The 57,671-nt window shown below is 42.4% G+C and carries 47 protein-coding genes, 1 tRNA gene and 1 pseudogene (2 of these 49 cut by a window edge); 35 read left to right on the forward strand and 14 right to left on the reverse strand.

Annotated features, from left to right (window positions below):
- The 15 genes from SMUL_RS03880 to argH all read left to right on the forward strand — a co-directional run.
- Positions 1-798, forward strand: the final stretch of a protein-coding gene (locus SMUL_RS03880; RefSeq protein WP_038532987.1) for an LPS-assembly protein LptD. Its footprint begins 1,374 nt before the window's first position; only the last 798 of its 2,172 coding nucleotides appear in the window; its start codon lies beyond the left edge, outside the window; the stop codon is at positions 796-798.
- 29 nt (positions 799-827) lie between these two features.
- Positions 828-3,071, forward strand: coding sequence for a polyribonucleotide nucleotidyltransferase (locus SMUL_RS03885; RefSeq protein WP_025343955.1), 2,244 nt, complete (start codon positions 828-830; stop codon positions 3,069-3,071).
- A 102-nt stretch (positions 3,072-3,173) separates the two neighbouring features.
- Positions 3,174-3,476, forward strand: a complete 303-nt coding sequence (locus SMUL_RS03890; protein WP_025343956.1) for a F0F1 ATP synthase subunit C — start codon at positions 3,174-3,176, stop codon at positions 3,474-3,476.
- A gap of 51 nt (positions 3,477-3,527) precedes the next feature.
- Positions 3,528-3,612, forward strand: a tRNA-Leu gene (locus SMUL_RS03895).
- A 97-nt stretch (positions 3,613-3,709) separates the two neighbouring features.
- Positions 3,710-3,970, forward strand: coding sequence for a hypothetical protein (locus tag SMUL_RS03900; protein ID WP_025343957.1), 261 nt, complete (start codon positions 3,710-3,712; stop codon positions 3,968-3,970).
- Positions 3,971-3,988: 18 nt separating this feature from the next.
- Positions 3,989-6,175, forward strand: coding sequence for a sensor histidine kinase (locus tag SMUL_RS03905; protein WP_025343958.1), 2,187 nt, complete (start codon positions 3,989-3,991; stop codon positions 6,173-6,175).
- Positions 6,172-6,816, forward strand: coding sequence for a response regulator transcription factor (locus tag SMUL_RS03910; protein WP_025343959.1), 645 nt, complete (start codon positions 6,172-6,174; stop codon positions 6,814-6,816). The genes SMUL_RS03905 and SMUL_RS03910 overlap by 4 nt, the downstream gene beginning before the upstream one ends.
- Positions 6,817-6,948: 132 nt before the next feature.
- Positions 6,949-7,482, forward strand: coding sequence for a TRAP transporter small permease subunit (locus SMUL_RS03915; protein ID WP_025343960.1), 534 nt, complete (start codon positions 6,949-6,951; stop codon positions 7,480-7,482).
- Complete coding sequence (locus tag SMUL_RS03920; RefSeq protein ID WP_025343961.1) at positions 7,479-8,831, forward strand: TRAP transporter large permease; 1,353 nt, start codon at positions 7,479-7,481, stop codon at positions 8,829-8,831. The genes SMUL_RS03915 and SMUL_RS03920 overlap by 4 nt, the downstream gene beginning before the upstream one ends.
- A 158-nt stretch (positions 8,832-8,989) precedes the next feature.
- Positions 8,990-11,815, forward strand: coding sequence for an FAD-binding and (Fe-S)-binding domain-containing protein (locus tag SMUL_RS03925; protein ID WP_025343962.1), 2,826 nt, complete (start codon positions 8,990-8,992; stop codon positions 11,813-11,815).
- Between the two features lie 176 nt (positions 11,816-11,991).
- A complete protein-coding gene (locus SMUL_RS03930) occupies positions 11,992-12,237 on the forward strand; it encodes an OadG family transporter subunit (protein WP_025343963.1) in 246 nt (81 codons plus the stop codon).
- 15 nt (positions 12,238-12,252) lie between these two features.
- Entirely contained in the window at positions 12,253-14,067 is a 1,815-nt protein-coding gene (locus SMUL_RS03935) for a biotin/lipoyl-containing protein (protein WP_025343964.1), read from the forward strand.
- A gap of 8 nt (positions 14,068-14,075) precedes the next feature.
- Entirely contained in the window at positions 14,076-15,386 is a 1,311-nt protein-coding gene (locus SMUL_RS03940) for a sodium ion-translocating decarboxylase subunit beta (RefSeq protein ID WP_025343965.1), read from the forward strand.
- Between the two features lie 23 nt (positions 15,387-15,409).
- The gene (pckA, locus tag SMUL_RS03945; protein WP_038532992.1) at positions 15,410-16,987 is read left to right on the forward strand and encodes a phosphoenolpyruvate carboxykinase (ATP); all 1,578 of its coding nucleotides are present in this window, start codon (positions 15,410-15,412) and stop codon (positions 16,985-16,987) included.
- Between the two features lie 87 nt (positions 16,988-17,074).
- The gene (gene argH / locus SMUL_RS03950) at positions 17,075-18,460 is read left to right on the forward strand and encodes an argininosuccinate lyase (RefSeq protein ID WP_025343967.1); all 1,386 of its coding nucleotides are present in this window, start codon (positions 17,075-17,077) and stop codon (positions 18,458-18,460) included.
- A gap of 35 nt (positions 18,461-18,495) precedes the next feature.
- On the opposite strand, the gene SMUL_RS03955 is transcribed toward argH, so the two are convergent.
- Positions 18,496-18,852, reverse strand: a complete 357-nt coding sequence (locus SMUL_RS03955) for a histidine triad nucleotide-binding protein (RefSeq protein ID WP_025343968.1) — start codon at positions 18,850-18,852, stop codon at positions 18,496-18,498.
- 157 nt (positions 18,853-19,009) lie between these two features.
- On the opposite strand from SMUL_RS03955, the gene pheS reads away from it, so the two are divergent.
- The 11 genes from pheS (at position 19,010) to SMUL_RS17640 (ending at position 33,877) form a co-directional block, all read left to right on the forward strand.
- Complete coding sequence (pheS, locus tag SMUL_RS03960; protein WP_025343969.1) at positions 19,010-20,002, forward strand: phenylalanine--tRNA ligase subunit alpha; 993 nt, start codon at positions 19,010-19,012, stop codon at positions 20,000-20,002.
- The gene (gene pheT / locus SMUL_RS03965; protein WP_025343970.1) at positions 19,999-22,338 is read left to right on the forward strand and encodes a phenylalanine--tRNA ligase subunit beta; all 2,340 of its coding nucleotides are present in this window, start codon (positions 19,999-20,001) and stop codon (positions 22,336-22,338) included. The genes pheS and pheT overlap by 4 nt, the downstream gene beginning before the upstream one ends.
- Positions 22,335-23,618, forward strand: coding sequence for a 3-phosphoshikimate 1-carboxyvinyltransferase (gene aroA / locus SMUL_RS03970; RefSeq protein ID WP_025343971.1), 1,284 nt, complete (start codon positions 22,335-22,337; stop codon positions 23,616-23,618). Before pheT ends, aroA begins: the two co-directional genes overlap by 4 nt.
- Positions 23,615-24,448 carry a 4-hydroxy-3-methylbut-2-enyl diphosphate reductase gene (locus tag SMUL_RS03975; RefSeq protein ID WP_025343972.1) on the forward strand — a complete coding sequence of 278 codons (834 nt, stop codon included), beginning with the start codon at positions 23,615-23,617 and terminating at the stop codon, positions 24,446-24,448. The genes aroA and SMUL_RS03975 overlap by 4 nt, the downstream gene beginning before the upstream one ends.
- A gap of 65 nt (positions 24,449-24,513) precedes the next feature.
- Positions 24,514-26,190: a 30S ribosomal protein S1 gene (locus tag SMUL_RS03980; RefSeq protein ID WP_025343973.1), complete on the forward strand. Its 1,677-nt coding sequence runs from the start codon at positions 24,514-24,516 to the stop codon at positions 26,188-26,190.
- Positions 26,191-26,193: 3 nt separating this feature from the next.
- Positions 26,194-26,682 carry a hypothetical protein gene (locus tag SMUL_RS03985; RefSeq protein WP_025343974.1) on the forward strand — a complete coding sequence of 163 codons (489 nt, stop codon included), beginning with the start codon at positions 26,194-26,196 and terminating at the stop codon, positions 26,680-26,682.
- Positions 26,679-28,265, forward strand: coding sequence for a phosphoglycerate dehydrogenase (gene serA, locus SMUL_RS03990; RefSeq protein ID WP_025343975.1), 1,587 nt, complete (start codon positions 26,679-26,681; stop codon positions 28,263-28,265). The genes SMUL_RS03985 and serA overlap by 4 nt, the downstream gene beginning before the upstream one ends.
- Before the next feature lie 237 nt (positions 28,266-28,502).
- Positions 28,503-29,846, forward strand: coding sequence for a TolC family protein (locus tag SMUL_RS03995; RefSeq protein ID WP_025343976.1), 1,344 nt, complete (start codon positions 28,503-28,505; stop codon positions 29,844-29,846).
- On the forward strand, positions 29,843-30,649 hold the full coding sequence (locus SMUL_RS04000; RefSeq protein WP_025343977.1) for an efflux RND transporter periplasmic adaptor subunit: 807 nt from the start codon (positions 29,843-29,845) through the stop codon (positions 30,647-30,649). Before SMUL_RS03995 ends, SMUL_RS04000 begins: the two co-directional genes overlap by 4 nt.
- A gap of 2 nt (positions 30,650-30,651) precedes the next feature.
- Positions 30,652-32,235 (forward strand): efflux RND transporter permease subunit, encoded by a 1,584-nt coding sequence (locus SMUL_RS17635; RefSeq protein ID WP_038532997.1) that lies wholly within the window; start codon positions 30,652-30,654, stop codon positions 32,233-32,235.
- A complete protein-coding gene (locus SMUL_RS17640) occupies positions 32,222-33,877 on the forward strand; it encodes an efflux RND transporter permease subunit (RefSeq protein ID WP_025343979.1) in 1,656 nt (551 codons plus the stop codon). The genes SMUL_RS17635 and SMUL_RS17640 overlap by 14 nt, the downstream gene beginning before the upstream one ends.
- Positions 33,878-33,906: 29 nt before the next feature.
- Here SMUL_RS17640 and SMUL_RS17150 read toward each other — a convergent pair whose 3' ends face one another.
- Both SMUL_RS17150 and SMUL_RS04015 read right to left on the reverse strand, forming a co-directional pair.
- Complete coding sequence (locus SMUL_RS17150; protein ID WP_158506017.1) at positions 33,907-34,074, reverse strand: hypothetical protein; 168 nt, start codon at positions 34,072-34,074, stop codon at positions 33,907-33,909.
- Positions 34,071-34,319 (reverse strand): DNA-binding protein, encoded by a 249-nt coding sequence (locus SMUL_RS04015; protein WP_025343980.1) that lies wholly within the window; start codon positions 34,317-34,319, stop codon positions 34,071-34,073. Before SMUL_RS04015 ends, SMUL_RS17150 begins: the two co-directional genes overlap by 4 nt.
- Before the next feature lie 221 nt (positions 34,320-34,540).
- Between SMUL_RS04015 and efp the strand changes: the two genes are divergently transcribed.
- From efp to SMUL_RS04035, 4 genes are all read left to right on the forward strand, one after another.
- Positions 34,541-35,104: an elongation factor P gene (gene efp / locus SMUL_RS04020; protein ID WP_025343981.1), complete on the forward strand. Its 564-nt coding sequence runs from the start codon at positions 34,541-34,543 to the stop codon at positions 35,102-35,104.
- A 106-nt stretch (positions 35,105-35,210) separates the two neighbouring features.
- Complete coding sequence (locus tag SMUL_RS16485) at positions 35,211-37,067, forward strand: methyl-accepting chemotaxis protein (protein WP_025343982.1); 1,857 nt, start codon at positions 35,211-35,213, stop codon at positions 37,065-37,067.
- 15 nt (positions 37,068-37,082) lie between these two features.
- Positions 37,083-37,631, forward strand: coding sequence for a DJ-1 family glyoxalase III (locus SMUL_RS04030; RefSeq protein WP_025343983.1), 549 nt, complete (start codon positions 37,083-37,085; stop codon positions 37,629-37,631).
- A gap of 231 nt (positions 37,632-37,862) precedes the next feature.
- Positions 37,863-39,476 carry a methyl-accepting chemotaxis protein gene (locus tag SMUL_RS04035; protein WP_025343984.1) on the forward strand — a complete coding sequence of 538 codons (1,614 nt, stop codon included), beginning with the start codon at positions 37,863-37,865 and terminating at the stop codon, positions 39,474-39,476.
- 29 nt (positions 39,477-39,505) lie between these two features.
- On the opposite strand, the pseudogene SMUL_RS04040 reads toward SMUL_RS04035, so the two are convergent.
- Positions 39,506-42,440, reverse strand: a pseudogene (locus SMUL_RS04040) (MutS-related protein).
- Positions 42,441-42,555: 115 nt separating this feature from the next.
- On the opposite strand from SMUL_RS04040, the gene SMUL_RS04045 reads away from it, so the two are divergent.
- The 4 genes from SMUL_RS04045 to SMUL_RS04060 are packed head-to-tail and all read left to right on the forward strand — an operon-like array spanning position 42,556 to position 45,848.
- Positions 42,556-42,969: a DUF2721 domain-containing protein gene (locus SMUL_RS04045; protein WP_025343985.1), complete on the forward strand. Its 414-nt coding sequence runs from the start codon at positions 42,556-42,558 to the stop codon at positions 42,967-42,969.
- On the forward strand, positions 42,966-43,805 hold the full coding sequence (locus SMUL_RS04050; protein WP_025343986.1) for a CvfB family protein: 840 nt from the start codon (positions 42,966-42,968) through the stop codon (positions 43,803-43,805). The genes SMUL_RS04045 and SMUL_RS04050 overlap by 4 nt, the downstream gene beginning before the upstream one ends.
- Entirely contained in the window at positions 43,802-45,019 is a 1,218-nt protein-coding gene (locus SMUL_RS04055) for a BaiN/RdsA family NAD(P)/FAD-dependent oxidoreductase (RefSeq protein ID WP_025343987.1), read from the forward strand. Before SMUL_RS04050 ends, SMUL_RS04055 begins: the two co-directional genes overlap by 4 nt.
- 1 nt (position 45,020) lies before the next feature.
- Entirely contained in the window at positions 45,021-45,848 is an 828-nt protein-coding gene (locus SMUL_RS04060) for a hypothetical protein (RefSeq protein ID WP_051492668.1), read from the forward strand.
- Here the strand turns inward: SMUL_RS04060 and SMUL_RS04065 are convergent.
- On the reverse strand, positions 45,799-48,609 hold the full coding sequence (locus SMUL_RS04065) for an autotransporter outer membrane beta-barrel domain-containing protein (RefSeq protein WP_025343989.1): 2,811 nt from the start codon (positions 48,607-48,609) through the stop codon (positions 45,799-45,801). The two genes, SMUL_RS04060 and SMUL_RS04065, sit on opposite strands and share 50 nt — an antisense overlap.
- Positions 48,610-48,833: 224 nt before the next feature.
- Between SMUL_RS04065 and SMUL_RS17645 the strand changes: the two genes are divergently transcribed.
- The gene (locus SMUL_RS17645; RefSeq protein WP_025343990.1) at positions 48,834-50,453 is read left to right on the forward strand and encodes a sensor domain-containing diguanylate cyclase; all 1,620 of its coding nucleotides are present in this window, start codon (positions 48,834-48,836) and stop codon (positions 50,451-50,453) included.
- Positions 50,454-50,512: 59 nt separating this feature from the next.
- On the opposite strand, the gene hemJ is transcribed toward SMUL_RS17645, so the two are convergent.
- From hemJ to SMUL_RS17750, 9 genes are all read right to left on the reverse strand, one after another.
- Positions 50,513-51,028: a protoporphyrinogen oxidase HemJ gene (gene hemJ, locus SMUL_RS04075; RefSeq protein ID WP_025343991.1), complete on the reverse strand. Its 516-nt coding sequence runs from the start codon at positions 51,026-51,028 to the stop codon at positions 50,513-50,515.
- A gap of 62 nt (positions 51,029-51,090) precedes the next feature.
- Positions 51,091-51,393, reverse strand: a complete 303-nt coding sequence (cowN, locus tag SMUL_RS04080; protein WP_025343992.1) for a N(2)-fixation sustaining protein CowN — start codon at positions 51,391-51,393, stop codon at positions 51,091-51,093.
- A gap of 146 nt (positions 51,394-51,539) precedes the next feature.
- Entirely contained in the window at positions 51,540-51,929 is a 390-nt protein-coding gene (locus SMUL_RS04085; protein ID WP_223809765.1) for a HepT-like ribonuclease domain-containing protein, read from the reverse strand.
- Positions 51,913-52,203 (reverse strand): type VII toxin-antitoxin system MntA family adenylyltransferase antitoxin, encoded by a 291-nt coding sequence (gene mntA, locus SMUL_RS04090; RefSeq protein WP_025343994.1) that lies wholly within the window; start codon positions 52,201-52,203, stop codon positions 51,913-51,915. The genes SMUL_RS04085 and mntA overlap by 17 nt, the downstream gene beginning before the upstream one ends.
- 257 nt (positions 52,204-52,460) lie before the next feature.
- Entirely contained in the window at positions 52,461-52,742 is a 282-nt protein-coding gene (locus tag SMUL_RS04095; protein WP_025343995.1) for a high-potential iron-sulfur protein, read from the reverse strand.
- 204 nt (positions 52,743-52,946) lie between these two features.
- A complete protein-coding gene (locus tag SMUL_RS04100; protein WP_025343996.1) occupies positions 52,947-54,191 on the reverse strand; it encodes an EAL domain-containing protein in 1,245 nt (414 codons plus the stop codon).
- An 87-nt stretch (positions 54,192-54,278) separates the two neighbouring features.
- Positions 54,279-55,307, reverse strand: coding sequence for an NADH:flavin oxidoreductase/NADH oxidase (locus tag SMUL_RS04105; RefSeq protein ID WP_025343997.1), 1,029 nt, complete (start codon positions 55,305-55,307; stop codon positions 54,279-54,281).
- A 10-nt stretch (positions 55,308-55,317) separates the two neighbouring features.
- On the reverse strand, positions 55,318-56,718 hold the full coding sequence (locus tag SMUL_RS04110; RefSeq protein ID WP_025343998.1) for an efflux transporter outer membrane subunit: 1,401 nt from the start codon (positions 56,716-56,718) through the stop codon (positions 55,318-55,320).
- Positions 56,708-57,671, reverse strand: partial view of an efflux RND transporter permease subunit gene (locus tag SMUL_RS17750; protein ID WP_322785711.1) — the 3' portion only. It continues 152 nt past the right edge of the window; the window shows 964 of its 1,116 coding nt (coding positions 153-1,116); its start codon lies beyond the right edge, outside the window; it ends in the stop codon at positions 56,708-56,710. The genes SMUL_RS04110 and SMUL_RS17750 overlap by 11 nt, the downstream gene beginning before the upstream one ends.

The raw sequence follows: 57,671 nt of genomic DNA on the forward strand, positions 1-57,671 counted from the left end.
TGGCGTTATTGGCGTAATTACCATAAAATTTCTCTTTACACGGAACTTGCAAAGCCGTATGATAATTTTTATCATACGATGTACATTGGACTTGACCATATTATTCCTAGTGCAGAAGATGAAAGTGGTATGTATTATGATAAAGATTTTCCAACGCTCAATACGTTGGCAAAAAGTACCTCTTTAACCTTAAAAGAATTTTTTTACAATGAAGATGCTGAGAAAAAAGTGAGCCATAAACTCAAACAGATCTATTATGACGATTACGAATACAAATACGGTGATTTAGAAAATGATCTTAAATACCATGTGAGTGACAAAATTTCACTGGGACACAACCTTCACTTCTCACATGAATACCATAAAATTTCACGGAATCAAATCTCGATTAATTATGCTGATGATCTTTACTCAACCTCCCTTCGTTACACCTACCAAGATGCCGTGTATAAAGAAAACACCATTTACAAAGTGGAAGAAGATGCTGCGGTTGATAAAGATTATAGCTATGTGACATTCTATGCCGATACGAAGTATTTCACCCATTATAATCTCTTTGGAAGTGTGAATTATGATGTGAAAGACGATGAGTTTAAAGGGTGGAGTTTGGGCTTTAAGAAAAGTTTGAAATGTTGGGATTACTCTATTCAATACAGAGATACGACTACGCCTAAACTCACAAGTGTTGGTACAGATTCGGTTAACAAACAAGGTATTATGTTTATGTTTAATCTCTATCCAATGGGTAGTGTTAGCTATGATTTCTCAAGAGAGTCAGAGCAAAAAGTTACAAATTAAAATTGAGTAAAAATTGAAGGAGCATCAGCGTGGAATATAAAATTAGAGTGAATAACCAAGAAGAGATTTACGATCTTGGCAAAGTTGCAAAACAAGCAGCAGGGGCTGCATTATTAAAGATTAAAAATACGGTTATTTTAGCAACAGTTGCACGAGATGATAACCAAGTGGGTGAAAATTTTGTACCTTTAACTGTGCAATATGTTGAAAAAACCTATGCGGTTGGAAAAATTCCTGGAGGCTATTTTAAACGTGAGACAAAGCCAGGTGATTTTGAAACATTAACCTCACGCATCATTGATAGAAGCCTTCGTCCCCTTTTTCCTAAAGGGTATGCTTATCCAACACAAATTGTTATTTTCGTCTTAAGCTGCGATCCTGAAGTTGATCTTCAAGTAGCAGCGCTTAACGCTGCGAGTGCGGCACTTTATCTTTCCGATATTCCTGTGAATAAAGCAGTCGCAGGTGTACGCATTGGTTACATTGATGGGCAGTATGTTGTAAATCCTTCCAACTCAGCTTTAAAAACAAGCACATTGGATCTGTATGTTGCTGGAACAAAAGAAGAGCTCTTGATGATCGAGATGCGCTCCCTCGCTTCCATGGAGAGTATGAGCCTTCCGATTATGGCCATTGACCCGATGCTTGATCCTACCCTTGCACAGAGCGTTATTGTGAATCAATCGGTCAATGAATTTGATGAAGATGCGATTCTTGCCGCAATTGATAAAGCACAAAGCGCAATTACCGAAGCAACAACGGCGTATGAAAATACCTTTAAACCTCTTAAAAAAGAGGATGCTGTACTTGATTATAAACAAGATTTAGCCAATGATTCTATTTTTGCGTATGTGGATGAATTTTACAAAGACGAGGTTAACAACGCGATCAACCAAATGGCAAAAAGTGAGCGTGCGAGTGAGCTTGGAAAAATTGTTACTAAAATTTTAGGTGATGAAGTAGCGGTCCTAGAGGGCTGGAGCAAAGAGTTAGTGGACAGCGTTGTGCAAGCGTATAAAAAGAAAATCGTGCGAGAGATGATTATTGAAAAACGTGTGCGTGCCGATGGTAGAAAACTCGATGAAATCAGACCGATTAGCATTGAGACTAACATTTTACCTTTTGCACATGGCTCATGCCTCTTTACACGTGGACAGACACAAGCGCTTGCGGTTGTCACACTTGGAAATGATAAAGATGCACAAATGTACGATCTTTTGACGGAAAAAAATACAATTAACGATACCTTTATGGTGAATTATAACTTCCCAGGTTTCTCCGTAGGTGAAGCTTCTCCGCTTCGCGCTCCTGGTCGAAGAGAATTAGGTCATGGCAATCTTGCACGTCGTGCACTTGAACCTGTTCTTGATAGAAATCGTTTGCAAACCATTCGTCTGGTCTCAGAGATTTTAGAGTCCAACGGCTCTTCTTCTATGGCAACCATTTGCGGTGGTGCATTAGCCCTTAAAGCAGCAGGAATCAATCTTGAAAAACTCGTAGCGGGTATTGCGATGGGACTTGTTTTTGAGGGTGATAAACATGCGGTTCTAAGTGACATCATGGGCTTAGAAGATCACGATGGCGATATGGACTTTAAAGTCGCTGGAACAAGGGAAGGCATTACAGCCCTTCAAATGGATATTAAATTGGGCGGCATTTCACGTGATGTCCTTAAAGAAGCATTGTATCAAGCCAAAGAGGGTAGAGCGCATATTTTAGGTTTGATGGAAGCGGCAAGCGAAGAGATTGTGATTAACAATGCCATTTTGCCAAAACTGGAACTCTTTAGTGTTGATCCTTCCAAAATTGTGGATATTATTGGGCAAGCGGGTAAAACGATTCGTGAGATTATTGAGCGATTTGAAGTCTCTATTGATCTTGATCGTGAAAAAGGCGAAGTGAAGATTGCAGGCGAGAACAAAGAAAAAGTAGAAGCGGCTAAAGAGCATATCATTCAAATTACCAATAAGCCTTCTTTTGGCGGACGTGGCGGCGGAAGAGACAGAGGCGGCGATAGACACAGCACTCCTAGAGAAGAAAAACCAGTACCAACGTTCGTGCAAGATGAAGTGGTCGATGGTGTGGTGAAACGCATTGTTGATTTTGGGGCGTTTATTGAGCTTCCTGGTGGGATTGATGGGCTTTTACATGTATCCAAAATTGCCGATCACCGTGTGGATAAAGTAAGCGATTATTTAGCCCTTGAGCAAAAAGTTCGCGTTAAAATCTTAAAGCAAACAGGAAATAAAATCGAGCTTGGCTTGGAGCGATAACTTTAAAGGCTTTTTAACAATTGGATGGCTATAATCTCGCTCACAAAGTGGAAAGTAGGGATGTTATCCGAACAGACTTTGAAAAACATATAGGAGCAATCTTTGAAAAAGATTCTTTTTTTAATGGTAGCATTTGCGACATTCGCGTTTGCAGGTGAGGGTGAAACAGTTAAAGCATATTCAGCACTCGCTGTAGGTATCGTACTTGGTCTTGCTGCACTTGGTGGCGCAATCGGTATGGGTAACACTGCCTCTTCAGCAATTTCTGGAACAGCAAGAAATCCTGGTCTTGGTGGTAAACTTGTAACAACAATGTTTATTGCACTTGCGATGATCGAAGCACAAGTTATTTATGCACTTGTTATCTCTTTGATCCTTCTTTACAAAAACCCGTTTCTTGGTTAATTAATACAACAAACACATGAGACCTTTTTAAAAGGTCTCACCTTCTTTTATGCGGTCGTGGTGGAACGGTAGACACGCTACCTTGAGGTGGTAGTGCCCTACGGGTGTGGGGGTTCAAATCCCCCCGACCGCACCATTTTATCTCTCCTTTTTTTACTTCCCTTCTTTTATAAAACTCACTGTTGAATTATGGTATCATTAACCCTTATTTTTTCAATCTTGAAAGGTTCTTGATGCGAGAGTTAGAGCTAAAAAATGTCATCAAACTTGGTGATCGTGAGTTTTTAATTTCAACCATTAGTATGCATGTTCGCCACTCTTTTTTCGAAGGAGACTCTAAAAAAATTGTCTATGAAACCATGGTGTTTGAAATTATGAATGATGAAGTACAATTTCACCATCCTATTTTCAATGAACGCTACAATATGGCAGACGAAGCTATCGCAGAGCATGGTGCTATTATCAAGCATCCTGAAAACTTTTTTATCATCTAATCCAAACCCTTCTAATCCATGAAAAAGATTTTTTTACTCTGTTGTTTGAGTTTGGGAGTGCTTTTCGCTCAAAATTCAAAAGATATATTGATCATCCATTCGTATCATAAAGGGTACAAGTGGAGCGATGATATTTCTAAAGTTATTGAAAAAAACTTTTTAGATAAAGAAAATATTTTTGTATCTTCTGTATATATGGACACAAAACGTGTTGATAGCCCTGAGTATTTAGATACTTTTTACCACTACTACCAAGAGCGTTTTAAACACTACACGTTTGATGTTGTTATCGCCGTGGATAATAGCGCATTAGCCTTTGTTAAAGAGCATTATGAAGAGCTTTTTTCAAAAAAAACGCCCATCGTTTTTGTAGGTATTAATAATTTTGAACCTTCTTTAATCGAAGGGATCAAAAACATTAGTGGCGTGGTTGAAAATGTGGATATTGAAAAAAATATTGATTTGATGATTAGTCTGCAACCCAATCTTGATAAAATCTTGATTATAAATGAGAAAACAATCACAGGCGATGCCGTTCGCAAAGAGATTGATGCGGTAAGCCCTAAGTATGAAAGTCGCATCGAAATTGAGCATGTTGATAGTATGGATATGGATGAGATCGCATCAAAAACAGCGGGGCTTAGCAAAAACAGTGCTATTTTATGGGTTCTTCTTTTCAAAGATAAAACAGGACGTTTTTTTACCTATAAAGATAATTTACAACAGATTCGCAAAATTACCAATACCCCTATCTATGGACTTTGGGATTTTTATTTGGATTATGGCATTGTGGGTGGTTTTTTAACCAGTGCGACGGCTCAAGCAGAAGCTGCATCCAAAATTGTTGAGCAAATTTTGGCTGGTAAAAATCCGAGTTATATTCCCATTGTACAAAAGAGTCCCAACCGTTATCTTTTTGATTATAATGAGCTCGTTAACCATCAAATAGATCCATCCCCTGTCTTAAAAAATTATGAAGTGATCAATAAGCCTTTCTCCTTTTACGAAGAGTATAAGCACTATATTTGGCTTTTTACTGCTATTCTTAGTGCTATCATTATGATTATTCTCTTTTTGATGCAAAATGTGCGTATTCGAAAACAGAGTGAAATGGCGCTTAAAAACCAACTGGAGTTTATCAAAGTTCTGCTGGATACGATCCCCAATCCTATTTATTTCACCAATGTTGAGGGGAAGTATATTGGGAGTAATATGGCGTTTGCAAAGCTTTATGACCAGAGCAAAGAGGAGATTATTGGAAAGTCCGTTTTCGATTTTTTCCCAAAAGAGTGGGCATCTGAGAGGCGAAAAAGCGATGTTGAACTCTTAGCCAAGAAAGGTTCTGATACGCTTGAACTGATGCTCCATACCCCCAAAAAAAAGGCGCGTCTTTTTACGCTGAGTAAAGCCGTGTACAGCAATATTGATGGGAGTGTTGGCGGTATTGTTTGTATTATGGATGATATGACGGAGCGGGTACAGCAACAACAATTTTTAATTCAACAATCGAAACTGACTGAAATGGGTGAGATGATCGCGGGCGTTGCGCACCAGTGGAATGAGCCTTTGGTAGAGCTTTCTGCTATTATGCAAGATATGGAGTTTTGTTTTAACAAGGGCGAGATGGATCGGGTGAAAATGAAAGAGTTTGTACGCGACGCCATCATTCAGATACAATACATGTCACAAACGCTTAAAGACTTCCGTAATTTCCTTAAACCATCGACCAAAAAGACACTCTTTTGTGCCAAAAAAGCGCTGAACGAAGTGTTGGAAATCATTGGCAGACAGATTTTTTATGCGCATATTGATCTTAGTGTCATTTATCTTAAAGAGGACGACTCTTTTCCTGTGTATGGTTTTGAGAATGAGTTTAAACAAGTACTCATTAATGTCATTAATAATGCTAAAATTAAACTGGTTAAAGCTCATAAAAGTGGGAAAATTAGCATTGAAGTTGATCGCGAGATGCTTTCTACCAAAATCATCATTAGCGACGATGGAGGTTTTATTCCCGAAAAAATCATTGGGTTTATTTTTGATCCTTATTTTACGACGAACAAAAATGGAACGGGTTTGGGCCTTTATATGGCGAAGATGATTATTGAAGATAAGATGGGTGGGAGTATTCGCGTTCAAAACAGAGATGTTAGTACGGTCGAATTTACCATTTTAGTTCCTAATGCAAACAAAGGCAACGAATGAAAATTTTACTTTTAGAAGACAATGCACGCTTTAATGCCACCATTGTCAAGCGGTTGGAAGCGAAAGGGTATCATATTGATTCGTTTATGGATGGGCAAGAAGCATATGATGCTTTGGACAATGGCTATGCCTGTTTTATCTTAGACATCAATGTTCCCACGCTTGATGGCATTGAAATCTTGAAAAAAATACGCGATTTTTACCCAGAGACGCCGGTGATTATTATGAGCTCCAGCGTGGAACTTGAGGTAATTAAAGACGCTTATAATTTTGGATGCAATGACTTTTTAAAAAAGCCTTTTTTTATTGATGAGCTTGAAATTAAAATTGAAAAACTCTGCAATATCCGCCATGATATTGTTGATTTAGGGCATGAGTGTTGTTTTGATTTTAAAACAAGCTTACTTCGTATCGGGCAGGAGCAAGAAGAGCATCTTTCACGCAAAGAAAAACTTCTTTTAAATGTACTCATTAGCGAAAAAGGCAAAGTCGTTACGTTTGACAAAATTCAAGCGATGGTCTGGGAAGGCAACTTCGCAAGTTTGGATTCGATTCGCTCTTTAATGCGACGACTGCGTAAAAAAATTCCGTTTGAGTGCATCGAAACGGTCGTCGATGTGGGGTATATTCTGCGTTATTAATGCTTTACATGTAACCTGCTTTGCCAACGGCTCAGATGTTGCATTATGCGTTTATTTCAGTGTTTCGTAAACTATAAAGCGAGCATCTTTAGAAGAAGGTTCTCGCTTTGCATTTTTGGAAAAAGGATTTCAATGCTCTTAATGATTGAAAAATGGTTTGATAAAATCAGCCACGTGATTGGGTATCTTTGCTCAGGGTTGATGCTTGTGATGATGTTAAATATCTTTTACGATGTGTTTATGCGGTATCTGTTTAAAAGTGGTTCCATCGCACTTCAAGAGATGGAGTGGCATCTTTTCTCCGTCATTATTCTCCTTGGGACTTCGTATGCCCTTATGGAAGATTCACATGTTCGCGTGGATGTTCTGTACGCAAAATTCAGCGACAAGAAAAAAGCGTTGGTCAATATCTTTGGCGCGATTGTTTTTATTACGCCTATTGCACTTTTAGTTGCGCTAAGCTCTGTGGGGTTTGTGATGGAAGCGTTTACGTCTAACGAAATTAGCAGCGATCCAGGAGGGTTGACACACCGTTGGATTTTAAAAGCGTTTATCCCGTTTTCCTTTTGGTTATTGATTGTTATGACGTTTGGATTTATTATTAAAAATATCAACATCTACCGAGGTGTCACAAAAGCACATTTTAGAAAGCAGGAAGAGTTATGATTGGTATTGTGATGTTTGTCGTAGGCATGCTGATGCTGCTTCTTGGCTTCCCTGTTGCGTTCACCTTTGGTGCTGTGTCGGTCTTTTTTGGTTTGGCTTCGGGAATAATTGCCTCTTTGGGTGATGGTGGTACGGTGATGGAAGGGCTTGATGCGGGGGCGCGGATGTTTGCTTTTATGCCCCATCGTATTTGGAGCATTATGAACAATACGATTCTTATCTCCGTTCCAATGTTTATTCTGATGGGCATTATTTTACAAAAATCACGTTTAGCGGAGCGTCTTTTAGAAGCGATGGGCTTTTTGTTTGGCGAAATTCGTGGAGGTCTTGCCATCAGCACGGTTTTAGTAGGCGCCCTTCTTGCCGCATCGACCGGTGTTGTTGGAGCAAGCGTTGTGGCAATGGGCGTTATCTCTTTGCCCGTTATGCTCAAATACAACTATTCTAAATCCCTCGCATGTGGAACCATCTGCGCTTCAGGAACACTGGGGCAGATTATCCCACCATCCGTTGTTTTGATTATTTTAGGCGATGTTTTTCAACTTCCCGTGGGTGATCTTTTTGAAGGCGCTTTTTGGCCAGGATTGACACTGGTGGCTGTTTATATTCTCTACATTGCTATCGTCTCTTTTTTCAACAAAGAGATGGCTCCTTCTATCCCTAAAAGTGAGTTGACGCACAGCAAATCCAAACAAGTGGTAAATGCGTTTAAAGCAATTTTGCCACCACTCATTTTAATTATTTTGGTTTTGGGTTCTATTTTTGAAGGCATCGCAACGCCTACGGAGTCTTCTGCTGTTGGGTGTATTGGTGCGATGATTTTGGCGTGGATCTACAAATCGTTTTCGTTTAAAATGATCCATGAAGCATCGATGGAGACCGTGCGTACAACGGCAATGGTTTTTGCCATTTTAATTGGCGCGACTGCTTTTTCTATGGTTTTTAGCTACACAGGTGGCGATGAAATTATCGCAGAGGTTATGCGTTCTTTACCCGGTGATAAATGGGGCTTTATTGTTGTCTCGATGGCGGCGATTATGGCACTGGGCTTTTTTATCGATTTTGTGGAGATATCTTATATTATCATTCCTATTTTAGCACCAATTGCAGAAGCGATTGGGATCAGTCCTGTTTGGTATGCGCTTCTAATCGCACTTAACTTGCAAACATCGTTTCTAACGCCACCGTTTGGTTTTAGCCTCTTTTATCTCAGAGGCGTTGCACCTTCCTGCGTTACAACGATAGACATCTACAAAGGTGTGGTGCCGTTTATTATATTGCAATTTTTAGTTATGGCAGTTTTTACACTTTTCCCAGAGGTCTACGGTGTCTCAATGATGCTCAAATAGCCTCGTTTAGAAAAAATGTTTCGCTTCTTCTTCTTTACATGTAAGGTATGTCACTTTTTGACTTGATAGGCTTTACATGTAAAGTTTTTTGACAAAATATCATGTGTTTTTTATGTCAAATTGCTACACTGAGTAAAACCCCCTATAAAGGATTGTGAATGTTATTAAGCGGAAAGTATCTTGATTTCTATAATGAAATCATCACGTTTATTCCCGAGAAGAGAATTTTTACAGATCCCCTTCATACCATAGCATACGGTACGGATGCTTCGTTTTACAGGTTAGTTCCCAAAGTCGTCGTTTGGGCCAATAATGCTGATGAAGTGAGTCAAATTCTTAAAATCACCTCTTCACTCTCCTTGCCAGTTGTTTTTCGAGCGGCAGGGACAAGCCTCTCTGGGCAAGCGATTACCGATTCCATTTTACTCATGACCTCACGTGATTGGAAAGGGATTAATGTCAATAAAGAGGTGAGTACCATTACCATGCAACCCTCGGTGCTTGGTTCGGATGCGAATGCGTATTTGCTTCCGTATGGGAAAAAAATAGGTCCCGATCCTGCGAGTATTACCTCCGCGATGATTGCTGGAATTGCAGCCAATAATGCCAGTGGTATGTGCTGTGGTACAACCGACAACTCCTACAAAACGCTTGAAGCAATGAAGATTATCTTTCATGATGGCTCTGAACTCGATACGGCGTCACCCCAAAGTATCAAAGAGTTTAAACAATACCATCACGCTCTGGTAGAGCGCATTAGCGCACTCCACGCTGAGATTAAAGCCAATCCCGCACTTCACGATAAAATCGTCCGCAAATTTAAGATCAAAAACACCTGTGGGTATAGCCTCAATGCACTGGTAGATTATGAAGATCCTATCGATATTATCGCACACCTCATGATCGGTAGCGAAGGCACACTCGGATTTATCAAAGAGATTACCTTTAGAACCGTTCCTGAGTACAAAGATAAAGCCAGTGCGTTAATGATCTTTAAAAACATCAAAGATGCCTGTGACGCGGTTATCGTGCTTAAAACACAGTGTAAAGACAATGTGGCAGCCGCTGAGCTGATGGACAGGGCAGGGCTTGCGAGTGTTGAAAGTAAAGAGGGCATGCCAAGTTTCCTTAAAACGCTCAGTCCTACAGCGACCGCTGTTTTGGTCGAAAGTCGCGCCGAAAATGATGCAAAATTGGATGAAAACATTGCAGTGATCTTAGAAAAACTCTCCCACATTGAGCCTGAAATGCCACTGCATTTTACCAAAGATGTGTATGAGTATACGAAGTATTGGAAAATTCGTAAAGGACTTTTTCCCGCTGTTGGTGCTGTGCGTGAGAGTGGAACGACTGTTATCATCGAAGATGTGGCGTATCCTATCGAGTCTTTGGCGGATGCCACGTTGGAACTTCAAGAACTCTTCAAAAAATACGGCTACAACGAAGCGATTATTTTTGGACATGCCTTGGATGGTAACCTTCACTTTGTCTTCACCCAAGCCTTTGAAGATCCTAAAGAGATTCAACGCTACGAAGCGTTTATGCAAGATGTGGCTGAGCAAGTAGCCACAAAATACCATGGAAGTCTTAAAGCCGAACACGGAACAGGACGCAATATGGCACCGTTTGTCGAGCTGGAATGGGGAAATGATGCTTATATGCTCATGAAAGAGATTAAGAACATTTTTGACCCTCGTGGACTTCTTAATCCAGGCGTCATTATCAACGATGATCCTAAAGCGCATCTTAAAAATTTCAAACCAATGCCCGTAACGGATGAGCTTATCGATAAGTGCATCGAGTGCGGTTTTTGTGAGCCTGTCTGTCCATCGAACTTTTTAACATTCACCCCACGACAACGCATTGTCTCCAATCGTTATATGAGTACACTCAAAAATGCAGGAGATGAAGAGGCGCTTGAGGCGTTTATCGCCTTGTACCAGTACGATGGTGTTGAAACCTGCGCAACGTGTTCACTCTGTTCATTGGTCTGTCCGGTTGGAATTGATACCGGAGCGTTAACGAAGAAGATTCGTGCACACCAAATTACACCGACACAACACAAGATGGCTGGAATGATTGCCAATAACTATGGAACCATTTTAGGCGTAGGTAGTTTTGTACTGAGTGCTGTAAAAGGTGTTAACGCTGTTATTCCTGATGGTGTGATGAAAGCAATGAGCGCAGGTGTTACCGCGCTCAGTGGCAATAAATTGCCACTATGGACAACCAGTCTTCCAGGAGGTCATACGTTTAAAGACAGTCGAAAACTCTTTGGTATGGCTGAAAAAGTGGTCTATTTTTCATCCTGTTTGAATCGCACGATGGGCAATCCAAAGCCAAAAGGTGAAGAGAAAGAGTTAGATGAACTCATCATTGGTATTTTGGAAAAAGCGGGTTATGAAGTCATTTTTCCAGAACAGCTAAAACCGCTCTGCTGTGGTATGCCTTTCTCCAGTAAGGGTTATAAAGCAGAAGGCAAACAAAAATCAATGGAGTTAGAAGCTGCGCTTAATAAAGCAAGCGAAAATGGGAAATACCCTATCTTGTGTGATATGAGTTCGTGTACGAAAACGATGATGGAGTATTTTGATTCTGGTTTAAAAGTTCATGATCCTATTGAGTTTATTCACGATTATCTTTTAGATAAATTAACGATTAAACAGATTAGTGAGCCTGTTGTGATTCATTCCATCTGTAGCACAAGAAAGATGGGCTTAACAGAGAAATTTGAAAAAATTGCACGTTTATGCAGCTCTAAAGTCACTGTTCCTGCGGATGTAACGTGTTGTGGGTTTGCGGGAGATCGTGGCTTTAACTATCCAGAGCTCAATAAGTCGGCGTTACGTCATCTTAAAGCATCCATCCCCAGTGATACAAAACTCGCCTTTTCAACAGGAAAACCATGCGAAATTGGTCTGACTGAACAGAGTGGATTAGAGTATCGCTCACTCTTTTATCTCCTTGAGCGCGCTATTTCCTAAGGATTCTGCTTTACATGTAAACGTGGGTCAATCACTCTTTATTTGAGAATGAATTGACCCAACTCCCCCACCTTCTAAACCACTTTTTCATAGGTTTGATTTAATAAATAAAATGATAAAATACTAAAATTTTGACTATACTTTTTAGTTAAATTTAAATAAAAAGGGTTGCGTCTATGGAAGTTAATCTGATTGGGGAAAGCCTTAAATTCTTGGTATTAGGGATGTCCACGGTATTTATGTTTTTGGTCTTAATGGTTGTTGTTTTGGAGCTTCAGGCTAAAATTATTCTCAAATATTTTCCTCCTAAAGAGGGAACTGTTCATAATTCTACACAAGAATTATCACAAAAAGATAACTTCACAGTAGTGGCAGCCATTGCTGCTTCTATTCAGGCATACAAAAAAAAATCAAACCAGTAAAAAGGGCAAAGTAAGATGGCTAAAAAATACATCGACGTGATGGATACGACGTTTAGAGATGGTTTTCAATCGGTTTTTGGTGGACGTGTACTTATGGATGATTTTCTCCCTGCTGTTGCTGCAGCAAGAGATGCAGGTATTAGCCATTTTGAATTTGGTGGAGGAGCGCGCTTTCAAAGCCTTTACTTCTATTTGAATGAAGATGCCTTTGAAATGATGGATCGCTTTCGCGCCATTGCAGGTCCTGATGCCAACCTTCAAACCTTAGCGCGCGGTGTCAATACCGTTATGCTCGATACCGGCAATCGCGATTTGATTGACTTGCATGCCAAAATGTTTAAAAAGCACAGTACGACAACGATTCGTAACTTTGATGCACTGAACGATGTTGAAAACCTCAAATACAGCGGTGAACGCATTGTGCATCATGGACTTAAACACGAGATCGTGGTGACAATGATGGACCTTCCTCCTAAATGTGTGGGGGCTCATGATGTCGCTTTTTACGAGAAAACGCTTCGTGATATTTTGGATTCAGGTATCCCGTATCACAGTGTCTGTTTTAAGGATGCAAGCGGAACATCCAGCCCACAAAAAGTGTATGAGACCATTAAAATGGCTAAAAAACTCCTTCCTGAAGAGATGCATGTAAGACTTCATACGCATGAAACAGCAGGTGTCAGTGTGGCGTGTTATCTCGCCGCACTGGAAGCAGGTGCCGATGGAATCGATCTTGCCGCTTCTCCTGTAAGTGGTGGAACCTCTCAGCCAGACATTTTAACGATGCTTCATGCCGTCAAAGGTAAAAATTACGATCTTGGTGGACTAGAACTTGAAAAAATTCTAACCTACGAGGATGTGTTACAAGACTGCTTAAAAGACTACTTTATGCCACCCGAAGCAGTGCAAGTCTCTCCTTTAATTCCTTTTTCTCCAATGCCTGGTGGTGCACTCACTGCCAATACTCAAATGCTTCGCGATAACAACATTTTACATAAATTTCCAGAAGTCATCAAAGCGATGCGTGAAGTCGTTGAAAAAGGTGGCTACGGTACGAGTGTAACACCTGTATCGCAATTTTATTTCCAACAAGCGTTTAATAATGTGATGTTTGGACCGTGGACAAAAATCGCAGAGGGCTATGGCAAAATGGTTCTTGGTTATTTTGGCAAAACACCCGTTGCTCCTGATGAAAACGTCGTAGCATTGGCAAGTGCACAACTTAAATTAGAACCAACGAAGAAAAATGCGCTTGATTTGGCGGATGCGGATGAGAGCAAATCGCTTGCAAATGTAAAACAGATATTAGAAAAAGAGGGACTTCCTACAACGGAAGAGAATCTCTTTATTGCCGCTTCATGTAAAGAAAAAGGCATTGCATTCCTCAAAGGTGAGGCAAAAGTTAATGTTCGTAAAATTGGTAAAGCAGAAAAAGAGAAGATTGTTTGCAGTGCCTCTTCAGATTATACCGTGATGGTCAATGGTCAAAAATACAATGTTAAATCTTCCGATAAACAAGATGCTTTTGTCATTAACGGTCAAGAGTATTTTATCGAAATTGAAGAGGGTTGCAGTGATGAAGGAAGTGGCTCTAGTGTCGCAGCTTCTGCTTCCTCAGGCGGTACTGAAATCAAAGCGGGAATTCCTGGTTCTATCTTTAAAGTGCTTGTAAATGTCGGCGATAAAGTGAGTAAAGGTCAGCCCGTCATTGTGATTGAAGCTATGAAAATGGAAATTGAAGTGGCAGCACCATCTGATGGTGTTGTCAGTAGCGTTAGAGTTAAACAAGGTGATACCATCGTCAATAATCAACTGCTTGTCACATTATAAGGGCTCATATGAAAAAAAAGATCATTGGGGTAATGTTGCTATTAGGATTGATGGTGATCCCATCCTTTCTAAATGCTAGCGATGTGGCCAAAGAGAATTTAAACCAAGATTATAAATCCAAAAGTGTTTCTGAGCTTTTTGTCTCATTGTACGAATCAACCGGTATTAATGCTATGATTAATCCTGTTGAAGGATTACTTTCGCATGGCATTCCTGTTTCGACCTTTAACCAAGGTGCAGGTCGAGTCGTCATGATGGGAATCTGCTTTTTATTGATCTATCTAGCCATTGCGAAAGGATTTGAGCCGTTGCTGCTCATACCCATTGCTTTTGGTGGGTTTTTAGCCAATATTCCTGTGGCGGATATTGCTGGACCTGAGGGATTTTTAGGAATTTTATTTAATATGGGTATTAGCTCAGGGCTTTTTCCCTTGATGATTTTTATGGGTGTGGGTGCCATGACGGACTTTGGTCCCCTTTTGGCAAACCCAAAGACGGCTCTTTTGGGAGGTGCCGCGCAATTTGGTATCTTTGGTACGATTGTAGGTGCGGCTGTTTTAACCGAATACACAGGTTTTATCAACTTCTCTTTAAAAGATGCGTGCGCCATTGGTATTATCGGTGGAGCAGATGGTCCGACGTCTATTTTTGTTGCGAGCCGTTTGGCACCGGATCTTTTAGGTGCGATTGCCGTAGCTGCGTATTCGTATATGGCATTGGTTCCTATTATTCAACCTCCTATCATGCGGGCTCTCACGACAAAAGAGGAACGCAAAATCAAGATGGCTCAATTGCGCGAAGTTTCTAAACTTGAAAAAATTATTTTCCCTATTACGGTGATGATTTTATGTGTTTTGATCTTGCCTGATGCGACCCCTTTGATTGGAGCCCTCGCTTTTGGAAATTTAGCCCGTGAGTCGGGTGTGGTCAAACGATTGTCTGACACAATGGAAAATGCCTTAATTAACATTGTCACCATTTTCCTAGGACTCTCTGTTGGTTCAAAATTAGCCGCAGAAAAGTTTTTGGTTCCAGAGACTTTAGGTATTATTGTGTTAGGTCTTATCGCCTTTTCTATGGGAACGGCAAGTGGTATTATGATGGCAAAAGTGATGAATAAGTTTAGCAAGCACAAAGTAAACCCACTCATTGGCTCAGCCGGTGTCAGTGCTGTACCTATGGCGGCAAGGGTTTCTAATAAAGAAGGTATGAAGGAAGATTCAACCAATATGCTTTTAATGCATGCGATGGGTCCAAATGTGGCAGGTGTCATTGGCTCTGCGGTTGCAGCAGGTGTGCTGCTGTCCATTTTTAAATAAAACGTTTTGAGGATATAAACACGATGTCGAAGATTAATGAAATTGAAAAGTTAGGCTTAACTTCTATAGGAAAGATTCATTACAATCTAACGTATGAAGAGTTAAGGAATCACGAAATTGCCAATAACGAAGGGCGTGTAACCAGCAATGGTACGTTTAGTGTCGATACAGGAATTTTTACAGGTCGAAGCCCAAAAGATAAATATTTTGTAGATCAAGATCCTTCCAACAAATATATCTCATGGGGCAAAATGAACCATAAGGTCAGTAAAGAGATTTTTGAGGAACTTTTTAACAAAGTCAAAAAACAGCTCTCTGGTAAAGATATTTACGTTCAAGATGCTTACAGTGGTGGAAGTCTTGCCAGTCGTAAAAGTATTCGTGTGGTTACAGAGATTGCATGGCAAGCCCATTTTGTTAAAAACATGTTTATTCGTCCAAGCGAAGAAGAACTAGCCCAGTTTAAACCAGACTTTGTGCTCTACAATGCATGTAAAATGGTCAACGATGAGTATAAAAAACACAACCTGCATTCTGATGTGTTTGTGGTGTTCAATGTGGAAGAGAATATCGCGATTATCGGTGGAACGTGGTACGGTGGAGAGATCAAAAAAGGTATCTTCTCGATGATGAACTACTGGTTACCATTAGAAGGCAAACTCTCGATGCACTGTTCTGCCAATGTGGGTGAAAAAGGCGATACCGCCCTTTTCTTTGGACTTTCTGGAACGGGTAAAACAACACTTTCAACCGATCCTAAACGTAAGTTAATTGGCGATGATGAACACGGTTGGGATGATGAGGGTGTCTTTAACTTTGAAGGCGGCTGTTATGCAAAATGTATCAATCTTGATCCAAGCAGTGAGCCTGAAATTTACGGCGCGATTCGTCAAGATGCACTTTTAGAAAATGTTGTGATGAACGAAAAAGGGGTCGTAGATTATGCCGATGACTCTAAAACAGAAAATACTCGCGTCTCTTACCCTATTTATCATATTGACAATCACGAAGCAAGCCTCCAAGCAGGTCACCCTAAAAAAATTATCTTTCTTAGTGCGGATGCTTTTGGTGTTTTGCCTCCTGTGGCAAAATTGACCAAAGAGCAAGCGATGTACTACTTCCTCAGTGGTTATACGGCTAAAGTTGCAGGAACAGAGCGTGGCGTTACCGAGCCTGTTGCAACCTTTAGCGCATGTTTTGGCGAGGCGTTTTTACCCCTGCATCCAACCGTGTATGCGAAGCTTTTAGGCGAAAAGATTGCCAAGCACAATGTGGACGTCTACTTGGTCAATACAGGCTGGAGTGGCGGAAGCTATGGTATCGGTAAACGCATGAGCATTAAAGCAACCCGTGCGTGTATTAACGCCATTCTTGATGGCAGTATCAACGAATGTGAGTTTGAAACCATTCCGGTCTTTAATATTCAAGCCCCTAAAGCGCTTGCAGGCGTTCCAACCGAAGTACTCAACCCTAAAAGTACATGGGAGAACAAGAGCCTTTACGATGCAACCAGAGATGAGCTTGCAGAGATGTTTATTGAGAATTTCAAAAAATACATTACAGCCGATTCTGATTTTTCTAACGCGGGTCCAAAACTCTAATTTAATCTTTACATGTAAAGGAGTTTCAAACTCCTTTACGTTATGTCCACATCACATTATCTTATTATCTTACAGGGAGACACGTTCATGTCAAAACTATGGTCAGGCAGATTTGCCGCAAGCGGAGCCACTTTGCTCGATCAATTTAACGCCTCATTACCATTCGATAAAAAACTTTATGCAGAAGATATTAAAGGCTCCATTGCGCACGCTACGATGCTTGCAAAACAGGGCATTTTAACACAGGATGAAGCCGATCAAATTGCCAAAGGGCTTTTGCAAATTAAACAAGAGATTGAAGAAGAAAAATTTGTTTTTGATATTGCGCATGAAGATATTCACATGTCTGTGGAGACAAGACTCATTGATCTCATCGGTGAAGCGGGAAAACGCCTGCACACAGCGCGAAGTCGCAACGATCAAGTTGCGGTTGATTTTAAACAGTATGTGCAAAAACACACCCTTATCACTGTACGTGCTTTAGAAGAGGTCATTGATGTTTTGATGAGCATTGCTAAAGAGCATACCAATACATTGCTTCCTGGAATGACGCATCTGCAACACGCCCAACCGATCAACCTTGCTTTTCATCTTCTCGCCTACGTTTCGATGTTTAAACGCGACATTGAGCGTCTTGAGAGCTCCTACCATCGCAACAATGTTTTACCCCTTGGATGTGCCGCACTTGCGGGCACGCCACATAACATTGATCGAGAGTACGTAGCCAAACTTCTTGGGTTTGACAGTGTCAGCGTAAATTGCCTTGACACGGTCAGCGATCGTGACTTTGCATTAGAAATTCTTTTTAATATTTCGACCATTATGATGCACATTTCACGTTTTGCGGAAGAGCTCATTTTATGGTCAAGTTATGAGTTTAAATTTATCACGCTCAGTGATGAGTACTCCACCGGTAGCTCCATCATGCCACAAAAGAAAAACCCTGATGTGCCTGAACTTTTACGCGGTAAAACAGGGCGCGTGAATGGCAATCTCATTTCACTCTTAACCGTACTCAAAGGGCTTCCTTTAGCGTACAACAAAGATATGCAAGAGGATAAAGAGGGTGTGTTTGATAGCGTGGAAACCGTGTTCATGTCACTCAATATTCTCAAAGAAGCGGTACGTACGATGACCATCAATGTAGGACGAATGAAGCAAGCGTGCGAAGTAGGGCATCTCAGTGCTACCGATTTGGCGGACTATTTGGTTCAAAAGTGCAATATTCCTTTCCGCGAAGCCCATTTTATCACAGGGCGCGCCGTGGCGCATGCGGAAGGATTGGGTATTGATCTCAGTGTCATGAGTGTGCCTGAGCTTCAAAAAGTCGATGCGCGCATTGGTGAAGATGTGAGTGAATACCTCAGTCTTGTGCATTCGATGAACGCTCGAACCTCCCAAGGAGGAACGGCAGTCTCTTCTACATGTAAACAGATTGAAATTTTTGAAACATGGATACAATCGCGTCATTAAAAGAGAGAAGAAGAGGTGAAAACCTCTTCGATGTGTCATAGAAAATTGTGGGTGTCGCTGTCGCTTAAGTGACTCCATGAAAGTTTTGCCCCACCTAAAAGGTGAAAATGCAGATGCAACACCTCTTGCCCACCGTCACTGCCGTTATTGGTAATCAAACGATACCCACGCTCATCCAATCCTAAAAGCTTTGCCACTTTTTGGGTAAATTCTGTGAGTCCTACCATAATTTTTGGATCAACTTCTTGAAAACAGGTGTACTCAATTTTAGGGATAATCAGGATATGCACCGGTGCTTTGGGGTTAATATCATGAAACGCTAAAAAGTCCTCATTTTCAAGTACTTTATTGCATGGAATTTCGCCACTCACAATTTTACTAAAGATTGTCATTGCATTCTCCTTCGTTTTATGGATATAGTGTAGTACATAGTGCTTTGAATTTCGTCTAAACGTTGGATTTTAACCTTTTATAATTAAAGTTTGACTAAAATGGGCTTCCTAATAGACTTAAGAGCAGAGTAGATGCTCACGAATGAAAGGTAACCCTTTGAAAGATATAGAAAATGCGATTGCTTCATGCACTTCGCTTGTTGAATTAGAAAAATTAAGAGTCTCACTCTTTGGTAAAAAAGGGCATTTCGCAGCGCAATTTGAAAAGCTGAAAAAGCTTGAAGGCGATGCTAAAAAAGAGTTTGCTCAAAATCTTAATATCACCAAAGAGAATTTTTTAGAGCTGCTCAATCAAAAAAAGAGTGCATTGGATGCGGTGATGATTGAAGCGCAAATGCGCAAAAGCAGTGTGGATGTCACCCTTTTCAATCAAGAAAGTAGTGCAGGTGCACTTCATCCTGTGATGGATACGATGGATAAAATTATTGAATATTTTGTGAGTATGAACTTTTCCATCGAAGAAGGTCCTTTGGTTGAAGATGACTTCCATAACTTTGAAGCACTGAATCTTCCCAAATACCACCCCGCACGCGATATGCAAGATACCTTTTATTTTAAAGATTCGATGTTGCTTCGTACCCACACGTCACCGGTTCAAATCAGGACAATGCTCAAGCAGAGCGCTCCGATTCGTATGATCTGCCCAGGTGCGGTCTTTAGACGTGATTTTGATATTACCCACACCCCGATGTTTCACCAAGTTGAAGGTTTGGTTGTTGATAAGACAGGAAAAGTCTCCTTTGCCAATCTAAAATTTATTCTCGAAGACTTTTTAAAGTACATGTTTGGCGATGTCAAAGTGCGTTTTCGTCCAAGTTTCTTCCCGTTTACGGAGCCAAGTGCGGAGGCGGATATTAGCTGTATTTTCTGTAAAGGCGAAGGGTGTCGTGTCTGTTCGCACACGGGCTGGCTCGAAGTGCTAGGATGTGGCGTAGTGGATTCGAATGTCTTTAAAGCGGTTGGCTACAAAGATGTGAGTGGCTATGCGTTTGGACTCGGCGTTGAGCGCTTTGCGATGCTGTTGCATCAGATTCCAGATTTGCGGTCTTTGTTTGAGGGTGATTTGAGATTATTGGAGCAATTTAGATGATAGTAACAAAACAGTGGTTAAATGAATGGATCGATCTTAGTGCGATTGATACCGATAAAATTTCTGTAGCGCTGAACGCCATTGGTCTTGAAGTCGATGGGCTCACCAAAATCCGAATGCCTGAAAATGTCGTTGTCGGCCATGTCATTTCGTGTGAAAAACACCCCAATGCCGATAAACTCAATGTCTGCCAAGTGGATGTGGGCGAAAGCATCCAACAGATTGTCTGTGGGGCTAAAAATGTCGCAGCGGGTCAAATGGTGGCTGTGGCGCTGATTGGTGCCATGCTTCCAGGTGATCTTAAAATCAAAAAAGCGAAACTGCGTGATGTCGAATCCTGCGGTATGATCTGCTCTTCAACAGAACTTGGTCTTCCAAAAATCAATGATGGCATTATGATTTTAGATGAGAGCATTGGAAAGCTTGAGCTCGGAAAACCTTTGTGCGAATATCCTCTCATCAATGATGATGTGATCGAAATTGGACTCACTCCAAACCGAGGCGATTGCCAAAGTGTTTATGGTGTTGCCAGAGATTTGAGCGTCTATTTTGATTTGGAAGTCAAAACATTGGGGCACAAAGAAGAAGAGGAAAACCAACCAGGGGTGGGTCGTGTGCTTCATCTGCATGGTAGCGAAGCACTCTCTGGTTCTTACATGTACAAAGTGTTTGACAACACCGAGATTGAAGTTCCGCTTATCATTCAACTGCGCTTAGGCTTTGCCGAGGTTGAGAACAGTTGTTTACTCGGTAAACTCATTGATTATTCTACCTATGTCACGGGTGTATTGCTTCGTGCGTACAACCAAAGTTGTTTTGGAGCCAAAGAGGAGAAAGCCAAGATTGCCATCGCTAAAGATGAAAATGGCTTGGATGCTATTTTCGGTCTTGAGGGTCAAAAAGTGGCGATTACGGGTGTGACACAGATGAGCGAGTGCAGAGCCACAGCACTGGATGAGCGCATTATTGTTGAAGCGAATTACACGCATCCTGAGATCATTGCATCACGCAGTGCCAACAAAAAATTAAATGCCGATAAACATCTTTACCGCTCTTCCAGAGGCAGTGAGCCGCAACTGGCTTTTGGTTTGAACTATTTCTTTAAAATGCTGACTAAACGCTCTAAAATCATGACGTATGCAGATTCCCAACAAGTCACACAAGATTTTGAAGCAAAAATTATCAATATTCACCAAAGTGATTTGACCGAAATGATTGGGGAAGAGATCCCTAAAAATAAGATTATTAAAATTTTAAAACAGTTAGGCTTTGGCGTTAACTTCGCGTTTGAGCAAGATGTCATTAATGTCAAAGTACCACAATTTCGATCGGATGTTGTGAATACACAAGATATTTGCGAAGAGATTGTACGTATTGTGGGCATTGATAATATCACCTCAAAACCTTTTGTCTTTGCTGAACAACTCAAAATCAATCCACCGTATTTGAACTTCAAAAAAAGACAAATGTACCGTCACCGTGCTGTTTCTGCAGGATTTTTTGAGACCTTGCATTTCGTTTTTGATGATCGTGAAAAGGCTGGAAAATTTCATTTACCGCTTTTAAATGAAGGACTGGATGTTGCCAATCCGATTACCAGTGAGCTTAACACGCTTCGCAGTTCGTTGTTACCCAATATCTTAAATGCGGTTTCCAATAACCTCAAATTTGGTAAAAAACGTGTGGCACTTTTTGAAGTGGGCAGTGTGTTTGACTCTGAGCGAAATGAGAGCAAAAAAATAGCGTTTGTGTTTAGTGGTGAGAATGGCATCGCTGAGATTGCAAATCACGGTAAACCTAGAGAGATTGACTTCTTTGCCTTTGCCAGTAAAATCCAGAGTATTTTAGGGAACTTTACCCTGCTTCCTTTAAGCAATGTCAATGGTCTGTGCAGTCCGTATGAAGCCGCTCGTGTGCTCATTGACGGTGTGGAAGCGGGTTACATGGCGCGTGTCAACGTGCAGGTTGAAAAAGAGCTTGATTTGGTACGTACGTACATTTGTGAGCTTGATTTTGATGCCTTGATGTATCAACGTAAAATTGCCAAAGAGTACTCAAAACTTCCCTCATCATCACGTGATCTCAGCTTGCTTGTCGATGCGAAGATGCACTATTTTGAGCTAGAGCAGTTTATCACGTCCATTGCTCCCAAAGCGTTGGTGAAATTTGCAGTCATTGATCGTTACGTGCATGAGAGTCTTGGCGATAAGGTCAGTTTGACGCTTAAACTTCAATTCCAATCGATGGAAAAGACTTTTGAAGAGGAAGAGATTGCTTCGATGGTTGAAGAAATTCTTGCAAAAATTCACGAAAAATTTGGAATTTCCATCCGATGAAAACCTTACATGTAAACCCAAAAGGACACTTTTCGTTTACAACCGATCAGATCGCCAGCGATAAGTCTATTTCGCATCGCTGCGCGATTTTCTCCCTCCTCAGTGATCAACCTTCCATCATTCAAAATTACCTGCCTGCGGAAGATACGTTGTGCACACTCAGCATTGTTCAATCCTTGGGTGCACAGGTTGAAAAAGCCGATGATGGCACACTCACAATTACGCCACCTCTTAGCATAGTGGAGCCGCCGCTCATTTTAGACTGCGGCAATTCGGGTACGGCGATACGCCTTTTGATGGGATTTCTCTCTACATGTAAAGGCTTTTTTGTCTTGTATGGAGATAAATATTTATGCTCCAGACCGATGCGTCGTGTCGCAGACCCACTGCGTGAGATTGGCGCGAAAATTGATGGCAGAAACAATGGTAATTATGCCCCTCTTGGCATTCGTGGTGAAACACTTAAAGCCTTTCATTACGAGAGTAAAATCGCCTCGGCACAAGTCAAAAGCGCGCTGATTTTAGCTGCCCTTCAAGCGGATGGTATCTCCACATTTTGTGAGCCCGAACTGAGTCGCGATCACAGCGAGCGCATGCTTCGTGGAATGGGTGCGAATGTTATTTCTGAGGGTTTACATGTAACAATCCATCCCCAATCTTCACCGCTGAAACCTTTACGTATGAAAGTACCCAATGACCCTTCCAGTGGCTTTTTCTTTGCTGTTGCGGCGGCGATCAATCTTGGAAGCTCTGTCACACTGCACAATATGCTCCTCAATCCTACACGCATCGAAGCCTACAATGTGCTGAAACGCATGGGCGCTGAAGTTGTGTTTATCGAAAAAAAGAACGTGTATGAGAGCGTGGGTGATATTATTATTACGGGCAAAGAATTGCATGGTGTTGAAGTGAGTGAAAACATCTCATGGTTAATTGATGAATTGCCAGCACTCTCCATTGCCTTTGCGTGCGCAAAAGGTAAAAGCCTTGTCAAAAATGCACAGGAACTGCGTGTCAAAGAGAGCGATCGTATCTCCAGCGTTGTCAAAAATCTTCGTTTGTGTGGCATCGATGTCGAAGAGTTTGAGGATGGCTATGAAGTCAGTGGCGGAGCGCTGAAGAGTGCCACGATTAACAGCTTTGGCGACCACCGCATTGCGATGAGTTTTGCGATTGCAGGAACGAAAATAGCGATGAAAATTGAAGATATTGAGTGCATTAACACCTCATTTCCCAATTTCATTGAGCTGTTGTCTCAGATAGGAAAGGTTGAGCAATGAAAATCAAACTTGCTGCGAGTTATGGATTTTGTTTTGGTGTCAAACGTGCCATCAAAATTGCGGAAAACACCAAAAATGCTTCCACCATTGGACCGCTCATTCACAACAACGAAGAGATCAACCGTTTGCGTGAAAATTTCAATGTTAAAACCTTACACCATATCTCTGAAGCTGAGGGTGTGGGTAAAGCGATTATTCGCACCCATGGTATTCCTAAAAAAGACCTTGAAACGCTTCTGAACAGTGATGTTCAGGTTATTAATGCTACCTGCCCTTATGTGACAAAACCCCAAGAAATTTGTGAAAAAATGAGTATGGAAGGGTATGAGATTGTCATTTTTGGCGATGCCGATCATCCCGAAGTGAAGGGTGTTGAGAGCTACGCGATTCATGGAGCTCACGTGGTGCAAAGTGTCGAAGAGCTTGAAAAAGTGAGGTTTAAAGGCAATAAAATTGCCGTTGTTTCACAAACGACACGAAAAATCAGTGAATTTTTAGAAATCACCAATTTTTTAGAGACACGCTACAAAGAGGTGCGCGTCTTTAACACCATCTGCAACGCAACCTTTGAAAACCAAGATGCGGCGCGTGAGCTTGCCAAAGAAGCGGATGTCGTGATCGTTATCGGAGGAAAAAACTCGTCCAATACGAAGCAATTGCACAGCATTTGCAAAGAGTATTGTAAGGATAGTTTTCTAGTCGAGAGTGAAAAAGATTTAGATCCGAGTTGGTTCGTAGGAAAAACGCTTTGTGGCGTGACTGCGGGCGCTTCGACACCGGATTGGATTATCGAAAAAATAGTTGGAAAAATCAGCGAAATTAAAGTATAATAAACAACTTTTACATGTTTACATGTAGCTAAATGTGTCAAAAATCAATCAAAAAAGGGTATAAAATGGTAAATGAGGCGAACAAAGCTGTTCATACTGACGCCGTAGACGAACATGAGGAGATGGATTTTGCGGCTATGCTGGAAGAGTCTTTCAAAGATTCTGAGAGAGATGCACTCATCAATGGTGTTGTTGTAGCGATCAAAGAAGATGTTATCTTAGTTGATGTGGGTAAGAAGTCTGAGGGACGTCTAAACGCATCTGAGGTTACAGACGAAAATGGTAACATAACATGCAAAGTGGGAGATGTCATCGCTGTAGTTATTACAGGATTCAGAAACGAAAGACCAGCGGTTTCGCACAAAAAGGCCCTTCGTAAAGGTCATATTAAATCATTTATCGCTGAATATAAAGAAGAAGACGATGTGGTTCTTGATGTTAAAATCACGGGTAAAAACAAAGGTGGATTTATCGCTGAGAACACTGAAGGTATTGAATTTTTCCTTCCACGTTCACAAGCAGCGGTCAAAGATATGAACGCACTTTTAGGTAAATCACTTAAAGTTAAAATCATTAAAATTGACACCGACACAGAATCTATCATCATTTCTCGCAAAAAATTCCTTGATGACGAGCGCAAAAAACGCAAAGAAATCGTTCAAGAGTTGATCGACCGTGACGAAGTGGTAGAGGGAACGATTAAAAAAATCACTACGTATGGTATGTTTGTTGATGTGGGTGGTATTGATGGTTTGGTTCACTACAGTGAGATCAGCTACAAAGGCCCTGTAAACCCTGGTACACTCTACAAAGAGGGTGAAGTCATTCCTGTTAAAGCGATCAAATACGACAAAGACAAACGTCATCTTTCTCTCTCCGTCAAAGCGGCGATGCCAGATCCTTGGGATGAGATCAAAGATGAATTAGAGACAGGCGATTCGATTCAAGTTACGATTAGCAATATTGAGCCATACGGTGCATTTGTTGATCTTGGTAATGACATCGAAGGTTTCCTTCATATCTCTGAGATTTCATGGGATAAAAACATCAAACACCCACGCGATTACATCGAAGAGGGACAAGTGGTTGATGTTGAAGTCATTGAAATTGATGCTAAAGAGAGACGTTTACGTGTTTCTTTGAAAAATGTTCTTCCAAAACCATTTGATGATTTTATGAAAAAATTCAAAGTCGGCGATGTGGTTAAAGGTGCTATTACGACCATTACAAACTTTGGTGCTTTTGTTAAAATCGGTGGAATCGAAGGTCTTTTACACAATGAAGATGCCTCTTGGGATCGTAATAACAAATGTAAAGAGCTTTTCGCTGTAGCGGATGAAGTTGAAGTGAAGATTGTTAAAATTGACGAAGAGAATGAAAAAGTATCTCTCAGCAAAAAAGAGCTTGAAGATAGCCCAATCCAAAAATACGCAAAATCACACGAGAACGGCGACATCGTTCATGGTAAAATCAGAGATATTAAAGAGTTTGGTATCTTTGTTGAGCTTGAAGAGAATGTTGACGCGTTGATTCGTAAAGAAGATTTGGGTCAAGTGAATGAAGCTGATCTTAAAATTGGTGATGAAATCGAAGCTGCCATTACCTTTATTGATGACAAGAAAAATCGCATTCGTCTCTCCGTAAGACGTCTTTCAAAACTGAAAGAGAGAGAAGCGCTTAAAGAGATCAATAAAGAAGAGAAGATGACACTTGGGGACATCCTTAAAGACCAATTGAAATAATCAATGCAAAAAAAAGTACTTGGCGCACTCTTTTTGCTCCTCTTTGTAGGAGTAGGATTTTTTCTTTCAAAACTTCTGAATCACGAGACAGATGTGAAGGAAGAGGTCGCCAAGTACGAACCTTCCAAAACGCAAGAAATCAAACAAGAAACATCCCAAAACGTTTGGATCAAAGAGATGGCGCATAAAGACGCTAGGGAGTTTATTTTCCCTGTCAATGAGCTTTTTATGCAAATCGATGCGTATGGGCAAAAAGGTGGAACTGCAGGCAAATTAAAGTCGTTTCGCTTGGTGATTGATCGAGCAGATCGCTACTCACTTTTTTGCATTGTTCAGACACTCACCGCTTTGCACCTACCGTATATGGTGATTAAGGAAGATAAAATTCCTATTATCTATATAGAAGAAAAAAGTGAAAAGCAACTTGAAAATGTTGTTCTAGAGCTTGAAAAATACGATATAAAATCAAAAATTGTCGAGGTTTGGTTATGAAACAGAAGAAAATCATTGTATGCGATGCGATTCACGAAAAAGGTTTTGCAATCTTACGTGCTGAAAAAGATATCGAAGTTATTGACGCTGTGCGTTTGCCTAAAGATGAACTCCTCAAAATTATTGGCGAGAGTGATGTTGCGATTACACGAAGCTCTACCGATGTGGATGAAAAATTTTTAAACGCAGCCACAAACCTTAAAGCGATTGTAAGAGCAGGTGTTGGTGTTGACAACGTAGATCAAGATGGTTGTAGCAGACGTGGCATCATTGCGATGAACGTTCCAACCGCCAATACCATTGCTGCGGTTGAGCTTACGATGGCGCATCTTTTAGGCTGTGCACGAAGCTTTACCAACGCCAACAATCACCTCAAAATTGATCGTGTATGGAACCGCGAAAAATGGTACGGCGTTGAGTTGTGTGCGAAACGTCTTGGTGTCATTGGTTTTGGTAATATCGGTAGTCGTGTTGCGATTCGTGCCAAAGCCTTTGGCATGGAAGTGGTTGCGTATGATCCGTATATCTCTGCTTCCAAAGTGACCGATCTTGGCATGACCTATACTGAAAATTTCAATGACATTTTAAGCTGTGATTTTATTACGATTCATACTCCAAAAAACAAAGAGACGATTAATATCATTTCTCACGATGAAATCGCAAAGATGAAAGATGGTGTACGCCTCATCAACTGTGCGCGTGGTGGTCTTTACAATGAAGATGCATTAGTGGAAGGCATTAAAAGTGGCAAAATCGCTTTTGCGGGCATTGATGTTTTCTCCAAAGAGCCAGCAACCAACCATCCTTTATTGGATCTTGAGCATATTTGTGTGACCCCACACCTTGGTGCCAATACTTTGGAATCTCAAGAAAAAATCGCGATTCAAGCTGCAGAAAATGCGATCAGTGCGGCACGTGGCATTAGTTATCCTAATGCACTGAATCTTCCGATTAAAGCAGAAGATATTCCTGCTTTTGTTGAACCTTACTTAGAGCTTGTGCAAAAAATGGGCTTTTTAGCCGCACAATTGAACCGCTCAGCGATCAAATCCATTAAGCTTGAGCTTGAAGGAGAGATCGGTGGCTACGCTAAATCCCTCTTAACCTTTGGTATCGTAGGCTCTTTGAAAGAGGCGAATGAGAACAAAATCAACTATGTCAATGCTGAATTTGTTGCTAAAGAGAAAAATATTGAGAGTAAATTTGAAGTGGCTGCGAGTTCCAGTGGCTATAAAAACAAAGTCACACTTGTCTTAACCACTGAAAAAGATGTCGTCAGTATCAGCGGAACCGTTTTTGGCGAAGATGAGCAACGCATCGTGGGTATCAATGGCTTCAAGTTTGACTTTAAACCTAAAGGCAAAATGATTATCTTTAAAAACAATGACGTACCCGGGGTTATTGCCCATATCGCTACGATTTTAGCTAAAGAGGGCATTAACATCGCTGACTTTAGATTGGGTCGTGGTGCGCACCAATTTGCGATGGCAGTTATCTTGGTGGATACGGACATTGATAAAAAGATCATTGCAGAACTGACCAAACTGGAGTCATGCGTTTGGGTGGAATACGCTGTTTTATAGTTTTTCTAAATCTTCTATAGGAGTGCCACTTTTGAAGTGGCACTCCTTTTTTTTATGTTAAATATAGTTAACTTATCTTCTCTTTTGTTCGCTTGATCGTGCTTTAACAACTCTTTTAAAAAGTAAAATTTTATTATCTTTTCATAAAACAATCTGCTTAATATTTTTCAATAAATAAATAAACATTATAGTTTTGATAATATGAGCAGAATAAAACAATGAGAGAAGGGATTTTGCATGCGAATCATGTTGCTTGTTCTACTTGCCTTTTGTCTCTGCTTTGCAGAGGAGGGACTCCGTTTAGACGATGCGATCCAAAAAGTCAAAGAGCATAATAGCGAGATTGTGATTGCAAAGTTTGATGAAAGAATTAAAATGCTAGAACACCAAGCCGCATTGGGTGCAAACTACGGAAGCTTGGAGCTCTCGCAAGCAGCACTTCGCAGTAACGATGCACTGAACATCTTTGGCTATAAACTCCAATCACGTGAAGCCACGTTTTCGGACTTTGGCTTTAAGCAATTAGATATAAGTAATCCTAACTACAATGCAACGCCCAGTGATCTTAACAACCCAAAAGATCGCAACCATTTTCAAACCAAAATAGAGTATACCTTACCGCTTTACACAGGTGGAAAAATTGAGCAGTATGGCAAAATCACCCAAGCCTTGCATGCCATGAGCACGCTAGATCGTGAGGCATTAATCCTTCAAAAAATTTATGAGCTCAAAAAGAGTTTTTTTGCCATATCGCTTTTGGATGCGCACCTTTACACCCTTCATATGATTGCTTCTAACACGGCAAAACTCGAAGCAAAAACAGCGGCGATGATGGAGGAAGGGTATGTTAAAAAAGTCGATCTTCTTGAAGTCCAGAGCAAACAAGCCGATGTCGAGCGACTGATCCATCAAGCCGAAGCCAATAGAGCGCTTTTATACGCCTTTGTCTCGTTCTTAGTGGATGAGCCTGTGACGCAAATTTCGAGAAATGATGAAGAGGCACCGACACTAATAAGCAGTGATGCGAACATTTTGAGCGACAATCTTGAGATCAAAAAAGCCGAGCAAGGCGTGGAGATCTCAAAGATGGGCATTGCATTGCAACAGAGTGCTTTTTTGCCGCAAGTGGGTGCATTTGCAAATTATGGCAGCAGTGATGATAAGCTGTTGAACGACTTCTCAAAAAACGATGCGTACACGGTCGGGCTTCAAGTGAAATGGAACCTTTTTAACGGTGGAAGCGATAACAATAATTTGGAAAAAGCGCGCGTCGAAAACCTCAAAGCTTCGCAACAACTGGTGTTAGCAAAAAAGCAAATTGCCTTACATGTAAAGCAAATTCAAACGCAGATTCAAAATGATGAGTATGAGATCAAAAGCCTTAAAAAAGAGGTGGAACTTTCCCATCTCATCTATGAAAACTATGCAGGAAGATACGAGCAAAAACTCGTCTCGATCAATGATGTTTTGATGAAACAATCCGAAGAGCTCACCAAAGTGCTCAGGCTCAAAGAGGTGCAAAATGCACGTAATGAGAAGATCTTTGAGCTTCAAAAATTAGCCAGTAAGGAAGTGCAATGAAATCTTTACATGTAAAAGCGCTCATGCTTGTTTTCATCACGACAGGAGCACTTCAAGCAGGAAGTTTGACCTTAAGCGGTAGTGTGATTTCGGAGAATCAAAAAACGATTTCAAGCCGTTACATGGGCTTTGTGCAAACGGTAAATGTGAACGAAGGTGATGTCGTTAAAAAGGGCGATCTGCTCTACACCATTGACTCCAAAGAGGTCGATACGTCGCTTGCGCAAAGTGAGCTTGCCATTTCTCAAGCAGAGATTAGTCTGAAAATGTACGAAAACCAGTACCAAAATGCAAAGCTTAATTTGGAGCGTTATCAGCGCTTGCTTGAAAAAGATATGGTCTCAAAGTTTGAGGTCGAAAACTTGGAGCTTTCAATGTCCAATCTAAAAGCAATGGTTGAGATCGCCATCAAGCAGGTTTCCCAAGCCAAACAAAAACGCCAAGAGGTTCAAAACCAGTACCAATACCTCAAAGTCAAAGCGCCCAATGAGAGTGTGGTGATCGAAAAGCACATCAAAGCAGGCGAGATGGCGCTCTCGGGAGTTCCCACATTGGTTTTAGCCGATCTTAGCGCACTGAGAGTCAGCACAGAGATTGCTGAAAGCTATCTTGGCAGTGTTAAAGTAGGCGATAAGGCGCGTGTGGAAGTGCCTTCCATTGGGTGTATTAGCGAAGGAAAAGTGGAAGCGATTATCCCCAGTTCCAACCCCATGGCGCACACGTTTCGGGTAAAACTCTCCTTTACATGTAAGGATGCTAAAGCGTATCCTGGCATGTACGCCGTTGCAACAGTGGGTGAATAGCGATGAAGTACAAAGAGCGATACCTCGCAGGCTACTTAGCGCGCCTTTTTTTGAAAAACCCTTTGACGATGATTTTAGGGGTGAGTTTAATTGCCTTAGGCGTGATCGCACTCTCATTGATGCCCAGAGAAGAAGACCCTCAAATCTCGATCAGCGGTGGTGTGGTCATCGTCTCAATGCCAGGTGCTAGTGCCACAGAAATCGAGCAGATGATTGTCCGCCCACTCGAGAGGCGCATCAAAGAGATCAAAGGGGTGGAGCATATTTATGGGATTGCCAGTGATAATGTGGGCATTGTGAACGTGATGTATTTTATCGGTGAAAACCGTGAGGCGTCGAACCTCAAACTCTACGATAAAGTGATGCAAAATATGGATCAACTGCCCCAAGGGGCAACAACGCCACTGGTGCGTCCTTTTGACATCGACATTGACATTCCTATTCTTTCCATCGCTTTTTACGCCAAAACGCCTCAAGGGGTGGATAATGTGAGCCTTTACAAGCGTGTGGAAGCCTTCCGAAATTCTTTGGGCAATGTGGATAATGTTGCTAAAACTGAGATCAAAGGCGAGCACAAAGAGCAGTTTAACATCGAGATCGATCTTCCTAAACTCTCCGCCTATCACCTCTCTTTGGAGCAGATTGTAAGCTCTTTAAAATCACTCACGGCCTCTTCGCCAGAAGTAAAAAATAGAACGCACGAGGGAAAATTGATTGTTTTTGGTGTGAAAAATGCGTTAGAAAAAGTCGAAGATATTCAAAATCTGATTGTGGCAAATGTGGGTGGTTCTGTTGTCTATCTTAAAGACATTGCCGCCATTCATCTAGGAGATGACATCCAAAACACAAAGAGTGCGCAGATCAGCTACAAGCAGGGTGAGACCTTTACCTCTTTGCAAGATCAAGTCACGCTGAGTGTCTCCAAACTCAAAGGCTCAAACGCTGTTGTGATCGCACATGATGTGATCGCCCGTCTTGACGCTTCCAAAAGTGCTTTGGAGCGGGATGGCATTGGCTACATCGTGACGCGAAATTACGGTGAGCGTGCCAATGAAGCGGTGAATGAGTTGGTTTTTCACCTGCTGATTTCCATCGTGATTATTGCCCTTTTGCTGATTTTTATTTTGGGTTGGAGGGAAGGATTGATCGTCACCCTCACGGTTCCTGCGATCTTGGCGATTACAATTTTTATCGCTTACATGAGCGATCAAACGATAAACCGTATTACGCTTTTTGCTTTTTTGCTGAGCCTTGGGCTTTTGGTGGATGATGTCATCGTGGTGATTGAAAACATTCACCGCCATCTGCACGCGAAAGAGGCAAAAGGCAAAGAGATGGACGAACTACTTATCGAAGCGACTGATGAGATCGGGGCTCCCACGAACTTAGCAACGATTGCTATCATCTTAACGATGGTGCCGATGGCATTTGTGGGGCAGATGATGGGTGAGTTTATGAAGCCGATTCCACTCAATGTTCCTGTGGCGATGCTGTCATCGCTTTTGATCGCCTATATTTTTACGCCATTTTTAGCGCGAAAACTTCTTACAAAACCAACGAAAGGTGAGCGTCATGCAGAAATTTGAGTCGTTTGTCTATTCTCTGTTGGTGGAAGAGCGTAAGAAAAAGCTTGTGCTTCTTTTGACGTTTTTGGCGTTTGTGCTAGCGGTATTGATGTTTCCCACAAAAATTGTCTTAGCAAAGATGTTGCCGGGGAAAAGTACCAACACGTTTTCGATCTATGTGGATCTTCTCAGTGGAAGTTCGTATCAAGAGACCGATAGGGTCAATGCGTGTGTGGTCTCTATTTTGCAAAAAGAGAAAGAGGTTCAAAACATTGAAGTCTTCAACGGCATGGGCTCTCCTTTGGATTATGCAGGGCTGGTGAAAGGCTCTGGGCTTAAAAGTGGTGAGCAAAGCAGTGAAATCGTGGTCAATCTCAGTGGCATTCATGAACGAGATGAGCGCTCCTTTGCGATGGTGCATCGTTTGCGACCTTTCATTCAGAAACAATGTGAAGGTTTAATCCCAAAAACCTCCATCAAGATGGTTGAACAGCCTGCAGGCCCTCCAACGATGGCGGCGGTAGTAGTTGAACTGTATGGAGAAAAAAGTGAGCCTTTAAACGCTTTAGCCGGAAGAATCAAGCAAATTTTAGCGCAAACCAAAGACCTTGTCGATGTGGATATACTCTCCGATGAGGTGTATGAGAAGTACGCGCTTATCCTTGATAAAGAAAAAGTTACCCGCTCGCATCTTAGCATCGCGCAGATCAATGCGCTTTTGTACCTTGCCTTTGAGGGCTCCCATGTAGCCCATAAAAACAGTGAAAATTCCCCTGAACAAATTCCGCTTTATCTGGTACTTAGCTCGCCTTCCAAGTCGCTTCCGCATGCTTCCAAAGAGGAGCTCAGCGCAAAACTGAGTGAGCTTAAACTGCTGAATGCTCAAGGAATGATGGTGCCACTTTCCGAGCTGGTGCGTGTTGAGAAAGTCGCTTCGAGTCCAACGATTATGTCCAAGAACCTTCAAAAGATGGTTAGCATCGTAGCCGAAGCCGATCTGGTTTCGCAAGTCTATCCGCTTTTAGACGCACGCTCAAAAATCAAAGACACGCTTGCAGAGGAGTTTGAAATACGTAGAAGTCATCTGTTCGATCTCACGCTCAAAGATAAAAAGAGCGGTGATGTGTATGAACTGGTTTGGGATGGCGAGATGAAAGTGACGATGGATACGTTTCGTGACCTTGGCGCTGCGTTTATCGCAGCACTTCTTTTGATCTTTTTGTTGATGGTTGTTTACTACAAAAGCTTTGCGCTCTCTGGCATTGTGCTCTTGGGGAGTTTTCTTTCGATCATTGGAGTGATCATCGGGCATTGGATCATGGATCTTTTTGCTTCAACGACGTTCTTCTTGACCGCAACATCACTGATTGGGTTTATTTCGCTGATGGGAATTAGCTCTCGAAATGCGCTTTTATTGATTGATTTTGCGCAGACATTGATTAAGCAAGGCACTCCAAAAAAAGAGGCGATAGCAGAGGCGAGTGCGACAAGGGCCAAGCCGATTATGCTCACCGCAGCGGCGATTATCTTAGCCAGTACGCTTCTTGCGACGGATCCTATTTTTGGGGGATTGGGGGTTGCGTTGATTTTTGGAACGATAGCGGCAGTGATCGTATCGTTGATCGTGGTTCCGGTTCTTATGGACAGTACGAAGGCACTTTAGAAATTCTTACATGTAAACGATTGGGCAACTTAGCGTTTTACATGTAAGAGTTTTCGACGCGTTGAAACCAACAGGCGCATCATACGGTAGACAAAAAGACGTTTCGTCATGATGTTTATTTTACGGCAATTCTTATCTTTCAAACACTCAAATACCTCTTCTAACGCCAACTTCTCACTCACGGATAGATTTGTCATACCGTTCCTTTTTGCCCATCGTTTATTTTGCGCACTAATCTCACAATATCTTCATCTTTTAACATTCCGAGCATATTGAAAACCACAGGAATGCCCATAGGCGCGCTACTTCCAAGTCTCCACTCTTGATAGGTACGCATGGAAATACCAAAGGTTTCTGCCATCTTTTTTTGAGAAATTTTCTTCCCCATATTTTCGGCTTCAATGGCATTATGCAAAAGATTAATAATATCGTTGGTTTTCATTCGTAAGATTGTAGTTTAAAATGTATTAAACATAAATTAAATAGTATAAAATATACAAATAAATTTATAATATAAACTATTTTAAAGATTATATATAAATTATTTAAGATATATTATACATTTAAATAGAATAAATACACAATATATTGTATAAAAATAGCCTGTTTTGTTGTCGCTCTTTTTTTCGCTATAATGGCGAAAACTAAATTTTAGGAGAATATATGGCCTCTATCTCAATGGGCGATTTAAAAAAAGGGTTAAAAATCGAAATCAACGGGACTCCGTATAAAATTGTGGAGTATCAACATGTCAAACCAGGCAAAGGTGCGGCGTTTGTACGTTGTAAAATCAAATCATTTATGGATGGTAGAGTCATCGAAAAAACATTCCATGCGGGTGATAAATGTGAAACGCCTCAGCTTGAAGATAAAATCATGCAATTTTTATATGACGATGGTGATTTTTTACAATTTATGGACAGTGTGACCTATGAGCAAATCGCGTTAACACACGATCAAGTAGGAGAAGCAGCGGATTGGATCATCGATGGTATGAATGTCGATATGCTTTACCATAATGGACAACCTATCAGCGTGGAAGCACCTCAATTTGTTCAGCTTAAAATTGTGGAAACTCCTCCTAACTTCAAAGGCGATACACAAGGTGGCAAAAAACCAGCAACGCTTGAGAGCGGCGCGGTTGTTCAAGTACCTTTCCACGTGGTTGAAGGCGATGTCATCAAAGTTGACACCGTTCGTGGCGAATATTTAGAAAAAGTAAAATAAGCTTACATGTAAAAACATAGCGCAGGTGATGGTGCTATGTTTTTACGCTCTCTCTTCTCCTCTTTCATGTTATAATAACTCCAAACTCACGTGTTAGGAGTGTACTATGTTCACCAACCTCTCCATCAAAGCGCGCAATATTTTATTGGCCTGTGTTGTTGTCGTGGGGCTTACTGCTATTCACACAACGTCAAAAATTTTTCATGATCAAGAAAAAGACCTTTTACATCTTCGTGAAAATATCGCCTCTCTTAAAGAAGATATTTTGACGCTTCGCAAACATGAAAAAGACTTTTTGATGCGCCACGATGTCGCGTATGAAAAAGCACTGCTAGAATCATCTACCAAACTTTTAGAACGTATAAAAATGATGACCCAAAAAGTAGATGAAAAAGGCATAAATACAACCAATCTCACGCAGTTGCACGAAGTGACCACGACCTATGTCCATCTTTTTAATGAAGTCGTTGCTCAAAAAAAGAAAATAGGGCTGAGTTCAGAAGCGGGACTCGAAGGACACATGCGTCAAGCGATTCATGAAGCGGAGAGTGGTTTTAAAGATCTTAAAGATTACAAAATGCAGACGCTGATGCTGACGTTGCGTCGTAATGAAAAAGACTTTATGCTCCGTCTTGCTCCCAAATATGCCGAAGAGCATCGTGTCAATTATGAAAAGGCGCTTGCGTATGCGCAGAGTCATGAAGAGCTTGCTTTTTCTGTGAAACTTCTTGAGACGTATCGCCAGAGCTTTGTTGAATTTGTGAAGGCGTATGAAGTGTTAGGGTTGAATGAAAAAAGTGGGCTCAATGGAAAACTTCGCGACACTGTACATCAAACCGAAGCGCTTGTGGAAAAATCTACGCAGACATTGGACACCGAAATTGATGAGAGTATTCGTAGGACAACCGTGATTTATGTCATCGTAGGTGGAATGATCGTGGGAAGTGTGTTGTGTCTCATTTTCTTGATCATTCGCAGTGTTTTAGTTCCCTTGCGTGGTTTAACTCAAGCAATTGTCGCCAATGAACGCGATTTAACCCTTCGTTATAGTACGCCTTACAATGATGAGCTCAAAGAGATTGTGGATGCACTCAATGCCTTTATGGAGCGGTTGCGAAAGATTGTGATTGGTGCGATTCATGCGAGTGATGAGAATGCTGCCGTGTCGCATGAACTCTCGACTACATCCAACAACATTGGTAAACGTGCAGAAGAAGAGAGTCACATCGTGGCGCGTACGACTCAAACGGGCAATCAAGCACGTGATAACATCGATGAATCGGTGGATAACTCCAAAAAGGCGCAAGTTGAAATTATCCAAACCAACGAGGCACTCACGGAGGCCAATCAAATTTTTACGGTTTTAATTGCAAAAATTGAGCAAACAGCTGTCGTCGAGAGTGAATTGCAAACCAAAATGGTCACACTTTCACAAGATGCTGAGAATGTCAAAGGGATTTTGGGCGTGATTAGTGACATCGCCGATCAGACCAACTTATTGGCACTCAATGCTGCCATCGAAGCCGCACGTGCAGGTGAACATGGCAGAGGATTTGCGGTTGTGGCGGATGAGGTGCGTAAACTGGCGGAACGAACACAGAAAAGTTTGGTCGAAATCCACGCAACGGTCAGTGTCATAGTGCAAGCGATTGTCAATGCCGCCGCGCAGATAGAACAAAATGCAACACTGTTTGAAGGTCTTGTAACCCAATCAGCGGAAGTTTCCCATAAAATAGACACGTCGGTGGTACTCATGGGCAATGCCATTAACGTGGTCGCTTTAGCCACCCACACTTCGGAAGAGACCGGCAGTGAGATCAAAACCATTGTCGATGAGATTAATGAGATCAACCATATCACATCAAGTAATGCAAGAGACATCGAAGAGATCGCTTCAGCGGCAGAACATCTGCACAGCGTGACGCAAAAACTCAACGACCAGTTACACTATTTTAAAGTTTAAAACAAGGAGTTCAAAATGAGCAAAAAAGTGATTGTCCCTTTGGCTGAGGGATTTGAAGAGATCGAAGCCTTGAGTATTGTCGATATTTTAAGACGAGCAGGGATTGAGGTGGTGATGGCAGCGTTAGAATCTTTACATGTAAAAGGGGCACACGGTGTAACCGTCGTAGCAGACGCACTTTTAAAAGAGTTAGATGGAAACCGTTTTGATATGATAGCACTTCCCGGAGGACTTCCCGGTGCGACCAATTTAGCGGCAGATCAAAACGTACAGGCACTCCTAAAAGCATTTGATGCCAAAGGCAAAGCGATAGCCGCTATTTGTGCCGCTCCTTATGCGCTTAAAACGGCGGGCGTGCTGAAAAACACCTACACGTGTTACCCCGGATTTCAGGCTAAAATTGGCGCAGAAGGGTACACCGCAAACGCTAAAGTGATCAAAGATGCCAATGTAACAACATCGCAAGGGCCCAGCACCGCCATGCTATTTGCACTCTCACTCGTGGAACAGTTGTGCTCTAAAAATGTGGCGGATGCGTTAGCCAAAGATTTATTGTTAGTGTAGAGCAGTATTATTACAGCCGCTGAACATTTGGCACGTTTATCGGAGAGTTTGAGCCTCACATTAGCACAATTTAAAACCGCGTAACCTTTTACATGTAAAGCTTATACCTCTTTTTGAATTGAAGAGGTATAAGCGACTACGCTGTCTTCCTATAAAACAAAACTAATAATATTAATAATGAATTAAGTGAATAAAATATATTATTACACACTATTTTATTAAAGGATAATAATGTCAATTTCAACAATTAAAAGTAAACTGATACTTCTTTTGGTCGTATTGCTTACCAGTTTTGGTATTTTAGGTTACGAACTAAACCATTTGTCTAGTGTTGGAAAAGTGGCAGCGATGCGCTTGGCGGGGACGAGCGAGATAGAAGAACATATTTTACAAATGCGGTTAGAGCAATGGAATTATCAAATTTATTTTCAACAAAAAAATCTTGATAGGTATAAAGAGCATTATGAAGACGCTGTTAAAAAAATGGAGACGCTCTCTGGGCAGTTGCTTTTGAAAACCAATCAAGAAAAAGTGATCACCATTAAAAAAGGTCTTGAGGCGTGGTATGCTCTTGACGAACAGCGCATGGCACTTTGGAAAAAATATGGGAAAAAAGTGCATGAGCCCTCTTTTGAGGTAGACCATAAGGCTGATTATGAGACGCTGGAACGCATAGCCAAAGAGAGTGGCGAAATATTTAATCCATTATTGGTACAGCTTAAAGATATTCATGATCAGATTAAAACAGTCAATTTTGAAAAACTTGATACGGCTAAACTAACGTCGATTACACTGCTGATCGTGGTTATTATCGTAGTGTTGATCATCTTTTTTATCATCAATTCATCGATACAATCTTCTGTAGAGCGTGCGAAAAAAAGCTGTGATGCGATAATTCATACGAAAGATTTAAGTCTGAAAATAGAAACTGGTAGTCACGATGAGATTAGTGGCATTACCCATGCTGTCAATACGCTTTTGGCGGAACTCAAAAATGCAATTTCAAATGCAAAAAGCAATGCTATCGAAAATGCTTCTGTGGCGGAGGAACTTTCTAGTACCAGTTTGCAAATTGGTAAGCGTGCGGAAGAAGAGTCTGCTATCGTCTTTCAAACAACAAGCGATGCGGGGATCGTTTCATCACAGATGGATGAAGCAAGTGCTCAAGCTAAAAAAGTCAAAGAGGTTACTTTCAAAGCACAAAAAAGTCTCTGCGTTGCACAAGATTTGCTTGAAGAGACTATCGCTCAACTCAATCAAACAGCACAAGCAGAAGCTGCCATCAATGAACGCCTCAATCATCTCTCAAGCGAAGCGCAACAGGTGCGAGCAGTTTTGGATGTTATCGGCGATATCGCAGACCAAACCAATCTTTTAGCACTTAACGCCGCCATAGAAGCCGCAAGAGCAGGAGAACATGGAAGAGGATTTGCCGTTGTAGCCGATGAAGTGCGAAAATTGGCGGAGCGAACCCAAAAAAGCCTTGTTGATACCAATGCAACCGTCAATGTTATCGTTCAATCCATTGGCGATATTAGTGGCGAGATGAATGGTAATGCCAAGCGCATCAATGAACTGACAGAATTTTCAACCAAAGTGACAACCCAAACCAATGATGGTGTTGCTATGTTGGCGCAAAGCGTTGAAGCAACGGACGAAGTGGTTGAAAAAGCCAATGCCAATGTTAAATTGATTCAAAGTGCAGTGATTGAAAAAATTAGCACGATTAATGAACTTTCAAGTTCAAATGCGAGAAGTGTCGAAGAGATCGCCTCTGCTGCTGAACATCTCTCCAAATTAGCAGGTTCACTCAGCAGTACGCTCTCCCAGTTTAAAACCGCGTAAGCTTTACATGTAAAGAGTAGAAATACTCTTTACTTCTCTTCGTAGTGGAGTTTTAAACCGTCACTGCCCATCACAAAACCGCTAATGACAATCTTTCCCTCGTGTACCATTTTATGATGTTTGGCGCAGAGCGGGATGAGGTTGTAGCGGTGGTTTTGGTGAAAATGCTCGATGTTGCCATGCTCATCTGCACTCTCTTGGGCTTTGATGTGGTGGACCTCTTCGACATACTCGTCGCAGAGTGCGCATTTTGCCAGATAGAGGTTTTTATTGTATTTGCTACGTTTTTTCTGTTTTAACAGTTCGACTTCGCCCAATTCGTTTGCCAATCGGTTGCGAATTTCGTAAGCGGTTTTAATAAAATCGGCGTCCATATGAAGCGATTTGGCAAATTCCAAACCGTAGAGCGAGCTACCGCTACCGATTTCCAATTTGCGGTTGTACAGAAGCGTATCGTGCTCTTCGTCGTAGCTCACGCCTAAATGCAGGGCGATCACGTTTTTAAGCGCACCGATGATCGTCAGTCGGGTGAGTTGATGCAAATGCGTGGCAAATACGAACGCGGAGCCTAGAACGTGCATTTTTTGAATACTGCTTGCCACGATGGCGAGGGCCGATTCGGTTTCGGTTCCGTGACTGATTTCATCACCCAAAACGAGCGAGTAGGGCGTGGCGCGATTGAAAATATTTTTGAGCTCCAACATCTCCACCGTAAACGTCGAAAGCCCTTTATAGAGATTGTCGTGGCTCATGATGCGCGTAAAAATCTTATCAAAAACGTTAAAACGCATCGAAGCGCAAGGAACGAAAAAGCCCGATTGCGCCATAATGACGGCAATGCCTAAACTCTTCATCAAGGATGATTTACCGCTAGAATTGATCCCGTAAAGCAAAATGCCCTGTACCGCATCGCTCGAACATGCTTCGATGGTGACGTGATCGTGCGTGATCGAAGGGGTGATCGAGCCTAGAAAAAGATCGTTGGGAATGTAAATGCCGTTTTCTTCGCGCGATTCGATCAAAGGATGGCGAAGCCCCACGACTTCGATAAAGCGGTTCTTCTCTTGCATCGGTAATACTTCGGGGCGCACGTAGTTGTATAAAACGGCGCATTTGGCGTTACTGAGCGCGACGTCGAGGGTTCCGACAAAGGAGATGAGATGCTCTAAACTTAAGGCGTAATGGGTCTCGATTTTTTCGAGTATTTCATCATAGCGTTGTTTAACCAAGGCGATCATTTGAACATTGTTTAGCGTGATTTCGTGGGAGATTTCCTCGATCAAAGAGGCGGAGATTTTGACGCTGTTTTTCAGTCGGCGAAACGTAAAATCTTTGAAAAAGTAGTGCTGTTCGCCTATCGTGATAAAACTTTGCATCAGTTTGTCTTCAATGAGGGCAAAACGGTTTTTACTGATCGAAATATAATGCCCCTCGCTCTCTAACCATTCGATGCTGAGTGTCGTGCGCTGGCTCTCGTCGAAAAAGCTTTCGATATGCTCGGCAATACGTTCGAGTGCCTTCATACGCTCGCTTTTAGCGTGTTCGATTTTATCGATTTGCGGAAAGATGCCGCTTTGAAACAGGTTTTCGTTGATCTGGTCTTTGCGAAATTTTGCGCATACGTCCAACACGAACGTTTTTTGGAGCATGCAAAGCAGGGCTTCGCTTTCGTCAAAAAGGTTTTTGGGAATCGCCATTTGTTTCAGTTCCGCTTCGCGCAAAATGCTCAAAAGCGATTCGAGCGACGTGGCGAGGTAATCGAGCTCCAAAGGGTGCAGCTTTTTGAGCGCGATGCGTCTTAAAATGCGCTCCAAATCGTACACTTGTTTGAGCGCAATTTCAAATTTTTTATAATCATTCATCAGTTGCGCGCTCAGATCGAAACGCTCTTGAAGCGTTTTAAGATCGCAAATAGGGTTTAAAAGGCGTTCTTTTAAAAGCCGTTTGCCGATAGCGGTGGAGGTCTGGTCGATGAGGTTCAGTAGGGTCATTTCGGAAGGATTGCGCGAAATAACCCCCAGTTGTTCGAGCGCGTTATTGCCGATGTAGAGGTAACGGCTGTTTCCAAGAAGGATCGGTCGGCTCATCTTTTCGATAATGCCGGCATCGTGCTCGATGATGAAATCGCACAAAATCGCCAACGATTCGCTGGCGTAAGGATAGCGTTCGATGTCGAGGTATTCGATGGGAGAGAGCAAAGAGCGAATCGCGTAAATGCGCCCGAAAAGTTCGTTCTGGTAGGCAACTTTAAGGCGTTCTGTGTTGAAGCTGTGCGAGACGCTCGACGTGATTTCAAGGTAGTTTTGCACCCACTCTTTATCGATGCTCTCGGTATTGAACGTGAGGACGATTTCGGATGTTTTGTAGGTTTGTAAAAGGTTGAAAATTTCATCGAGCGCGTAGGTTTTATCTTCTCTTGTGCCGTGAACTTCGTTGATAACGGTTTTGCCCGTACTGACGTCGATGGCGCTGTAGCCGACGGAATAAATGTGATGGTTGCAGTCGATCAGCAAGGAAACGAGGTAGTTTTCGCTCGATTCGATGACGTAATCGAAATTGGTTCCGGGGCTGATGATATTGGAGATGTAGCGTTTGACGTGAGGCGGTTCGCCTTTTTGACGTACTAAGACGATCGTGTATTTTTTAGCCTGAACCAAAACGGCTCAAATAGCGATCGAGCGAAACGGCGGGAATGCCCGCAAGCAGAGGATTTTGCACGGAGTTTTCTAAAATGGATTTGTTTTTACGCGTGAGTTGAATGTTGAGAAGTTCGCTCACCTCTTTGGCTTTGCCGATTTGGTGGGTTTCGTTGTTGACTTCGTAGGTTTCGAAAAAAGAGCCGATTTCCATAAAGACAATCGTATTTTTGCCGTATTTTTCTTCAAAAAAGAGCTGAAGATCAAAATAAATTTCGGTCAATAACTTCTCTTTAGAGCAAAGCATTTGTGCAATATTTTCAAACATTCGTATCGTTTTCGTCTCTTTAAAATGACTAGATTATAGCGCAGGAAAGCATAAAGTTTGGTTTGCCGCAAGCCGTTTTAAGGTACAATAAAAGGACATTTTGTAAAGGATAACCATGGAGATTGAAATTTCAACCCCCGCACTTTTATTTCCCGCCGTTTCGCTTCTTTTATTGGCGTACACCAACCGTTTCTTAGCCGTTGCGCAACTTGTACGGATGTTGCATCGACAATCCAGCGAGCGCGAAAATTGTGAAGAGTACAAACAAATCCAAAGCCTCAAACACCGTTTGGAACTGACCAAATGGATGCAATTTTTCGGCGTACTTTCCATCTTACTTTGCACTTTCTCGATGTTTGATCTTTTCTTGGGCATTTTAGAGTTAGGAAAAAAAATTTTTGGACTCAGTTTGATTGCGATGTGCATTTCGCTGTTTATCTCCCTTTGGGAAGTGATGATCTCGACGCGCGCTTTAAATATGGAACTGAGCGATATGCACGATCGCTGTAAAATAATCGAGGACAAATGAACCGATACTTGCTTGTAGGCGAAAAGAATCGTCTCAAAATCAACCGTTATACCGACAACGGCGTTTACCTGATCTGTGAAGACAAAGACGAAGTCCTCATGCCCAACCAATACGTGAGTTACGCGATGAAAGAGGGCGACGAGATCGATGTATTTGTTTACTTTGACTCGGAAGATCGCATCGTGGCAAGTACCACGTTTCCCAAGGCGATGTTGGATCAATTTGGCTGTTTTGAAGTGGTCGACGTAACGCCCTTTGGTGCTTTTTTGGACTGGGGCTTGCCTAAAGATCTGCTTGTTCCCAAAGCGCTTCAAAAGTTTCCGTTTTACGTGGGTATGAAGGTGATCGTTCAGGTCTGTTTGGACGATGAGACGGGGCGCATCATTGGCTCTCAAAAGTACAATGACTTTTTAAAAAAAGAGTTGAGTGCGTTGAAGCTCAAACAAGAAGTGACCGTATTGGTGCGCGAGCGAACTCCGCTTGGCTTTAAAGTGATCGTCAACAATCTTTACGATGGGCTCATTTTTCACAATGAGATTTTTGAGAACATTGAAGTCGGTGATGAAAAAGTGGGTTACATTAAAACCCTTCGCAAAGATGGCAAACTGGACATCGTGTTGCGTCCTATTGGCGATAAAAGCGATGAAGTCGCAGCCGCTAAAATCGTTGAGATTCTAAGCCTCACGGGAGGTGCTTGCGAGATGAATTACAAGAGCACGCCTGAGCTTATTTCAGATCGTTTTGGGCTGAGTCGTAAGGCGTATAAACGTGCTCTTACCAAACTCATTGAGGCGAAAAAACTTGAAGTGAACGATGAAGGTATGAAGCTTTTATGAGTCGTGTTGCCATCATTGGAGCGGGAGCGTCTGGGCTTGTGTGCGCCATCGAAGCTTCCCGCAAAGGACATAGCGTTACGCTGTTTGAGAAGAACAGCAAAGTCGGGCGCAAAATCCTCGCCACGGGCAATGGCAAATGCAATATCTCCAATGAAAAGATCAGCATCGAACGTTACCATGGCGCATCTGCAAGCTTTGCCAAAGAGGCGCTGAGACGTTTTGACACCTTTACATGTAAAACGTTTTTTCGCACGTTAGGACTGGAAATGCGCGAGGGTGAAGAGGGCCGTCTTTACCCGATGAGCCATCAAGCTTCGAGTGTGGTTGACATGCTTTTGCATGAAGTGAGGTCTTTACATGTAAACATTGTGCTTGAGTGCGAAGTCAGCAAAATCGAGAAAAAAAGCGCCGAATTTGTTTTACATGTAAACGCTCAAACGCATGTTTTCGATGCCTGCGTGATCGCCACGGGAAGTGTTGCTATGCCCACTCTGGGAAGTTCTGGCAGTGGGTATGGTTTTGCAAAAACCTTGGGACACAGCGTCATTGAGCCGTACCCTTCCTTAGTGCAGTTTGTCTGCGATGAGCCGCATCTCAAAGAGGTGAGTGGTGTGAAGATGGACGCGACTGTGGAGCTTTACATCGACAATCAAAAATGCCAAAGCGTGCAAGGCGATCTGCTCTTTACCGCCTATGGACTTTCAGGTTCGGCGATTTTAGATCTAAGCCGCAAAGCATCGCATGCGTTAGTTAGCCATGAATCCGTGCATGTCGTGCTCGATCTTTTGCCCACGCTTTCGCGTGAAGCACTGACCTCACTGCTTCAAAAAAGACTGAGTGTTGCCAAAGACAAATCGCTCTCATTGTGGCTTGAGGGGATGATCCCTAAAAAATTAGCCCATTTTATCATCGAAAACACAAAAATAGCGCATATCAAAGAAGCCTCAACACTGGGTGCAAAAGAGATCAAAAAGATCGTCTTTGCGTTGAAGGCATTGCGTTTACATGTAAAGGCGACCAAAGGGTTTGAAAGTGCCGAAGTGTGCGCAGGTGGCGTGGATGTGAGAGAACTGGATGCTAAAAATCTGATGTCAAAAAAGATACCCAATCTCTATTTTTGCGGCGAAGTGTTGGACATCGATGGCGATTGCGGTGGGTTTAACCTTCACTTTGCGTGGGCTTCTGGTTATGTGGTCGGGCAATCGTTGCATTAACATGAAAGCATTTCTTTCTCTTTTGTGTATGGCTCTGTTGGCTGGTTGCACGAGCACTTCGCTTTCGATCGCATCACTTCAAGCTCCTTTTTTTACCCCTGAATCAATTCCCACACCGCTTCCCTTAAAAGCGCAACATCGCCATCTCAATGCCACAGAGCCTCTTTGGATCGTGATCGAAGGCGATGGGCATGCGTGGAAAAGTGCTTCCATTCCTTCTTCTAACCCCACACCGCATGATCCTGTGGGTTGGAGATTGGCTACGTCCATTCATGCGGACAATGTGCTCTATCTTGCGCGTCCATGCCAATACTTGAATGAAATAGAGCTCAAAGCGTGCAGTGTCAGCGACTGGACAGACGGACGGTTTGCGCAAAAATGGGTTGTGATGATGAATGAAGCAATCTCCAACATCAAAGCACGCTACAGTTACTCTGAGATTATTTTGGTGGGCTATTCGGGTGGGGGAACGATGGCGGCACTTTTAGCGATAAGGCGCAATGATGTCAGTTTGCTGATAAGTGTGGCTTCGCCTTTGGACGTAAGTGCGTGGAGCGCGTATCATCACGTTTCACCTCTTGTGCTCTCTCTTGATCCTAGAGATGAGCATGCTAAACTCTCTACAATTGCTCAGATTCATATTGTCGGTCAAAAAGACAGGGTTGTGCCGCCTTTGTTGGCGCAGGAGTTTGTAGCAGGGTATGTGAGTTCGAAAAAAGCGCGTATCATCGAAGTGGAGGCAGACCATACGATGCATCTGCCTCTGGATCTGGTGGAAATTAGAAGGTCATTCTTAAACTCAATTGATGCGCAAGATAATCCTCTTTAGCTTCTAGTGTGTAACCAATGCGAACCGTGTTTTCTTTGTCTCGTAAACATTCATATGAGAGGTCTAATTGCACCGCATCTCTTGGTGCTTCGGCATTGGTGACGCTAAAGGTTGAACTGCCGCTGATAAATCCTGCTGTTGTGGTGGCTTCATCGGCAAATTCATGCAAGTAACGAAGTCCTACAAGATAAGTTGCGGCATTGCCATCGCGATACGCATATTCTGCTCCTACAATACTCTTAATTGAAGAGGCGTCATTGGCGTTTACATGTAACGCTCCCGAGCCTCCTTTCTCAGTATAGCTTTGCGTCCAGTTGTAGCTGTATTGAGCGCCTATCAAAGGTTTAAAACCACCTTGTATAGGGAAACCTACTTCAACTAAAGCTCCAAGAGCGTAGCCGTTGTACGAGCTCTCTTCAGTCTCATCAAAGCCAGAAAAGGAGACGACACGTCTGCCATCGTAGTGGTTAAAGGTTCCAATCACCGAACTGTTGAGCGTATAATCCTGCTCGGTTTTTCCATAATAAGCGCCTACATGTAAAGAGTTAACGGAGGTATTATCCCCTTGGCTTTCATCTCTGCCGTAACTTTTAGCCCCCGTGTATCCCCCAGAGAGTCCAAAAATCTCTGTGGAGCTTAGCTCTTGTTCATGCCCAAGTGCAACGCCCACGGCATCTACTCGGTACCCATCCGCTCCTTTGTAACTCTTTTGTTTCGCCGTATTGCCCAATATCTCCATCCAGTAGGTTCCCTCCGCTTCATCCCCCGCAGAAAGACCGCTTTGTGTTGGCGAGCTGATATTGTTCATTCGGTGTGAAAAGGCTCCAAAGAGTGTATTTTGAGCGACATTAACGGTTTGTGCAACGCTATTATTAGTCGTTGGGCTGAGCTGTTTCATCGCATTTTTAACCTCTTCGTTTGAGGAGAGCGCATAGAGGCTGCTTAAGAGCGATGAGGATTCATCGGAACCCAGTGCGTTCAAAAGTGCTTGATTGTTGGAACTCATCGCATTGAGCGTTGTGGTATCGTAGGTAGATGTCACGATAAGATCATTGCCTGTTTGGCTCAGTGAAAAATTAACAAGGGCTGAGGTGTCTAGGATACGGAGCTGAGAAACATTCGTATTTAGCGTTCCTGCCGATAAAATGGTGGAATTCAGACCGTTTGAGACACTGCCCACAATGACAGGTTTAATGATAGTTCCATCGGCTAATGTAACCGTACCCGAAAAACTGAGTGTCTCAGCAGACGTTCCACTTAAGTGTGTTTCAAGAATCGCGCCGCTTTGCGTTGTCAAATTTTCAAATCCACTGAGCGATGTACGAGCACTCAAGGTTTGGGCACTGCCTAAAACAACCGTATCATCACCCAATCCTCCCACAATCGTTCCACTAATCGTGCCCCCTAAGAGAGACAGCGTATCATCGCCATTCCCCAGATCAATCGCAAGTCCATTTTGCCCCGTAATAGTTCCGTAATTGGTTAAAGTATCGTCTCCAGCTCCCATTTGAATCGCCGCACCTGCGGTTGTGGATGAGAGTGCATCGACCAAAACGGCACTGCTTCCTCCGATTATGACACCCGTAGCGTTATTGACAATCACATCATCATAATCCCCAACCAATCCAATCGCCGCTTTGGTTGCTCCTTGAATCGTACCGCTGTTCGTAATGGTAACGACTCCTCCCACTGCAGTCGAGGTTCCTCTGCCTGAACTCATTACCGTACCATTGGCACCATCATCAATTAAAATACCAACCGATTGTCCGTAAATGGTTGCTCCTGCATAATTGGTAATCGTACCGCCACCCGCAGCAATTCCTTCAGCACCGTTGGCATAACCTGATGAATCCACACCACCCGCACCTAAGCCTTGAATCGTTCCATAGTTGGTAATGGTCGCAATACCATCAATGTCAACACCGTCACCGTCGCCGTTAAGGGATGTCGGATCATTTCCTGTGTAAACGTTCCCTGCTCCTGCATAACTTCCTGTAATGGTTCCATAGTTTATGACGGTTGCGGTACTATCACTGCCAACACCTGAGCCATTATTGCCTGTAATAACGCCTGTTGCATAGTTGGTGATCGTAGCGCTACTCCCATCGCCCAAATCAATACCATGACGAGGACCACTAATCGTACCCCAATTGTTAATAACGGCATTGGTTCTATCATCTTCTACTGCAACACCGTCGTAAGCACTAATATCATCATGCGAGCCATCTGCATCTTTCGTATTGACGATACCTGTAGAAATAATTGTTCCATAGTTATTTAATGTCACATTGCTACCAATGCGGATTGCATCATTATTGCTTGCAGAAATTAAAGCAGAAGAACCGATGGCAGAGCCATTGCTAATAGTGCCACCTACTGAAAAGTTTTTATCGGCTTTAATAGCACGACTACCATCAAGTGCCGTACCACTTTGAATGATGGAACCTTCGTTATTAAGAATAAACGTAGTAGCGGCTCGATCAAAACGGATTGCTTCTGAAGAGCTACCTCCTGAAGCTTCTATCACAGCACCTTCGGCGATCGAAATAGTAATATTGGGTGTTCCAGCGCTACTATCAATAGCCCTTCCTGAACTCACCAAAAGTGTTGCATCTTCTTGAAGCGTAACAGTGCTTGTTCCTGTTAGAATACTGATAGCACTTGTACTCGTTGTGTTGCTTGCAATTGTAAAATCAGTTGCATGTAACAGGGTGGCAGATAAAGTCAAAGAGAGCAAAGCATAGCGACTGTAGCGAATCATAAAATCCCCTTTGTGTGATCAAATCCAAATTTGCTAATAATCCTAAGAAAAGAGTATTACCATTTAATTACATTTTGGAAAATTTATTTATAATATCAACCCAATAGGTTTAACTATAGCTTTGTATTTTCTTTGTGAATTAAGGTACAGACAAGTAGAATAACAGCCTTAAACTCATAGTTTAGTGAGAGTAAGTCTTACGTATTATGTTCAAAAGAGGTGCCGTGTTTACGCTGAAATACGATAGTTTTGATAAAATTAAAAATAGCATTATTGCGAGGGTTATTTTATTTGCATGTGTTATGATTCTTATTGGGGGATTAACACGGTATTACCTCTCCGTCAATACCATCCATTCAAATCTTTTTAAAATTATTTCGATTCATCAAGAAGCGCTTGCCAACGAGGCGGCTAAAGAGATCACGCATGATATAGATGTTCGCAAAACGTTGCTTTCACACATCGCTTCTCACATGCCTTTAGGATTGCTTGAAAGTCCAAGTCAACTTCAAAGATGGCTTGGCGAGTTGCATGGGTTTAATCCGCTCTTCTCCAGTGCTTTGTTTGTGCTCAATGAAGAGGGAAGTTTGATCGCAGGGACGGGGGCTGAAATAGCAGAGGGTGAAAAAGCCTATGCGCACGATGATTTTTTTAAGCGTGCGTTTACCCAAGAGTTTGTGATTGGAACGCTGAAGGTCAGTAAGCGTTTAAACGAGCCTGTTCTTCCTATGGCGATGCCGATCAAAGATGATTTGGGGCATGTGCGTGCCATCGTGGTAGGCATGACGTATTACGATGCCACGTTTTTCAATCGTGTCCTCAATGGGCGCATTGGCAAGACAGGCGGTTTCTTGCTGATTGATGCGAAACAGCAAATTTTTATCGCAGCGGCGAACAAAGAGCTGATACTCAAACCCACGCCTCCAAAAGGGAAAAACCTCTTGCATGACAAAGCGTTGGAGGGTTTTAGAGGCAGTGGCATTACGATCAACACCGATGGTATTGAAGAGTTATCAGCGATTGCCTCCATTCCCAATACCGACTGGTTTGTTGTTTCTCGCATCCAGACCAAAGAGGCTTTTGTGATGGAAGATAATATTAAAAAAACCCTGATCCAAGCTCATATCATTAGTCTCATCATTGTTCCAACCATACTTCTTCTTTTCCTATTTTTCTTTTTTAAACCGCTTCGAACGTCGGCTTCTTTGGCAAACAAAATGTCTCTTGGCGAAGTTCCTCTCAAACCACTGCCGATCAAAAGAATGGATGAAGTGGGGTATTTGACGGTTGCCTTTAACCGTTTGATGGCGATGCTTTTAGCGAGTCAAAAAGAGCTGAGGGAGATCGCACACTATGACTACTTGACCAAGCTGCCTAATCGTTTTTTGATGGTCGATCGGTTGGAGCAAGCTTTGGCACGGTGCGCACGAAACAATACTCGCCTAGCGCTGCTTTTTATGGATTTGGATGGATTTAAGGCGATCAATGACTCTTTGGGGCATAGTGCAGGAGATCAAGCATTGATTGAAGTGGCGAAGCGGTTTTCGGCGTTGATACGCGAGAGCGATACGTTAGCACGCGTGGGAGGGGATGAATTTGTGATTTTACTCAGCGACCTTGAGAGTGATGTATCCTCTGCACGCAACGCTGCACGTCTTGTTGCAACGAAGTGTGCAGAAGCCTTAAAAGAGCCCTTCTTATTTCAAGGCAATGCCAAAATCTTGGGTGTGTCCATCGGTATGGCAATGGGCGACAAAGAGAGCAGGGTTGATAACTTGATGGTTGAGGCGGATACAAAAATGTATAAAGCTAAAAATGCAATACATTCCAATTTCACTGAATAGTAATGTAATACATCACATTATGTTTACATGTAACGCTATTTAAGCGATAAAAGGGAAAATCATCCTTTATGTTTCGGTTGCTGGAAAATCATGTAAATGACAAAGGCAAAAAAGGCGACCGTGATGGAGGTAAAAAGCAGTGAAAACGTTTTGACCACAACGTAAGCGACGATCAAAATAGAGAGCAAGGTTGGCACTTCATTGTACGCACGGAAGAATTTGCCACTTTGCGTGCATTCATCGTTTTCCAACTGCACACGGTAGTATTCCAATGAAAAGGAGTAAGCGGTTAAAAGCGCAACTACCGTTAATTTAGCGTAAAGCCATTCGCCTGATTCAAATAAAATAGGGTTGATGATCAGCATCGCTGCACCGCTTAAAAGTGTTGCCCAAAAGGCAGGCAGACCAATGTACTTATAGATTTTGTACTCTTGAATCTTTACCACTTCGACAAATTCGCTTTTGTGTGCGTGTTCAACATGGTAGACAAAAAGACGTGGCAGATAAAAAAGCATCGCCATCCATGACATAAACGACATAACGTGAAAGGTTAAAATCCAACTGTAATACTCCATCGCTCACTCCTGCAAAATAGTAAAGCAATTATAGCAAGTGTGAGAGGTTTTTTAAGGGATTTTTAACAGCATTCCATTTCAGCTTTTTCCATCAATTCGATTCCTTTTTCAAACGCATACGTTTCAAAAAGAGCCGAAAGATAAAAAACATGCGAGCAGATGTGGTACAAAATGTCCTTAGAATCATGCTTAGCAAAAATAGCCTTGTAATCTTTAGGTATCAACGTCTCAAAACGAATCCACAAACCATCTTTCGCTTCAGGGTAAAGCTCAAAAAGCTCATACATCGCATCTAACACTTGGGTCGCATTTTCATAGCAGTCGATGTTATGAAAACTGACATATCGATCGCGAATTTCGTCCATCTTATTGTGCCTTTTTAAGCTGTTTATGCACGTTGTGTTCCATAAGCTTACGTGATGTTTGAAGCTTTGTTTTTTAAAGTTTTTTAAGTTCTTAAACGCGGTGGGTTTTCTGAAATGGTCGTCATAAAAATAGGGTAGAGACTTTTTTAAAGCTTTTTTCCCAAGTCATTTTGTATCTGCTTAAGCACCATCAACACATCAGCAATATTGTTTTTACAAATACCAAATATCATTTCTGCATCCAAATCAAAATAGTGATGCGATATAAAATCTCGAATCCCTTTTATCTTTTTCCACTCAATCTGTGGGTAAGCGGTCAAAAGCTTTTTATCGGTGATTTTGTCGATGTTTTTTAAACTTTCACCTATGGCGATGAGCTTCATACAAATGCTGTCTAACTTTTCTTGTCCCTCTTTGGTGTCCATAAAGTCATTTTGACAGGTTGCAAACGCACATCGCTCTTGTACGATCATGATAGCTTCGATAATCTGCTCTAAAATATCGAGAACGAGCTCTTTATCATACATAGATGCCATCCCTTAAAATCCTCTTTTTTAGAGCAGGATTCATCTTCTCTCGCAGTCTTACGACATCTACTTTTGTATCAAATGCTTTTTCTAAACGCTCTTTGAAATCATAAAGCAAAAAATAATCACTCAGACTCGTGTCTATGGCTATATCGATGTCGCTGTCATCACGGTTTTCATCTCGTGCAAATGAGCCAAAGAGGGCAATGTTTGAAATGTGGTATTTTTGGGCAAATTCATCTTTGTGATTTTTCAAGTACACCAAAATCGCATCTTTTTTCACTGCTTCCCTCCGCCTATCATTCATGTTCATTTTTCTTAAGGAAGTATAGCAAAAATGCAATAGCTTATCAGTTCACATTCCTGCCATGGAAACAGGAAAATTAAGAAAGTTAAAAATTTAGCTCCCGTCTTTAAAACAATAGACCCTAAAAAGTGGAAATCCACACTCTAAATTCAAGCCTTGGGCGTAAATTTTTTATTTTTTCAAATAAAGTAAATGTCGCCCACTATTTGGCTTCACTCTTTTAGAACGTAAATCTACTTTTGAGGCGCATTATATAATGTACACCATCCTTCACCGTTGATTGTTCCGTCTACAAGCTTACACTGTTTCTTCTCAGCTTCAAAATGCATACACCCTTTACAGGACTGACCATTGTTAGGTGTGGATTGATACTTAAATTGCTCTTTGGTACCTTTGGCATACAGTGGCATCGTTGAGAATGTCAGTAAACTCAAAAAAGCCACACTTTTAAAAAACACTCTACGCGGTAACGTTTGGTCGAAACTTTTGATCGTTTCTTTAGATTCATGTGTCATTGAAAATCCTTTCATAATGGTTTTGTTGATTCATTATAAATTTACACTTCTTGGGTTAATTTATAGTTACGAAACTGGGATGAAGCCATACGGGCATAGAGTATCGAATTGTGGCAATAAGCTTGGAGTAAAATTTGGAGTTTTATGCAGAGCGTAGCAATGCCGTGAGGTTTTTATTCTCTAATTTCTTTACATGTAAACAGTTTACCGAAGCACTAAACTCGCAAACGGTTTAGGTTCGCTGAAATGGTACCCTTGAAAATAGTCAATTCCCAGCTCTTTACATGTAAGGTATATCTCTTCGTTTGCGACGAATTCTGCGACGGTTTGCATGCGCATTTTTTGTGCGAAGGTGACCATGGTTTCGACGACGGCTTTGTGGATGGCGTTTTTGTGGATATTTTTGATGAGACTGCCATCGATCTTGATGAAATCGGCTTGGAGTTTGACCAGATATTCAAAGTTCGAGTAGCCTGTTCCAAAATCATCGATGGCGATTTTGACCCCTTGGCTTTTGAGTGAGCTTAAAAACGAGATGACTTCGGGGTGATTTTCGATGCCTTCGCCCTCGGTGACTTCAACGGTCAAGCGTTCTGCTACGTTAAATTCATACATTTTCTCAAACAAAAAGTCGATGCGATTTTGGTCCAATATATCGCTGAGTGCGAGGTTGATCGAAAATTCGGCGTGTTTGTCAGCAAAAAAAGCAAACGATTTTTGGATGACGATTTTGGTGATCGCGCCATAGAGATTGGCACGTTTGGCATGCTCTAAAAAAAGATACGGCGAGATAATGCGCCCATCGGGGTGATGCAGACGCACCAAGCACTCAAACTTGGGGATTTTGCCCCCTTCGATACTTTGCGCAAAGACATCAAAACGCCCTTTTTTCAGCCCTTCGCGAATCGTCCGTTCCCACTCGACATCGGCTCTTGCAGTGGATTGGGGCGTGCACAACGAAGGAATCGCAGCATCGTAAACCATCAAATCTTTACCAATGCGTTTAGCCTGTTTGATTGCAAATTCAGCGTTGAGAAAAAGGTCGTCATACCCGATGGCAACACCGATGCGAAGCGGTGTGTAGATGCGCTCATTCGCCACTTCGATGGGTGAGTAACCAAAATACCAGAGGCATGATTCGATGTTTTGCAAGAAGTGCTCCAGCGCAACCTCTTTTCCCGCAAGAATCGCAAAAAGATCGGCACCCAAGTGAAAAACGACGGCTCCTGAGAAGCGACGTTGCAGCCTTTGAGAGATGGTTTTTAAGATTTGATCGCCGACCTCGTAGCCAAAGGAGTGGTTGAAGTTCCAAAAGCCATTGACATTGAGGAGAGCGAGTTTATTGGCGGTTGAGTTTGCAAGGGTGTTGACAAAGCGCTGACGATCGGGCAGTTCGGTTAGGGGATGAATTCTGCCGTATTTTAATTCGTACTTGAGCTCTTTTCGCATCCTTGCTTAACCCTTGTGGTGATAATTGCGTTATTGTACTATCAGACGGTTTAAAAAAACATCGCCTAAAATACTTTACATGTAACGCTAAAAGGCTCTTAAATACGAAGGCTCAATCAGCGCTTTTTTCCTCTCTTCTTTGGCAGCGAAAAAGACAAAATTGGGGTTGCGAAGCAGTTCTCTACCGTACGCGACCAAATCACAAAAACCACCTGCTAATAGCTTTTCGCCTTCAACGGCAGTGGTAATGAGCCCGACGGCAATCGTTGGAATTTCAACACTTTCACGAATCACTTTGGCGTAAGCAGCTTGATAGAGGGGAACAAGCGGAGGCATTTTCTGCGCTTCATTATTGCCACCAGCTGAGACGTGAATCATCGCAACACCAATGCTTTGAAGCTGTTTTGAAAGGTAAATACTCTCTTCAGCACTCCACCCTTTTTCCATCCATTCATCCGCACTAATGCGCACAAACAGAGGCACGTCCTTGGTCGCATCTAAGATCGCTTGCGCCACTTCGAGGACAAATGCACAACGGTTTTCCAAACTGCCACCGTATTTGTCGGTGCGTTGGTTGGAAAGAGGCGATAAAAATTCGCACAACAGATAACCATGTGCGGCGTGCAGTTCAAGGAACTCATACCCTGCATACGTCGCGCGAAGGGCAGCTTGCACAAAGTGTTTTTTGACGTTCTCCATCTCTTCAAGGCTGAGTTCATGCGGAAGTTTGTAGCCATTGGTTGCACTAAATGCAAGGGCACTAGGAGCGACAGGTGTGGAAGAAGCACAGATACTTTTACGCCCTGCGTGTGCTAGTTGTATGCCCATTTTGGCACCGTATTCATGGCACAACTGAACCAACTGTTGATGCCCTGGCACTTGCGCATCATCCCAAAGACCCAGGTCGGTCTCACTGATGCGACCACGCGCTTCAACCGCTGTGGCCTCGACAATAATCAACCCCACACCTCCGATTGCGCGCGTCGTGTAATGCACGAGGTGAAACGGGGTGACTTCGCCATCACTTTCGGCTTTATACATGCACATCGGTGCCATCACCACGCGGTTTTTAAGGGAGAGTCCGTTCTCTTCGTAAGGGCTTAACAGTAGGCTCATTTTCACTCCTTTAGTTTACATGTAAAAGTTCAGCTTCATTCCAACCGCCGCCGAGGGCTTTAAAGAGTTCGGCTTGGTCGGTCAAAAGAGCTTGCTGGGTTGCGATGACACTAAGCGTGCTACTGAGCACCCCTTTTTGTGCGTCTAAGACTTCAAGTTGGTTCGCAACGCCTTGATTGAAACGTTTGGTCGAGAGGTCTAACACTTTTTGGTAGGCTTTGAGCTCTTCTTGTTGAAAGACAAGGCGGCTTTGGGCTAGATTCTCTTTTGCAAGGGCGTCATGCACCTCTTTATACGCTTTTTTCACGGTTTGCTCGTAGCTTACTAAAGACGATTGCAAATCGGTTTCAGAGATGGAGACACGCTGTTTGATACGCCCAAAATCAAAAATCGGCACGCTAAGGCTTGGTCCCAAGCTCCAACGATTCGCACTGGATTTGAGGATGTTGCCTAGATCATCGCTTTGTTGACCGTAACTGCCTGTTAGGCTAATCGTCGGGAAATAAGCGGCTTTTTCAACCCCAATGAGCGCATTTTTACTTTTGAGATTCTCCAGTGACTCTTTAATATCAGGGCGATTTTCCATGAGTGTGGAAGGGACTCCTTGTGGAATGACCAATGCGCTAGGAAGAGTTGCTTCCAGTTTGGAATCCTCAAAAAGTGCTTGCGGGCTTTTGCCGACCAAGATAGCTAAAGCACTTTTTTGCAGCGCAAAACTCTCCATCAAGCTATTTTGAGAGGCTTTGGCATTGTTGTACTGTGCTAAAGCTTGGTTGGCTAAGACGTCGCTGATCGTGCCTGCTTTTTGCTGTTTGGAGCGAAACTCATAATTCTCTTTATAGGCTTGGGCGGTTTGTTCTAACACACGCATTCGCGCTTGCAGGGAGGCTAGGTTAAAGTAAGCGCTGATCACATCGTGGATGAGGGTATTGCGAACCGTCTCACGCGCGGCTTGCGTGGCTAAGTAGAGCGACCAGCTGGATTCACTCTGATTAGAAAGGCGTCCCCAAAAGTCGATCTCATAAGAGAGCGTGCCACTCATAGCAAAATCGGAATACTCCGCTCCCTTGTTTTTCGTTGAATACGCCTCATCGCTGGTTTTTTGACGCGTGTTACTGGCATTAGCATTGAGCGTTGGGAGTTCATTAGCCGTGTTCAGTCCATACGTTTGGCGCGCTTTAAGCACTTTGAGCGCTGAAAGCTTTAGATCATCACTGCCAAGGAGTGCTTCATCCACGAGGGCATTGAGCTTGGCATCGTTAAATTGCTTCCACCACTCTTTGTTTACATGTAAAGCTTCTTGGGTACTTTTGGGTTGCTCCATTTGCGGAACATTAAGCTCAGGCTTGAGCGAACATCCACCCAAAAAAAGGATGGTGACAAAGGATAAAAGGGTAATGCTACGAGTCATGAACGACTCCTTTTTTGGTAAACTTTTCTTTCGTTTTCATAATGAGGTAGAAAAAGAGCGGTACAAAAAACGTACCGATCAACGTCAATGTAATCATACCACCCACAACTGTTGTTCCGATGATATGACGGCTATTGGCACCCGCTCCTGTACTGAGAGCCAGTGGCAAGGTTCCTGCGATAAACGCAAATGAGGTCATAACGATTGGTCGGAAACGAATGCGCGCCCCCTCAATCGTAGCATCGATCAAACTGTAGCCATCATGAAGCTTTTGCATCGCAAATTCCACCATCAAAATCGCGTTTTTGGACGAAAGCCCCACAAGTGTTACAAGCCCCACTTGGAAGTAGATGTCATTTTGCAAATCTCTAAAATAAACCGCGAGTGCCGCGCCCAAAAGTGCGAATGGAACGGCTAAAACGATTGCAAATGGAATCGTCCAGCTCTCATACAGTGCCGCCAAGATCAAGAAAACAAAGATGATCGCATAGATGAAAGCGGTATTGCCACTTTTTTCAAGCAATTTTTCTTGGTACGACGTACCTGACCAAGCGATGGTGTAGCCGTTTGGAAGCACACTTTTTGCGACCTCTTCGATGATGCGAAGCGCGTCACCTGAACTGTAGCCAGGACTTGGCTGACCTGAAATTTGCGCGGCTTGGAACATGTTGAACTTTTGAACAATCGAAGGGCCAACGATGCGCTTAATACTCGCAAGGGAGCTGATCGGGATGAGCCTTCCTTCGCTGGATTTGACAAAAACATCGTTGTAATTTTCCGTCCCTTCTCTAAAGGTGCTGTCACTTTGAACATTGACATGATACGTTCGCCCAAAGAGGTTAAAGTCGTTGGTGTAAGTATTGCCAAAAGTCGCTTGAATGGTAGTAAAGATGTCCGCAGTATCGACACCCAGCGATTTCGCTTTTTCGGTGTCAACGTTGATGAGAAATTGC

It is taken from the genome of Sulfurospirillum multivorans DSM 12446 (assembly GCF_000568815.1).
GTDB classification, from domain to species: Bacteria; Campylobacterota; Campylobacteria; order Campylobacterales; family Sulfurospirillaceae; genus Sulfurospirillum; species Sulfurospirillum multivorans.

Coding starts and splice junctions, on each gene's coding strand:
- SMUL_RS03915 (WP_025343960.1), top strand. CDS start 6,949: ATGCTCTTAATGATTGAAAAATGGTTTGATAAAATCAGCCACGTGATT.
- SMUL_RS04060 (WP_051492668.1), top strand. CDS start 45,021: ATGAAAGCATTTCTTTCTCTTTTGTGTATGGCTCTGTTGGCTGGTTGC.
- SMUL_RS17635 (WP_038532997.1), top strand. CDS start 30,652: ATGAAGTACAAAGAGCGATACCTCGCAGGCTACTTAGCGCGCCTTTTT.
- SMUL_RS17640 (WP_025343979.1), top strand. CDS start 32,222: ATGCAGAAATTTGAGTCGTTTGTCTATTCTCTGTTGGTGGAAGAGCGT.
- pheT (WP_025343970.1), top strand. CDS start 19,999: ATGATAGTAACAAAACAGTGGTTAAATGAATGGATCGATCTTAGTGCG.
- SMUL_RS04030 (WP_025343983.1), top strand. CDS start 37,083: ATGAGCAAAAAAGTGATTGTCCCTTTGGCTGAGGGATTTGAAGAGATC.
- SMUL_RS03955 (WP_025343968.1), bottom strand. CDS start 18,852: ATGACAATCTTTAGTAAAATTGTGAGTGGCGAAATTCCATGCAATAAA.
- SMUL_RS04065 (WP_025343989.1), bottom strand. CDS start 48,609: ATGATTCGCTACAGTCGCTATGCTTTGCTCTCTTTGACTTTATCTGCC.
- hemJ (WP_025343991.1), bottom strand. CDS start 51,028: ATGGAGTATTACAGTTGGATTTTAACCTTTCACGTTATGTCGTTTATG.
- efp (WP_025343981.1), top strand. CDS start 34,541: ATGGCCTCTATCTCAATGGGCGATTTAAAAAAAGGGTTAAAAATCGAA.
- SMUL_RS04015 (WP_025343980.1), bottom strand. CDS start 34,319: ATGAAAACCAACGATATTATTAATCTTTTGCATAATGCCATTGAAGCC.
- serA (WP_025343975.1), top strand. CDS start 26,679: ATGAAACAGAAGAAAATCATTGTATGCGATGCGATTCACGAAAAAGGT.
- SMUL_RS04045 (WP_025343985.1), top strand. CDS start 42,556: ATGGAGATTGAAATTTCAACCCCCGCACTTTTATTTCCCGCCGTTTCG.
- SMUL_RS16485 (WP_025343982.1), top strand. CDS start 35,211: ATGTTCACCAACCTCTCCATCAAAGCGCGCAATATTTTATTGGCCTGT.
- SMUL_RS03975 (WP_025343972.1), top strand. CDS start 23,615: ATGAAAATCAAACTTGCTGCGAGTTATGGATTTTGTTTTGGTGTCAAA.
- SMUL_RS04050 (WP_025343986.1), top strand. CDS start 42,966: ATGAACCGATACTTGCTTGTAGGCGAAAAGAATCGTCTCAAAATCAAC.
- SMUL_RS04055 (WP_025343987.1), top strand. CDS start 43,802: ATGAGTCGTGTTGCCATCATTGGAGCGGGAGCGTCTGGGCTTGTGTGC.
- SMUL_RS03925 (WP_025343962.1), top strand. CDS start 8,990: ATGTTATTAAGCGGAAAGTATCTTGATTTCTATAATGAAATCATCACG.
- argH (WP_025343967.1), top strand. CDS start 17,075: ATGTCAAAACTATGGTCAGGCAGATTTGCCGCAAGCGGAGCCACTTTG.
- SMUL_RS04110 (WP_025343998.1), bottom strand. CDS start 56,718: ATGACTCGTAGCATTACCCTTTTATCCTTTGTCACCATCCTTTTTTTG.
- SMUL_RS03920 (WP_025343961.1), top strand. CDS start 7,479: ATGATTGGTATTGTGATGTTTGTCGTAGGCATGCTGATGCTGCTTCTT.
- SMUL_RS03940 (WP_025343965.1), top strand. CDS start 14,076: ATGAAAAAAAAGATCATTGGGGTAATGTTGCTATTAGGATTGATGGTG.
- cowN (WP_025343992.1), bottom strand. CDS start 51,393: ATGGACGAAATTCGCGATCGATATGTCAGTTTTCATAACATCGACTGC.
- SMUL_RS04085 (WP_223809765.1), bottom strand. CDS start 51,929: ATGGCATCTATGTATGATAAAGAGCTCGTTCTCGATATTTTAGAGCAG.
- SMUL_RS17150 (WP_158506017.1), bottom strand. CDS start 34,074: ATGACAAATCTATCCGTGAGTGAGAAGTTGGCGTTAGAAGAGGTATTT.
- SMUL_RS04000 (WP_025343977.1), top strand. CDS start 29,843: ATGAAATCTTTACATGTAAAAGCGCTCATGCTTGTTTTCATCACGACA.
- SMUL_RS03980 (WP_025343973.1), top strand. CDS start 24,514: ATGGTAAATGAGGCGAACAAAGCTGTTCATACTGACGCCGTAGACGAA.
- SMUL_RS03905 (WP_025343958.1), top strand. CDS start 3,989: ATGAAAAAGATTTTTTTACTCTGTTGTTTGAGTTTGGGAGTGCTTTTC.
- aroA (WP_025343971.1), top strand. CDS start 22,335: ATGAAAACCTTACATGTAAACCCAAAAGGACACTTTTCGTTTACAACC.
- SMUL_RS03900 (WP_025343957.1), top strand. CDS start 3,710: ATGCGAGAGTTAGAGCTAAAAAATGTCATCAAACTTGGTGATCGTGAG.
- SMUL_RS03930 (WP_025343963.1), top strand. CDS start 11,992: ATGGAAGTTAATCTGATTGGGGAAAGCCTTAAATTCTTGGTATTAGGG.
- SMUL_RS04105 (WP_025343997.1), bottom strand. CDS start 55,307: ATGAGCCTACTGTTAAGCCCTTACGAAGAGAACGGACTCTCCCTTAAA.
- SMUL_RS04100 (WP_025343996.1), bottom strand. CDS start 54,191: ATGCGAAAAGAGCTCAAGTACGAATTAAAATACGGCAGAATTCATCCC.
- SMUL_RS04035 (WP_025343984.1), top strand. CDS start 37,863: ATGTCAATTTCAACAATTAAAAGTAAACTGATACTTCTTTTGGTCGTA.
- SMUL_RS03995 (WP_025343976.1), top strand. CDS start 28,503: ATGCGAATCATGTTGCTTGTTCTACTTGCCTTTTGTCTCTGCTTTGCA.
- SMUL_RS03935 (WP_025343964.1), top strand. CDS start 12,253: ATGGCTAAAAAATACATCGACGTGATGGATACGACGTTTAGAGATGGT.
- SMUL_RS04095 (WP_025343995.1), bottom strand. CDS start 52,742: ATGACACATGAATCTAAAGAAACGATCAAAAGTTTCGACCAAACGTTA.
- SMUL_RS03985 (WP_025343974.1), top strand. CDS start 26,194: ATGCAAAAAAAAGTACTTGGCGCACTCTTTTTGCTCCTCTTTGTAGGA.
- SMUL_RS03910 (WP_025343959.1), top strand. CDS start 6,172: ATGAAAATTTTACTTTTAGAAGACAATGCACGCTTTAATGCCACCATT.
- pckA (WP_038532992.1), top strand. CDS start 15,410: ATGTCGAAGATTAATGAAATTGAAAAGTTAGGCTTAACTTCTATAGGA.